This is a genomic window from Rhodococcus sp. BH4 (genome assembly GCF_002079265.1).
Taxonomy (GTDB): domain Bacteria; phylum Actinomycetota; class Actinomycetes; order Mycobacteriales; family Mycobacteriaceae; genus Rhodococcus_F; species Rhodococcus_F qingshengii.
The window spans coordinates 5659408-5715720 of the sequence record NZ_CP014941.1; the positions used below are offsets into that span (position 1 = coordinate 5659408).

Consider the following 56313-nt stretch of genomic DNA (forward strand, 5'->3'; position numbering starts at 1 on the left):
CCTCCTCGGCGTTGTCGTCGGAGGCATCCAGGCCGCCGCGCTCTTCGCTCAGCACAACAGGTTCCGTCTGACGTGGGGCCTGCACGCCGCCGCCGGCCTGACGATGATGACCTGGATCTTCGTCGAGATAGCCATGATCCTGGCCTGGTCGCCGCTGCAGGGCATCTTCTTCACCACCGGACTCGTCCAGACAACCCTCGCCGTCCTTGCACTCGGCGCCTGGCCCCGCCCCTTCCTTCAACGAACCGACAGCCATCACGGTCAGTGACGAATTATATTGGGATAGAAGGTCACTAGGACCGACCTCGATGCTCTCCATCACCCAATCCAGCTCGACCCACGACCAACAACTGAAATCTGTTCAGCCGATGAGGTCTTTCGAGAAGTTCAGCGAGTCGAAAGACCTGTTCGCTACAAGTTCCAATTGCCTCTGTGTTGCACCGTCTCGGGCGCGCTGAGACATGCCTTGGATGACTACGCCGATGAACTCGGCAAGGTCCTCGGGATCGGAGTCAGCGGGCAAGAGTCCGTTGGCGATATCGGCTGCGATCCTCTGCGACAGCAATACCACGTTGGCATTTCGCATGTCGCGCAATCGGTTTGCTATGTGACTGTTGGCGTCGGTCACGCTGACCGCCGCGCTGATGATCAGACAACCACCCGGACAAGACTCGTCGGTGTAATGGGACGCCGCGTCGTTCAAGAGGCGGCGAATCAATTCGGATGCCTCGCGCTCTTCGGCGAACGCCCGGTCCATGAAGTCGCCGCGAGTCGCGTTGTAGTGATCGACGGCGGCAAAGAACACTCCTTCCTTGCCGCCGAAAGCGCTGTAGAGACTCGGTGGATTGATCTGCATCGCAGCAGTCAACATGGCAACGGATGTCCCCTCGTAGCCGTGCTCCCAGAAGGCGTACATCGCCTTGTCCAAGGCCGCGTCTACGTCGAACTTCCGCCCTTGTCCCGGCACCCCGGCCATGCAACCTCCCAATTCCGCAGCATCTACCGATCCAAATGTGATCTATTCTACTCTTGTAGCGATCACTATGCGAATGTCCTACTGTTCTCCTCGAAAGTTCATTTCGTTCACTGAAGTACCGCCGTACTGCTGACACAGCTCGCGAACGCTCTTTCACACCGTCTAGGGGGATCGACATGCGTAGTGCCGCTTCATTCAAACTGGGTCTCAGCCACAGCGCGGCCACCGATTCGACATGGAAGGTCGAAGCGGTCAAACAGGTCGAGTATCACGTGATCGCCGCACGAAATCTGTTCGCCAAGGACAGCACTCGACTACTCGACGGGCGCAGCGCAACTTCGCTACACCGTGGAGACCGACGGTTGATCGTCATCGACGCGAACGTCGACCGAATTCACGGGGATCGAATTCGAGGCTGAGACACAGTCCCCATCACCGACGGTGCAATCTGCTTCTCCAGCAAGGCCGCATTGGCGGCGCCGAGTCGTATCCTCACCCTCTACTTCGCACTACACGGAGTGCGCGTCAATCTCGTCGCGCCGGGGGAAACCGCCACCGCGATGAACGGCATCGATGACGAATCCTCGTATGCGGACATCGATCGCCCCGCTATCCCGTTGGGCGTCCGGCCGGTGTGCACGAAGTCGCAGCAGCCGCGGTGTTCCTCGCCGGATCCGGTTCGAGCTATCTCACGGGGACCACCGTCGACGGCGGGTTGGGTCTGACTGCAGCCGAAGAGAATGCCCGCTACGCCGTCGATCACTCTCCAGTGCAAGGTCTCACGAAAGGAATCGCATGAAAGTCATCGCAATCGAAGCCACCGGCGACCCGAGCGTTCTCACTCTCACCGAGGTCGACGAGCCGACATCCGGCCCCGGAGACGTCACTGTTTCCGTTGCAGCCGCTGCCGTCAACCCTGTCGATCTGAAGACCCGTTCGGGGTTCTTGCCCATCGAGTTGCACTTCCCAGCCGTATTGGGATGGGACGTCTCCGGAACTGTTATCGCAGTCGGATCCGCGGTAACACGCTTCACGCCAGGAGACCGCGTCATCGGAATGATCGCGCAACCGGCACACCGCTACGGAACCTATGCCGAACGCGTCACCGCTGACCAGTCCCTATTCGCACCCGCTCCGTCGAACGTCACCCTCGAGCACGCTGCTGCGATCCCACTCGCGGCGCTCACCGCTGTGCAATGCCTCGACAAACTCGACCTTGCACCAGAATCCACGGTGTTGGTGACCGGTGCTGCCGGCGCGGTAGGCCGAATAGCGTCGGCGCTGCTGCTCTCGCGAGGGCACCGCGTCGACGCCCTCGCTCGCGAGAGCGACGCTGACGAACTCTTGGCCCTCGGCCTCAGTCGGGTCATCGCGAGTCCCGTTGACCTGGCGCACAAGGAATACGACGCCGTCGTCGACACGGCGGGTGTTTCCGAATCCGTCGACAGCGTGCGAGACGACGGCGCCTTCATCTCCATCGACGACAACGAGCAACCCGCACCGCAACGTGGAATCACACCGGCGAAAAGCTATGTCGACGAGGACGGCTCGGGCCTCGAATCATTCGCCGAACTGGTATCGACCGGTTCGGTCACCGTCCCTGTCGCCCGAACATTCCGGTTCGACGAAGCACCCCAAGCCCACGCTCTGCTGGCCGCGGGTGGAACCCGAGGAAAGGTACTGCTGATCCCATGACCGTGACCGCGAACGTCGAAAATGCCTTGTCCACAGTCGGTGTCACCGTTCCCGATGCGAACGTCGAAGGAACGTCCCGGATGGCGATGGTATCCGTCGGCGACTTGAACATCGAGCTGTTCGAGCACCACATCAGCCGACCGGACACCCCTCTCCCTTTTGCCGCCAACGGGGGAAACGTCCTGACGTTCCGCCGCGGTGGCGCCGCCCGACTGATTCCGAGTTCGTCGTGAAGTACGGAATCAATCTCCCCAATTTCGGGCCGCAGATCGACCCCGACGGGATTCTCGCGTGGGCTCGGACAGCGGAAACTGCCGGATTCGACAATGTCCTACTCTCAGATCACGTGGTGTTGACCGACGACGCGAATCGCCGCTCTCCTGCTCCGTTTTACGAGTGCCTGGCCACGCTGTCCTGGCTCGCAGCGGGAACCGAGTCGATTCGTCTGGGCAGCGGCGTGTTGATCGGCAGTCATCGACACCCGGCCCACCTCGCCCACGCGACCGCGACGATCGATCGACTCAGCGGCGGACGGTTAATCGTGGGCATCGGGGTCGGCTGGACTGCACAGGCTTTCGACGTTCTCGGCGTTCCGTTCACACGTCGAGGTCGACTGACGGATACCACTCTCGAAACCTTGATCGCAGCATGGACGTCGGAGACGTACGACGCCCCGGGCTCGGCCGGAACACATCGCGTGCACAACGGACCCCTTCCCTTGCAACAACCGCATCCTCCGTTGTGGATCGGCGGCAACGGACCCGCTGCGATCGACCGAACCAACAGATTGGGCACCGCATGGCACCCATTGCACCCCTCCCGGGACCTATGCATCGCTGGAGTCGCTTCACTCGCCCCCGGGCGTGAGTTCGTCCCCCGCATCTACTTTCTCCCCGCCGGAGAATCTGTCGAATCGCCGGACCGTCCACTCGGGTACGGAACCATCAACCAGATACGTGCCGACATCGAGTTTCTGACCGAGGTGGGTGCACAGACGATTGTTCTCGATACCGATCCTGGCGACCAGCGACTGCGCCGCTCAACCGACCACGATCTCGATCTGATTCGCATTGCCGGCGAAAATCTGGGAATGCGTCGAACAGCCGTTTTATGACTTAGCGGCCCATTGCCGCCGGTCGCCTCCGTGTAACCAAGCTGTGAAAGAGCATTCATGACAACACAACTCACCCATCGCGACATCGTGAGACGGGGTAAGGTGTCGAGCGTCCAAATATTTCACGAACTCGCATTGCTAGTGTTGAGGACGTGTTTGCACAGGGACCCAACGCGCTGACGGTAGAAGGCCAGTCGACGCTTCAACACATAGATTTCACTGTTTTGGATTCTTTTCGATTTCCCGACCGGCAGGGCTTCCCCGATTCTTATCGCGCATTCATCCGGCACGCAGGTTGGGCGCGGACCTTCGGACTCTGGCTCATCTATCCGCCCGTCCTTCCCGGATTTGCCGACGGCTGGCAAGGGCGCGCCCGCAACCTCACCGCTCATCTTCGGTCCGTCTACCGAGAAGGACGGGATGACGAGTTCGATTGGATGATCGAACCCGACGGCGATTGGTCACTCCCTGACTCGCTGCAGGTTTTCGGATGGAGCGAAAACGGTGACGCACTGCTGTGGGACACAGCATCCCGCGGCGCTGACGGAGAGTTTCCGGTTTGGGAATCGCGCTCGTTCAACTCTCTCCACCGTCTCGGCGGGAGCTTCCACGAAGTACTACCGTCCATTCGCACCCGGGCTATGGGCCTGTTCGGACCTCGCACCTCCGACATAGAACCACTCCAGCCCACCCAACTCTGACGCGCGACCCAAATTATCGATAGGCCGCGGACACAGCCACGAATACGACACCTACGACGACGACCAGGGACAGATAACCGAGAACGAGTCCGGCCACTGCCAATCCGCGCCCACTTTCGCCGGAACGGCGAATCTGGTTCAACGACACATGCCCCACTGGAATAGCAAGAACTCCACCGAAGATTCCAAGTACAAGTGCGACGATGGCCAAGGCATTCGTGCCGACCGCTGGTCGCGCTGGATAGCGCGCTGCAAGTTGATCTGCAAGTACCGGAATCCCGTCCGATGTGAAGCCCACTTGTGCAAAAACGGGTTGGCCATCGGCGGTGTAGTCGACCACCCCAGGGAGCGGTGCCGCCACCTGCCTGACAGGCCCGAACGTCGAACGAAGGCTCCTCCCTAACAGCAGCGCCGCGGCCATATACAGCAACAGCCCCGCCACAGATCCGGCTATCCAGGCTCCACGAAACGCCGGCCCGTCGACGTCGAGGATCCTCCCCGCCGCCCTCACACCGGATCCTGCTGCACCGACCGCGATACTCAAATTCACTGCGCCAGGAATAACGGCAAGCATGGCAATGGCACCGACACCAAGCGACAATGCCGGGCCACCGCGTCGCCGCCACGCCAACGAACTCATCAGCGCTGCAAACAAAGTCACAGCGGTGCCCAGAAGCCCAGTCACAAATCCGACAACGACTCCCGTCTCGAAGTCCCCACCTAGATGACGAGCAACCCACTGTGCCCAGGCCCGCGCGAATGGCGGCCCGAGCGTCAGCGAGACAACGACCGTTGCAACCGCAGCGCACGCCACGACACTGATGACCCGCAGAATCCACCCCAGATAACCGGAATGCGAATTATTCTGCGCAACAGTAGTTTCCGAGTCGATCACCAGGATTCCTTCGTTCAGAGTGTGAGAACAGAACGGCTCTAGCTGTCACTCCACACAGAACCGTGGCCGGACCGGCTCACTCATCTGATCAAGTTCTGGCGCCTGTGTCTGTAGTTCGTTCGCACGACCAAACCAGCGATAGCAACGATTACATATTTGTGTTAGCGTCGTTTCCATGGGTTCGAGAGCAAAGATTCTGGCCGCGGCAACCGAGCTGCTCAACACCTCCCCCAACGGCGACATATCCACCCGCGCCGTGTGCGAGATGGCCGGCGTCGGCGCCCCCGCGCTCTACCGTCAGTTCGGCGACAAGGACGGACTGCTCGCAGCCGTCGTCGAGGCAGGTTTCTTCGAATACCTCGAAGGCAAACGGGCTGCGACACCTTCCGATGACCCCGTTGCCGATCTACGGGCCGGCTGGGATGCGCACACCGCCTTCGCGCTCGCGCATCCCGCTCACTACCGCTTGATGCACTCACCTTCCGCCCAGAGCGCCGACACCGCTCTGCAGGCCCAGGCGCTACTTCGATCCGTTCTCGAACGATGCGCTGCGGCAGGTGTTCTGACCGTATCGGTCGACGTGGCTACGCAGATGGTGATGTCCGCCAATGCGGGCGTCGCTCTGATGCTCGTCGTCAGGCCGGAACAGTACCCCGATCCGACGCTGTCACAGCGAGTTCGCGACGGAATCTTCGCGTCCATCATCGACGAATCCGGCGTCCACCCGGAAACCTCACTCAACAGAGTTGCATCTACTCTCGACGCCCAACTGGCCGCCGCAGATTCAACTTCTCTCTCCGCCAACGAAGTCGGCCTACTACGAGAGTGGCTTCGCAAGCTGTCCGATGCAACCGAAACCAGTTCAGGAGTTACATCATGACTGACACCACCACCCGCGTCGCCATCGTCACTGGCGCTTCCGGCGGCATCGGGCGAGCGACTGCCGAGAAGCTCGCCGCCGACGGAATGGCTGTCGCCGTGCACTATTCAGGAAACATTCAACGCGCCCAGGAAACAGCTGACGCCATCGTCGCTGCGGGCGGTCGCGCCATCGCGGTGCATGCGGACGTCGCCGACGAAGGTGAAGTCGCGGCCCTGTTCGATACGGTCGAGGAGGAGTTCGGGGGCATCGACGTCGTCGTCCATGCAGCCGGAATCATGATTCTCTCCACCGTCGCAGAACTGAACTTCGACGATTTCGATCGGATGCATCGGACCAACGTCCGAGGGACCTTCGTGGTCGACCAGCAGGCAGCCAGACGTGTCCGGCGCGGTGGTGCGATCATCAATTTCTCCACCTCCGTGAAGAAGCTGGCGTTTCCGACTTATGCCGCATACGCCGCCACCAAAGGTGCTGTCGACGCGATCACTCTGGTTCTCGCGAAAGAGCTACGGGGACGCGATATCACGGTCAACGCCGTAGCCCCAGGCCCCACGGCCACCGATCTGTTCCTTGACGGGAAAGACGAAGCTACAGTGGAGAACCTGTCCAAGCTGGCTCCCCTGGAACGCCTCGGCACACCGGCGGACATCGCGGAGGCTGTCGCGTTTCTCGCCGGCCCAGCTCGTTGGGTCAATGGCCAGGTCATCTACGTCAACGGCGGCGTGATTTAGCAAAACCATCGTCTAAGGACCACACCTTGGCAATTCCGACAAAACAGTCAAACCAGTCGACTTTGGTTGTAATGTGCAAACAATGGATAACCAGGATCGAGGGTCCGCCCGGACGTCACGACGGCAGTTCATCAGCGTTGCAGGGCTGGCGGCAACCGCGGTCATAACCCTCGCGACCTCCTCGACCGCCGGCGCCGCCGGCCCCACGGCACCCAATCCAGGTTCGCAGGTCGGCGATCCTGCTGAAGCCCAAGCGGTGCAACGCGTCGCAGAGACACTGCTGAACAGCGGCGTTCCCGGCCTTGCCTTCGCTATCGTCAAACCGGATGAGAAGAACCGCAAGGCGAGTGTCACCACTACGTACCACTACGGCCAGGCCGACGTCGAAAACGGCGTGAGAGTCACTCCACGAACGCAATTCGAGATCGCCTCGGAGACCAAGACCTTCACCGCTGCACTACTGGCGAAACTGATCGCTCGGGGAGAAGTCGGATTGGACGACCTGGCGAGCAAGTATTCGGATGGCAACCCGCTGCCGAAAGGCATCGGCGGCGAGGAGATCACGCTTCGCCAACTGGTCACCCACCGTTCCGGTCTGAGCGACGACCCGCCCAATCTTTCGGCGGGGTGTGCCGATCCCACACGATCGTGCACGGACGAGAAGGCGAAGTACACCAGAAATATGCTCTGGAAAGGACTCCAAGACGCCGGCGCCTTGGAGTTCTCCCCCGGTAGCCACTGGCTGTACTCGGACTTCGGGTTCGGACTGCTCGGCACACTCATGGCCGACAAAATCATTCCGGGACAAGAGAAACCACCATTCGCGGCGGCAGTCGCCCGCGAAATCACCGACCCGCTCGGGATGATGGGTACCGTGATCGAGACCAAAGCAACCGACCTTGCCGTTCCGTACCACCTCGACGGCACACGAGCGCCTCTGTGGAACAACACGGGTGCGATCGCAGGCGGGGGTGGGCTGGTCAGCACCGCCGAGGACATGTCGATCTGGGCTGCAACAACTCTCGGCTACGGAAACAACCCGCTCAAACCAGTCCTGACCTCGATGCTCGAGCAGATCGACACGCAAGCTCCGGAGAATCCTGCATTCGGAATGGGAATGGCGTGGCAGCTCCAACCCCCGACGCCGAACTTCCCACAACGGTTCGCCAAGAAAAACGGAGACAGCTCGGGATCCAACTGCATCACCCTGCTGGTTCCCGACAGCGGCTGGTCGATCACGATTCTGGCGAACGGTGGAAATGCGGCGATGATCGACCCTGCAGCCGTGAACCTGATGCATGATCTGGTTCCGAGACGACCCATGTTCGGTAGCTCGACGGGAAGTTCGTCGGGCAGCGACGTCGGCTTCCAGACCGGGTCATTCGGATAGACCCACTTACCTACGGGCGCTACATCTTCGTCGAGCGTGCCATCACGAAGCAGTAGAGCCCGTAGGTGATGATGCCCAATCCGGCAAGGATCAGCAGCGCCACTCCGTACGGCTGCGCGCCCAGTGTCTTGAACGCTCCGTCGAGTCCGGAGGACTTGCCGGGTTCGGAACTGTTGACCGCAAGAAGAACCAGAATGCCGACTGCAGCGATGGCCAAGCCCTTGGCGACGTACCCGACGGTTCCGAGTCGGCGCACGAAGTTGCTGGGTGTGCCTTTCAGATCATCGAGGAAGTTCTGGCTCGCGCCCTTGTACACGTGGTACACACCAACGGCGATGATCGCGATCCCGCCGATCACCAATGCGATAGTTCCAAGCGTGTTCTCCATCAAACGCGCCGTGATCCCCGCACTCTGACCGCTGCTGGACTTCCCGCTACCGCGGGCGAATCCGAATGCAGTGAACGCAAAACCGAAATAGACGAGCGAAATGCCCAGAGCCTTTGCGCGGTTGAAGAACTCTTTCTTCTTGTCGTCAGAGGACGGCGACGACGAGCTTCCCAACGCAGCTTCGGCCAATCTCCACAAGGCCATGGCAAGGAAGGCCACGACGCCGACCCACAGAGCGAAGACACCCCCTGGCTTTCCTGCCAACTCGGCCATCGCACCCGATTGGTCCGCAGACCCGGATCCACCGAGAGCAAGGCGGATCGCGATATATCCGATCAGCAGATGAACCACACCGCTGACGACGAATCCGGCACGGGCAAAGCGCTCGAAGACATTGTTCTGTGCGACGTCAGCCGCCGTGGACGCGACGCTCTTCTGGTCGTGCGGTGACGATTCATTATTCATCATGATCGTCGAACCATATACGGGCAGACGCTTCCCTCGAACGCCTGCATCAAGTGTTTCGAGATCAAGGGTTTCGAGGGTTCTGATCCGGCGTCGACCGCGGTTCTTCGGGGTTGGGAACCTTGGGGTCGATCGTGTCTGCATGATCTCGTTGCTGGTTCAGTTCCTCGCGAGAACTCGTCGCCTCTTTCCGATGCTGCGCTGCATGATGTTGCAGCGCAGACGCTTCCGCCGCTTTGGCGTCGGCCTCTGCCTGCACCATGCGCGCTTTGGCTGCTGTCTCTTCTGCCCGCGCCTCGCGCTCGCCTACTTGCAGTGACTTGTCTGCGACGTCTTCGCGGATCTGTTCTGCCTCGATGTGACGACGCTCGTCACGCCTGTTTCGCGCCACCCACAGGAGTGCGGCCACGATCGCTATCACCACGACCACGGCAACAATTATCCAGATAATGCTGCTGGTACTCATACTGCGAGAGGTACCCACCTGCGACTTTCTCACACGCAGGCAAACAAATACGCTGAAATTACAGGTCGGTCGGATGTGTGTTGGCTCCGCATAGAACCACGCACAGTTCACCGTCGGACGGCGGCGACACCGTTCCGTTCAGAACCGGAGCCAATGCTGCTGCGGTTCCCAACTCCACCAGAATCCGGAACTCCCGCCACAGGAATGCCCGCGCTTGCCGGATCGAATCATCTTCGACCACAACACTGTCTACCGAACTCTCATGCAGTGTCTCCCAGGCGATGGCACCAATTCGTGTAGCCCCCAACGAGTCTCCGGCGATACTGTTTACTTCGATATCCACCGGACGCCCCGCATCGAGCGAGGTGCGCAAGGTGGCAGCCCCGGTCGGCTCGACGGCTACCACGTGATCTTCGGGACGAGCCGCCGCGACGATTCCAGAGACCAATCCGCCGCCGCCGACTGCAACGCAATACGTAATCGGTCCGGATGCGTCGTCTTCGAGCTCGAGAGCGATGGTGCCGGCCCCACTGACGATGTCGGGCAGGTCGTAGGCATGCAGTTCGAGCGCACCGCTGGTGCGTGCGATGTCCGCCGCAGCGGCAGCAGCGAGTGCATACCGGTCGCCTACCTTGTGAACGGTTGCACCCAACTCTCCGAGAGCCTTCACCTTGGCATCAGGCGCTGTCTCCGGTACCACCACTGTGCAGGTGAGTCCTCGTCGCCGCGCTGCCCACGCGGCCCCGATTGCAGCGTTGCCGCCAGACGCGATCACCACGCCGGCATCGGGCATGGTGCCGTCGGCGACCGCTCGTTCCACTGCATTGAGACTGCCGCGCACTTTGAAGGAACCACCGTGCTGGAGGTACTCGAGCTTGAACAGAACCGGTACCTCGCCGTGTGGCGTCGGCAGTGCAGTTCGAAAGATCGGGGTATGCCGCGCCAACCCTGCGATACGAGTCCGCGCAGCTTCGACGTCCGAGCGCTCGATTGCCAGCGGACCTGCGTTGTTGTCGGCGGTGAGAGTCATGCACCAACCCTACGGTTCGCAATGTCGACACGAAGCAGTCGGTCCACCGTTATCAAGATGTCTGTTTTTCACCAAGAACTGCCCGCATCTGACCGAGACATCGGCATTCCAGGTGGATAAATTTACTACTACAAGCACAACGACGACATCGAGGAAAGGCACACGCCATGTCGAAGATCGCAGTATTCGGTGGAAACGGTTTTGCAGGAAGCGCAATCGCGAAGGAAGCCACTTCACGCGGCCACGAGGTGACCGTCGTCGCCCGCAGTGTGCAGTCCGGAACCGAGGCGAATGTCGTGCAGGGTTCCGTTCACGACAACACGATCGTGGAGCAGGTCACGGCGGACAACGACGTCGTTGTCGTTGCCATCCCCGCCCGCGAGATCGACGGCAAGCGCCTGCTCGACGCCGTCACTCCCCTCGCAGATGCCGCCGCACGCAACGGTGCTCGCATTGCCGTAGTCGGTGGCGCCGGCAGCCTGTTGGTCTCCGAGGGTGGGCCACGCGTCGTCGACACCCCCGACTTCCCGGACGCATACAAGGGTGAGGCACTCGCTCACGCCGACGTCCTCGATGCGCTCCGCGCGACCGACAGCAATGTCGACTGGTTCTACGTGAGCCCGGCCGCAGCGTTCGGTGCCCATGCCGGCGTCGCCCCGAAGGGATCGTTCCAGTTGGGTCGCGACATTCTCCTGACGGACGCCGAGGGCAACTCCGCCATCGCGGGCGAAGACTACGCCCATGCTTTTGTCGACGAGATCGAAACTCCGGCCCACCGTCGCCAGCGTTTCACCGTCGCACACTGAACATGAGCAACCTCCGTAGGCGCGCAGCCTGGATCACTGTTCCCGCTGCCGCCGCACTCCTGCTCACCGCGTGCTCCAACGACGCGGAATCCGCAACGCCCAGCAGTTCTACGACGTCCACGAGCGTTGTTGCCGAACAGGGCGATCAACTCGAATCCAACAAGACCGTCGTCACGGACTTCTACGAACTGGCGTTCAACGGCCGTCAGGTACAGCAAGCCGCCGACCGGTACCTTGGCGACGTCTACATCCAACACAACCCCACCGCCGCCGATGGGGCAGCCGGATTTGTCAGCGGCATAGGCGGTTACGTCGAGGCCACACCCGGATTGCATGCCGAGATCACTCGCGTTTTCGCCGAAGGCGATCTGGTTGCCCTCCAGTCCCACACCACGTCTGCACCCGGCGACCGCGGCCAGGCGGTATTCGACATCTTCCGCGTCGACAACGGCAAGATCGTCGAACACTGGGATGCCATTCAAGACGTGCCGGAAACGTCCGCGAATCCGAACACGATGTTCGACGGACCCACCTCGTCGCCGTCCAAGTCGTCAGAAGTCTTGGAGCGCAACACGGCCAACGCGTTGACGTTCCTGCAGCTCGCCTTCAACGAAGGCAAAGCCGCCGAGGCTGCCGACCAGCTGGTCGGTCCGACCTACACCCAGCACAACCCCTCGTTCGCTGACGGCAAGGACGCATTTGTCACCGCACTGGCCGGGATCGAACCCGTTACCGGAGACAAGGCCACCAAGTTTCCACGGACGGTAGCCGAGGGCGACTTCGTCTTTGTTCAGACCTTCGCTTCGTCCGGTGAGGGAACGGCCGGCAGCGGCTCGATGGACATCTTCCGATTCGACGAGAACGGCAAAATCGTCGAGCATTGGGACGCCGTCCAGGACTACCCGTCGACGACTGCAAGCGGCAACACCGTGTGGGACGACGGTCGCTGAGACGACAACTCCGAACAGTTCAGAGAGGGATGCGGATCAGCCGACGTTGATTCGTTCTGTGTCGCCGTCGTAGTAGTCCAACAATCTCTGATCCATCACCCGGCGCCACAGCGGTGGAATCCACGCGATCACGATCATCACTGCGTAGCCGGCCGGAAGTTGCGGCGCTTCGGCCGCGCTACGCAGACTTTGGTACCGCAGCTTCGGGTTGGCGTGGTGATCGCTGTGCCGCTGCAGTTGGTAGAGAAACAGATTGCTCACGACGTGATCGCTGTTCCAACTGTCAGCGGGGCTGCAGCGAACGTACGAGCCGTCGGCACGCTTGCCACGCAGCAGGCCGTAATGCTCGAGGTAGTTCGCGGCTTCGAGGAAGGTGAATCCGGCAACTGCCTGCAGCAGGAGCCAGGGCGCGACCTCCCAACCGAAGATACCGATCAGCGTCGCGAAGAGGACAACACTCATCGCCCAAGCGTTGAGAATATTGTTCTCGAAGCTCCAGGTTCGTTTGCCTTTCCTCTGGAGTCGAGCGCTCTCGATGCGCCATGCCGAACGCAGCCCGCCGAACACACTTCGTGGCAAGAACCTCCAGAAGCTCTCACCGAACCGTGAGCTGGCCGGGTCCTGCGGAGTAGCTACACGCACATGGTGGCCGAAATTGTGTTCCACGTAGAAGTGCCCGTACAGAGATTGCGCAAGCGCCACTTTCGCGAGCCACTGTTCGATCTTCTCGCTCTTGTGGCCGAGCTCGTGGGCCGCGTTGATACCGACGCCGGCGACGACGCCCACCGTGAACGACATCGCGATCTTCTCCGCGATTCCCATCGGAGCGTTGATCCAGCACCAGCAGGCGAAGACCAGACCGGCGTATTGCAAGGGGAGGAACGCGTAAGTGCACCAGCGGTAGTAGCGGTCCTTCTGCAGTCGTGGGATCGCATCGTCCGGCGGACTTTCGCCGTCTTCACCGGCCAGCATGTCGATGATCGGGATGACGATGACCAGTAGCCACGCGCCGGTCGCCCAGAACAATCCGAGACGAAGGTTGTCGACGAGAAACCAGGAGATGAACGGGCTGAGTGGAATCAGCAATCCGAGCGGCCACAGGTACCTCTTGCGGTCGCGCCAGCGCGGATTTTCGCCGGACGGCGAGTCGGTGTTCTGGACAGCGTTCGATTCGGTACGCCGTGCGTCGGAAGTCGCTGTCATTCGCCGATCTCGCCTTTCGTCCCCTCGAACGATTCGCCCCACGCACCGTTCACGCTCAGCAAACCAGAACTAATGTCCGGACGGGTATGGTCCCGAAATCCAGAGCGCCCTGCTCGAAAGACGGCACGAGCGCTTGTACTCACCAAAAACTCCCCCGCACATCACTGCTCACCCCGACAGTAGATACGGACAAAATACCCCACGGATCTGCGGGGATGGCGACCACCTCCGCACGTCGCCGAGGATCGATGATCCCTGCCAAGGCAAGGTTGAACCGCGTCGCCCTCGTCGAAGTAACGGTAACCGGCAGTGACAGAAATCATAAGCAGAGGACAGGATTTCCGCTCGTAGTGGCGACCAAAAAGACTGCGCGCCCTCAACTGGTCAGTTGCGGGCACGCAGTGAAAAGGTGAGCAAGCGTCAGAGCGTTGCAAACACCTTCGTTTTCACTTCGTTCAGCCAACCGTTCGCGGTCACGAAGTCTGTGACGCTCGACTGCAATCCGAAGACGTGCCCGGCCTGCGCCGCCGGCAGCCTCGTGAAGAGGTTGTCGTCGAGGACCGCCTGAACCGCCGCACTGGTCGACCCGTCCGCGTTCAGCGGATACAGCACGACCGTTACGCCGTTCAGGATGTCGGCCAACTGCTCCATCGGATAGGACGCGTATCCGGCATCGGTGTAATTGGTCGGAACACCGGGCCCGTACGCCAATCCGAGTTCGTTGACCACCAAATTGCCGATCGCACCGGTGGGCTGCTGAACCGAGAAAGCGCCGGGCGCGTCTCCGAGTGAAATGTGAATCCACTTGTTGGTCGCGATCACGTCGGCGTACTCGCCACGGACACGTTCGAGATTCTCTTCGTAAGCAGTCCGCGTCGACTCGAGCACGTCGGTCTTGCCAATTGCCTCAGCAAGCTCGGTGGTGATCTTCTTCCAGTCGCCTCGGCTCTCTCCCTTGACGATGACGGTGGGTGCAATGCCGGACAGACGGTCGAACGCCGCTTGGTCCACCTCGTCGGCGTCGCCGACAATGATGTCGGGATCCGCCGCAGCGATCGCTTCGAAGTTCATTTCCCCGAAAGGCCCGATGGTCGGGAGCCCGTCGACGAAGGCCTGCTGCTCCGGCGTGAATTCACTGATCCACTTGCCGTAGTCCTGCACAGCAGCCGGTTTCACTCCGAGGGACATGAGCTGCCAAGGAGTGTCGTACGACGCGGCGACGACGCGCTCAGGTGAAACCGGCACCTCAATGTCCCCGTACGCCGACGCGACGGTCCGGACGTCCGTCTGCTCGGAGTCGGCCGACGACGAGGAACAGCCGGTCACCACCATCGCACCTACGACGGCAACCGCCGCCGCTGCGATGACTCTGGAACCGAAAGAAAATGATCGAATTGCGCGCACGCAGAACTCCTACAGGGTGATTGTTTAGCCAACCCTAATTTCATTCTGCGGCACGGCACAAGTCCGATCGAGGCGCTTAGAGTCGCTGTTCGGACTAGTCCTGTAGCCAATCGGTCATTGGCGCGCGCGGATGATCGATCAGGCTTGCAAACTCCCCCGGTGTCACGCCCATCGTTCGACGAAAAGCCGCACCGAACGCGCTTTCGGAACGAAAACCCGTCTTCCGCGCCACAAACGAGATGCTTCGACCGAGTGCCAGAAGTTGCATCGCGTGATGAGCCCGCAATCGCATACGCCATTCCGAGAAGGTCAATCCGGTCTCGGCCGGAAACCTTCGTGTGAGAGTCCTCGTACTGACCTTCGCGTCGGTGGCCCACTCCTCGACCGATCGGGTGTCGGCCGGGCTGGCGACCAACTGATCTGCGATCTGCCGAAGCCACGGCGTCGTCGGCAGCGGTACATCGAAAATCAGTCGCGGAACGGGTTCGACGAGGTCGATGGCAAACGCCTCGGCTCGTCGACGAGCCGCGTCGGTCAGGTCGTCTCGGGTGAGGTGATCGAGTACTTGTTCGAGCAGCGGAGGAGTGGACAAGGCCACCACACGATCCAACCCGGTCACATCGGATGCCACCAACCACGTGCACGACAATTCTGTGCCGCTGCGCGCCGTCACCTCGTGGGGAACAAAGGACGGGATCCACAGACTGACTCCGCTCGGCACCGTGTACACAGTCTCCGGAGTACGGACCTCGAGAACACCGTCGATCGCCCACAGCAATTCGTGATCGCTGTGGCGGTGCATCTCCCACGTGAAGTCGGAATCGACGGCCAGCCGATTGGTCGCCAACCGCAAGTACCCGTCGGCACTGACGCGCAGCGGTCGAACGACGCGTTGCCACTCGGACAGTTCGTCGAGCGGACTGCTGATCGGGTAGTCGATCTGCTCGCTCACCGCAGCGTCGACAGTTCGGGATGTCCGAACAGGCCAGGCAACCCACCGGTGTGCAGGAAGACCGTTTTTGATCCCGCCGTGATGGCTTCGTCCTTCATGAGTTGGATCAATCCCGCAAAGGCTCGGCCGGTGTACGTCGGGTCGAGGAAGATGCCCTCAGTACGAGCCAAACATCGGATCGCGCCGGCTGATGCTTCCGTGAGCGTCGAATATCCTTGTCCAACTTGGTTTCGCAGGATCTGAAGATCTGCGGCTCGCGCGGTCGGACCAGGCATATCGTCCAACAACCCAGCGACAGTCGACACCGGGTCGGCAACAGCCCCGACGTCGACGCCCACAACTCTGTCGACGCCCAGATGCGCGACAAGGCCTGCCATCGTTCCACCCGATCCGAGTGCAACCACGACGCGATCGACGCCGGCGAGTTGCTGTTCGATCTCGCGTGCGCAGTCCACGTATCCCTGCGCAGCCACCGCGCTGGTACCACCGAAGGGAATGACAAAAGGTACACCGCCCGAGTCCGCGACGGCCTGCACCGCGGCGTCGAGCGCGGATGCCGTGTCCGCACCGGCCCAGACGATCTCAGCGCCCGCGAGTGCATCCAGAACGAGATTTCCCTGCGCGGATTCCGGCTCGGCACCACCGAGCACCAGCACACAACGCAATCCCAAACGGGCTGCTGCCGACGCAGTCAAGCGAGCGTGATTGCTTTGCGGTGCACCGGTAGTGATCAGAGTCGTCGCGCCGACGGCCAAAGCCTGAGCGCAGGTGTACTGCAGCTTTCGGATCTTGTTGCCGCCGCCGCCCAGGCCAGTGACGTCGTCACGTTTGATCCACAGATCTTCCGGCCCCAATCCGAGTGCCTGCGCGCAACGCGCCAGAGGTTCGACGGGCGTCGGCCAACTGCCCAAGCTGATCGGCGGAACGGCGGAACTCAACATTTGACGAGTCTAGTTCGACCGTGCACCTACAGGCTGGGCTCGCATACAGTCGGGACATGGGAACTTTCACGACGACCACACGTGATGTACCGCTGACCGTCAGCCGACCGGATTCGCCGAGTGAACCGAGACATGCGGTAGTAGTTCTCCAAGAAGCGTGGGGCGTGAACCAACACATCGAGAGCATCCTCGAACGCCTCGCCGATGCCGGCTACCTTGCCGTCGCCCCGCATCTCTACCACCGCGGCGCACAGACCTCCTTCACCGACTTCCCGTCCGCGAAGGATGCGCTCATGGCACTCGACAGCACAAGCATCGGCCACGACGTACGTGCCGCCGTCGACTACAGCCGATCCGAGGGAGCAGACAAAGTCGGCTCCCTCGGATTCTGCATGGGCGGCACCGCATCCCTGTGGTGTGCCGCCGTACCCCTCGTCGATTCCGCTGTCACGTACTACGGTGGCGGCGTTGCAGAAGCCCGATGGGATGGGATTGCCGCAGGCACCGAACTTGCAGCGCAACTGCAGGTCCCGTGGCTCGGTCACTACGGCGACCTCGATCCGAGTATCCCGCCGGAGAGCGTCGAGCAATTGCGCGCAACCGCGTCCGATCTCGCCCGGGTGTACCGCTATGCCGACGCCGGCCACGCGTTCAACAACGACACTTCGGCCAGCCACTACGCCCCGGATTCTGCTGCCCTCGCCTGGACCCGCACTATGGAGTTTTTCAACGAAACCCTGTGATTGCCAATGTAAGTCAGGGAACCCGCTTGACCACCGTGCCGGTGATCTCGTCCTGAACCTGTTCAGCCGTTACCGCTCGACTCTGCGCCCGACGTGATCGGGTGAAGCAGTAGATGCCGATCACGGCAAGAACAAACGGCACCCCGAACACCAAGGTCATCTTGAAATCCTCGACCCACAATGTCGTGACGAGGATCGCGACCATGAGGACACCACCCAGTATCGTCCCCACCGGGAAGAACGGAATCGTGAACGAGAGGGTTCGTCCTTCGCTTGCCATCCGCTTGCGAAAGAACCAGTGCGTCACGAAGATCAGCAGCCACGTCGCCATCGCCCCGAACATCGACAGCGAGATCATCAAGGTGAATGCCTGCTCGGGAAAGAGCACGTAGACGATGGTTGCGACGGCGATACCCGACGTCGACAGCAGCAAGGCATTGACCGGTGAGCCGTTGGCCCTGACCTTGCCGAGAATGGCCGGCGCGTCACCAGCACGGGAGAGCGAGAACATCATTCGCGAAGACACGTACAGCTGACTGTTCATCGCGGACAGCGCGGCGATGATCACCACGAAGTTCAGCACACTGTCTGCGCCCGGAATCTTCACAACCTGCATCACCGTGACGAAAGGGCTTCCGCCACTCAAGATCTTGTCCATCGGAGCAATTGCCAGAATCAAAGCAAGGGTTGCGATGTAGAAGACGAACAGTCGGACGATCGTCACACGGAATGCCTTCTTCACCGCCACCGCGGGGTTTTCCGCCTCACCGGCCGCAATGGCGATCATCTCGATGCTCAAGTAGCTGAAGATCGATACGATCACGGCAAACCACATGCCGGACAAACCATTCGGGAAGAATCCGCCACCGGCCGTGTAATTGTGGAATCCATAGTCCGGGTTCCCGCTACCGAACACGACGTACGCTGCCATCACGATGAATGCCACGATCGCGAAGACCTTGATCGTCGAGAACCAGTACTCCATCGTTCCGAAGGCCTTGACGTTGAACATGTTCACGCCGATCAGCACTCCGGAGAACAACACGATCCACAGCCACGACGGTACCTCGGCGAACCAGAACTGCATGTATTCACCGATCGCGGTGACCTCGGTACCGACCGCGAGGACGATGCAAGACCAGTAGAGATAGCGAACGAGGAAGCCGATCAACGGTCCGACGTAGAACTCTGCGTACGCACCGAACGAACCTGATGTCGCATGTGCGACGGTCATTTCGGCGAGGGCACCCATCAGCAGCAGGGCGATCAACCCGCCGATCGCGTAACTGATGATGACGCTCGGGCCGGCAAAGCCGATGGCGAACTTACTGCCGAGGAAGAGTCCGGTGCCGATTGCACCACCGAGCGCGATCATGCTCATCTGCTTGGGGCCGAGTTCGCGTTTGAGACCTGATTCTCGCTGCTGAATGTTTTTGAAATCACTCATGAAAGCTCCTTGCGAAAGGCGGTACCTCCCGGTCCGCGGAAACTTGGAAGAATCAGGTGACTGCGTCGCGCTCACGGAATTCGGGGCGATCCCAGGACTTGTTCTCGAGGATGTCTCGCAACACGTCGACGGCGTTCCACACGTCGGCGTATCCGAGATAGAGCGGAGTGATACCGAACCTCAGCACTCCTGGTTCGCGGTAGTCGCCGATGACGCCCCGCGCGATGAGAGCCTTCATGATGGAATAACCCTCGGGATGAACAAAACTCACGTGCGAGCCACGACGCTCGTGCTCGCGCGGCGTGATCAACTCCAAACCGTAGGCAGCGCAACGCTCCTCGACGAGGCTGATGAAGAGATCGGCCAGCGCGAGCGACTTGCTGCGGATGTCGGCCATGTCAGCTTTGAGCATGATGTCGAGGCCACATTCGACGAGTGACAACGACGTGATGGGTTGAGTACCACTCAGAAACCGTCGTATTCCTGCGCCCGGTTCGTAGGCCGACTCCATCGCGAACGGTCGCGCGTGCCCCCACCACCCGGACAGCGGCTGGATTCCGGTGTTCTGATGGCGACGGTTGACCCAGATGAATGCAGGTGAACCCGGACCGCCATTGAGGTACTTGTACGTACACCCCACCGCGAAGTCGGCGTCGGCACCGCTCAGATCGACAGTGACGGCGCCGGCCGAGTGTGCGAGATCCCAGATCATGAGGGCGCCACGTTCCTGCACTGCTGCAGTGACTTCCGTCATCGCATACAGGTTTCCGGTGCGGTAGTTGACGTGCGACAACATCACTACGGCGGTGTCCGGTCCTACTGCTTCGGTGAGGTCGCCCGGTTGGTCGATCAGGCGTAGTTCGTATCCCTGATCGAGCAGCGAGATGATGCCCTCCGCAATGTAGAGGTCAGTGGGGAAATTGTCGCGCTCGGAGACGATCACCTTCCGGCTGGGATCCTGAGCAGCCGCGATGGACAGCGCAGAGGCCAATGCCTTGAACAGGTTGATCGACGTCGAATCCGTCACTACCACTTCGCCTTCACCTGCTCCCAGCAACGGGGCAAGTTTGTCACCGAGGCGGACCGGGAGGTCGAACCATCCAGCCTCGTTCCAACTGCGAACCAAGCCGTTGCCCCACTCGTCGCCGATCACTCTCGCGGCGCATTCCTGCGCGGCAATGGGACGCGCGCCGAGCGAGTTTCCGTCGAAGTAGAGAACGCCCTCCGGAATCGCGAACTCGCGGCGGAACTCCCTCAGGGGATCCACTGCGTCGGCCTTGACGCAGTCTTCCAACGAAAGTGTGGTTGTCGATGTCATGACGATTCTTCTCCTGCATGTGTCGGCGTTGAGGGTGATGAAGGCAGAGTCCGGAGCACGGCCCGTACCGGGCTGGCATCGAGGTCGAGGAACTTCAGCGGCAGTGCGATCAACTCGTAGTAGCCTTCGTCGACGTCGTCGAGGCAAAGTCCTTCGAGGATCGCGACGCTACGATCGCTTGCCGCGTGGTGCCCGTCCATGGTCTTGCTGTCCATCGGATCGAACGAGGCGCCGTCGATTCCGATCAGAACTCCACCGCGGTCGGCGAACCAGTGGGTCAGCTCCGGAGATACACCGGCGAAGTCGTTGTCCCACTCGCGCGGGTACTTCGGGTAGGTCCTCAGAATCAGCCGCTGCGGCAGATGGCCGCCGAGTCGCTCCACCGTCTCTTCGACGGGCCTGATGCAGGCGGCACCGTCGACCCCCGTCATGTCGACCACCAGTGCTTCGCCGAGATAGGGCTCGAGGGGAACGGAACCAATGGTCGCGCCGTCGATGCGAGTGTGCGCCGGCGCATCGGCGTGAGCACCGATATGCGGAGTGGTGGTGATTCGGTTGATGGTGACGGCGTCACTGCCGCCGAGGTCGGACGTGACAGCGCGGGTGAAGGCGGTATCGCCTGGCCACACGGGCGTCGATTCGGAGATCGGCGGGCTGATGTCGATCAACCGTGCCCTCCAGTCGCCCGTGTGTCCGTCGCCCGCGTGTCGGCCGATCCTCGGAAGCATCCAGACCCCTTCGTCGCAACAGTCGACTGTGTAGATCTCGACCGTTTGATAATTCGATGTGTTTGGCAAAAGCTAGGATCATCGACGGGCGCGGTCAATAGATGCTGAATATTTTCGCGACGGCAGGGAGAAATCGGATGATAAATGCGATCGAACGGGCAGCTGCCGCAGCTCGGCCGAATCATGTTCGGCTCGACGACGTCGATACGGCGATTCTCCGCGAACTCGTCCGGGATGCACGCATCCCCAACAACGCACTCGCCGAGAAGGTCGGGATAGCGCCGTCGACCGCTCTGGCGCGGATGCGCGCGCTACGCGAATCGGGCGTCATCAAGGGGTTTCACGCAGACATAGACCTCGAGCTACTCGGCCTCGAGATCTCGGCGATGGTGTCGATTCTGATTCACTCCCACGCCAGAAGTCGGATGACGGAAATTGCCGAGCACCTGAGCGGATTGGATTCCGTTCAGCGAGTGTTCCTGATGAGTGGGGACCGTGATCTCCTGGTGCACGTGTCGTGTGAATCCCCCACTCGGCTTCGCGATTTCGTCAGCGCGCACCTCAACGATCCGGCCATCGCCAATACCCAGACCAACCTGATCTTCAGCGAACTGAGTCAAGGCGGCTGAACTGCAGCTGTCGCCAAGGCGTCTTCGGGTGCTTCCGAGATCGACACCTCGATTCGAACTTCCCCCACTAGAGTCGAACGGCATGTTGCCACTCGGGTTGTCCATGCTCTGGGAGTCGGTGGAGTCGGAAGCCGCTCTGAAGCAGCGATTCGGATTCAACAGCTTCGGCGCAGCCACCCATTGGGTCTCGGCGGTACTCGAGCAGACTTGGGGATTGACGGCCCTCGAGTGCTCGCGAATGGCGATCAGTGACCAGAACGCGATTGTGTGGGTTGCGAGCGACCGAGGTGGGCTGGTGGTGAAGTGGTCGCGCGCCACAGAGCGCTTCGCGAACCTGGAGGCGTCGACGCGACTGCTGAGCGCACTCGCCGGGCAGGGTGCGCCCGTTCCGTCGCCAATCACTTCCCTGAACGGATTGGACTGGGAAACACTGCTGGACCGGGAAACACTGGAAGGGCCTTCGTGCGCAGTGTCGTTCACCGTACTGCCGGAGTTGGCGGGAGATTGGTTGGACGTGCAGGACCGCGTGGCGGTCCGTTCGGCAGGAGCATGTCTGGCAGAAATACACCGAACGCTCGGCGCCACCCATGTCGACGGATCGGTTTTCTCGTCGCGCAGCACCGGGTTGAAGGAGCGCATCGGTGGTTGGCTCGAGAATTTCGACCGCGGGTTCGCGCCTGAGGCAACGCGTAGGTTCGTGGGCCTCCTGGCGCGTGCGTCCGAGCTCGATGACCAAACTCAACTGGTACACAACGACTTCCGTGCAGCCAACATCTTGACTCGAAACTCTCGGACCACCGGAGTACTCGACTTCGACGACGTGGTGATCGACCACCGGGTGAGCGACCTGGCCAAGGCAAGCGTCTATCTGGGCACCCTGTTCACCGATTGGCGACCGACACCGATCGCGGTACGGCAGAGCCTGCGCGCCGGCTACGAATCCGTCCGTCCCCTCAGCCGATCCGAGACAGAATGGTTCGAGATCCTCGAACTGTGGCACGGCCTGATGGCAATCCCGGGTGAGAACGACACCGCCGGTTGGGCATCAGCGTTGTGACAAAAGTGGGGACGCCGGTACCGGCGTCCCCACTTCGCTTCTGACCACATCAGGATCCGGCGCGGATCCATTCTTCGAGATGCGGCGCCTCGGTACCGATCGTCGTGCCGTCGCCGTGACCGGTGTGAACCTTGGTCTCGGCGGGGAGCGCGAACAGCTTGTCGCGAATGGACCCGATGATGGTCGGGAAGTCTGAGTACGACCGCCCCGTTGCGCCGGGTCCACCGGAGAACAAGGTGTCGCCGCTGAACAGTTCCCCCGCCTCGGGCAGGTAGAGGCAGGTCGACCCCGGGGAATGGCCCGGTGTGTGGATGGCCAGAATGTCCGTACCCGCCACAGCAATACGCTGATCATCTTCCAAGCTCAGATGCTTCACCCCGGGGTGAGTCATCTCCCAGAGGACATCGTCGGCCGGGTTCAGGTAGATCGGAGCGTCGAGTTTCTCGGCCAGCTCCGGCGCAACGGTGACGTGGTCGTTGTGGCCGTGGGTGCAGACGATTCCGATCACCTTGCGTCCACCGACAGCGTCGATGATCGGCTGCGCGGTGTGAGCTGCGTCGACGATCACCACTTCGTTGTCGTCACCGATCAGCCAGATGTTGTTGTCGACGTCCCATGTTCCGCCGTCGAGGCTGAACGTGCCCGAGGTGACGACGCGATCGACTCGCAATGTCACAGGACCACCACCGAACGGAGAACCTCGCCGCGGTGCATCGTCTCGAATGCCTTCTCGACCTCGTCGAGCTTGATGCGCTCGCTGACGAACTTCTCGAGCGGCAGACGCCCCTGCTGGTACAGGTCGACCAGAACGGGGAAGTCACGCTCGGGCAGGCAATCGCCGTACCACGACGACTTGAGGGCTCCGCCGCGCGAGAAGAAGTCCACCAGCGGCATTTCCAGCTTCATGTCCGGCGTCGGAACTCCCACCAGCACTACGGTTCCCGCGAGGTCGCGGGCGTAGAACGCCTGCTTCCAGGTCTCGGGACGGCCGACTGCGTCGACAACCACGTCGGCGCCGAAACCTCCGGTCAGCTCCTGAACTGCTTCGACGACGTCGTCGACCTCGGTCGCATTGATCGTGTGCGTGGCACCAAGTTCCGTGGCCCACTCCAGCTTTCGTGGATCCCGGTCGATGGCGATGATGGTATTGGCACCGGCCAGGCGTGAACCCATGATCGCTGCGTCGCCGACGCCGCCACACCCGATCACAGCCACCGAATCACCGCGTCCGACGTTGCCGGTGTTCATCGCGGCACCCATGCCGGCCATGACGCCGCAACCGAGCAGTCCGACGACAGCCGGATCGGCCGAGGCGTCGACCTTGGTGCACTGGCCTTCGTGAACGAGCGTCTTGTCTGCGAATGCGCCGATGCCGAGTGCCGGCGTCAGTTCGGTGCCGTCTTCGAGCGTCATCTTCTGCTCGGCGTTGAACGTGTCGAAGCAGTACTGCGGGCGGCCACGCTTACACGCACGACACTGCCCGCATACTGCACGCCAGTTGAGCACGACGAAGTCGCCCACCTCGACGTGAGTGACACCGGGGCCGACGCTCTCGACGATGCCCGACGCCTCGTGCCCGAGCAGGAACGGGTACTCGTCGTTGATTCCGCCGTCGCGGTAGGTCAGGTCGGTGTGGCACACACCGCACGCTGCAATGGCGACCACTACCTCGTTGGCGCCGGGATCGGGGATCGTGATGGGGACGATTTCGACGGGGGCACCCTTGGATCGGGCGATGACGCCGCGTACCTGCTGTGGCATGGCTTTGCTCCTGGCTTCGTGCGATTGAGGACGTGTCGTCACATGGCGCCGTGTTTTCACATTGCGATATGTGCACTCGTTGAAAGGTTAGCCCGAAGTAGGTGCCCGCAACCCTGGTCGAACTGACTGACCGACCTGGCCGAAAGGACTAGGGTGCAGGCTTCACGCCGGCCTCGGCGCCCGCGGCGGCCGCCGCACCCCGACTCTCGACGCCCAATTTCCGCAGGACCCCGGCAACATGAAACTTGACTGTGCTCTCACTGACGCCGAGTCGCTCCGAGATTGCCTTGTTGCGCCGTCCGGCCACCAGATGCTCGAGTACCTCGAACTCCCGCGGAGCCAGTTCCGTCAGGACGTCGCGGTTCGGTAGGGCGACGGGCGCGTCGAGCGGGATGGTTGCGCTGATCCGGTTCCCCCACCCGGGCGTCGACTCGGATTCGACGGTTCCACCCAAAGTCTCTACCCTCGAACGTAATTGGCGTTCCACGTCGATCACGTCGGCTTCACCACCACCGTCGTCGCGGATGTCGATCGAGAGCGAAGCCGCGTCGAGGGTCCAGGCCACCCGGATTCGCGAGAGCGTCTGCTGATCCGACAAGGCCAAGACCGCGCCGCGGACGACCGCGCGGGCGCCGTGCGCCACTTCACCGGGTAACCCACGCCCGTCGACGGGTGGCTCCACCAACTCCAACGCGATTTCCCGATGCTTGAGCAGCGAACGCAATTCCCCACGCATCCGCGCAAAAGCGGTGGTGGTCGACGCTTCGGCCAACTCGCGGTGCACGTCGACGGCCGAACGCAGGCCGATCAGGGCCGAAGCCGCAGTCTCCCTGGCCGAGGTTCGAGCACGCGTGTCGTCGAGATCCGCCGAGCGCAGCGTCGCCAGCATCGTCTCGAGGGTGGCCGCATGCACCTCCGTCATCTCTGCCACGGTGCGTGCACGCTCGGACGACGCTGCCCGCGACTCGGCGAGATATGCCGGACTCGCGTTCCGCACCTGGAGCTGAATTCCGGTTGCAGTCACCGCGAACAGTGCCTGGATCAATTCGAGGGATGCCGCCTTCACCGGTCCGGGGTGCGGCGTCAGCATGAGTAGGGTGTCTGTTCGATCGAGCATCGCGAGCGCTTCACGGTCTCGGCCGGCGATAGCGCATTTTCCCCGAAATATCTGTCCGACAGTGAGATCCGTACGGATACGGTCGAGTTCGGCGATGGTCACACGATCGACGACGGCTGGATCCCCAGCGACCTTGCGCGGCCTACCGGTGCATTCACGGGTGAAGATCACCAGGGAAGTGTGCGGCGCCATGTCCGCGATCAACGTCGAAAATCGTCGGCCAATTTCGGGAAGTGGTCCCACCAACACGTCTCGAAGGGCGGTGATCAGTAGCGCATTGTCGGTGGTGCTCACCGTTCAACGATAACCATCCGGTTCACTGGTGCAGCGTGGTCTTCATGAGCATCACGTTGTAGTCGGACCACGTGGTGGCGAGAAAGTAGAGGTCCTGCCCCTGTGACCAGGGGTGCATGTACGCGCCGTAGAGGCCCGGAACCTCGTCGGTGCCGATCACTACGTCGGGTGCACTCCACGGACCGGTCAGGTCCGACGCCGTCCGCAGCACCAACGCTCCCCACTCGTTGGAGTACATCGCGACGAACTTGCCGAGATAGTTGTTGTACTGCACCGACAGTTCGCTGACATCCCCGTCGAGAACTACCGCCGCGGCAGCGGGATTGTTGGGGACCCATGCCTTTCCGTCCCAGTATTCGTACGCCGCGACGTCCGCGATGGAGGCTTCCTTGACCCGCGAAAGGCGCCCCTCGCCGAAACGTCCCGCGGGGGTACCGAAGTTGTAGACGTAACCACCGTCTTTGACGAAGGAACCCATCTGGAAGTTGTCGTTACCCGTCAACGGCAGATTGGGCCGGGACGAGGCCGGTTCGACCTGCCAGGTCTCACCGTTATCGTGTGAGGACGCGATCTGCGAGAAGTTGGTGACCCACTCGCCCGACCCTCCCCACGAGCGGATCGACATGTAATTGACGTATTGAACGCCACCCACCGAGATACCCGTCGTCGGAATGCTGCTGGTTTCGACGCCGGTGACTTTCAGACTTCCGATGATCTCGCGCGAGTGATTCGGTCGGTCGGTCGGTGAGGAGTCGATGTTCATGCCGTCGGACAGATTTCCGTCGGAGCTACGGAACAGGACGTTGCTGCGCCAGTCGCCGACCACCCCGGAGCACAGAGGATCAGATCCGATACCGACGGTGTCACCGAAAGCTGTCAGGACCTGACCTGCGCCGTTGTCCCACATGATGCCGAGATCCGTGCCGAGAACGTTGAACCGCTCGACGGTTTGGTTGGGGCTGAGCGCGCCCGTGATGTACTCGACCGCCGAGGTGCGGCCTTGCAATTCCGGCAGTTTGCCATCCGTGCCGTTGAGCCAGGGAATCGGATTGGTCGGCCCACCTGATTGATCCAAGCTCCCGGTGACATTGCAATCCCACGGGGATGCATTGGCCTGGGTCGCCCCCAAGACCGCGGTCGACGCGAGTACACACGTCACTGCTGCTGTCGATATCTTCCGCATCCGGCGCATCGCTCCCCTTTCGCGGGGGGAGATCCGGACTCTACGAGGTGTGTTGCTCGACCGGATCGGTTCATCCACCCACGAGAACACAAGGTAACAGGTAAATCGGTCAATCAGGACAAAACTGGCTTATTCGGTGGAGATGGATTTCAACCATTTCTCCATCACGGCTGCGGCAATCTCGAGCCCCTGCGACTCGGCTGCACCCAACTGATCCATGAAGATGCGCGGACCGTCCACTCCCAACGAAGCATGCAGCGAATCGCGGTACTCGGCCAGTTCCATCCACTCGCGCGCCACCGCGGAGGACGCTTCGAGGTGAAACTGAACGGCGTAACTCTGCTTGTATCGGAAGAGTTGATTCGGATACTTGGCTGAACCAGCGAGCCTCACCGCGCCGTTCGGTATGTCGAAGGTATCCGAATGCCATTGCATTGCAGGAAATGTGGAGGGCAGATCTCCCCACACGGGATCTTGCCGGCCCTCGACAGTCAAGGTGATCTCCTCAACTCCGACTTCGGGTACCGCTCCCGTGTAGACGCGAGCACCCAGCGCTGCGGCGAGCAACTGCGAACCCAGACACACTCCCCACACCGGGACGTCGCTCTCGACCAGATCGCGAATGTATTCGATCTCGGATGCCAACCACTCGACCTCGCCCTGATCGCCGACGCCCATCGGCCCGCCCATCACGATCACGGCGTCGAACCGTCGATGTGCCGGAAGCGGGTCGGTGCCCAGAAGAACAGTCTGCACGTCTCCGTAGCTCTCCAGGACAGGCGAATACGCCGCTGGGGGTTCACACTGCGCGTGTCGTAGTTCCAGAAAATGCATGTAGGCAATTCCTCTCGAATCCGGTGCCGAAAGCCTATGGTTCTATTCGACATAAGGCACATCGACGGCGTCGGATGTGCTCTGCGCTCGAATCTCCGCTTTCATCGCCCCTTTACCGACAAGGAACGTCTGTGCGCGCACCACACCTCTTTTCGACATCGATTCGCCCGCCCTCAACTGCCGTTCGCATCGGACTCAGCGCATTCGCCTTGGCGTCACTTGCCGCGTGCTCAGGAACAAGCACCGACAGCGAGGCCGAATCAACATCCACCGCGACCACCACTGCAACCTCGACAACTCAACCCACGACGACTCAGGCTCCATTGACCACCTCGGTGATCGGTACGACGAATTCTCCACTGGCCACGACCCCAGTCGCCGCGGAAGTGACGCCCGCTGCAGCTCCCGCGATCATGCCCAACGTCGTGTGCATGAATCTCCAAGACGCACAGGACACCATTCAGTCGGCCGGAGTCTTCTTCTCCAGAAGTGCTGACGCAACCGGCGCGGGTCGACGCCAACTGGTCGATTCCAACTGGATTGTCGTCGATCAGACACCCTCTGCCGGAAGTCCTTTCGGGGAAATCGAAGCCGTGCTCTCGGCCGTGAAGATCGGCGAACCGAACCCCTGCTGATCGGCTGAGTTCTCGAACTTCGCAATTCCGGGAACACTGCGCCTTACTTGACAACTACCTCCGACCTCCTTCACTGTAGTCAACATTACGAGTATCCAATATATTGGATGCGAAAGGTTGGATTGCAGCATGAAGGTGCCACGAATACGGCAGAGCGCCAGCTCTCCGGCGTCCATGAGCGACCCCGTCATCGGAATACTCGGAGGCATGGGGCCCGCCGCTACTGCCGACTTCTACTCCAAACTCGTTGCGCTGACACCAGGTTCGACAGATCAGGAGCACCCCAAAGTTGTCATCTGGGCCGATCCCACCGTTCCCGACCGGACATTGGCACTCACCGAGAACGGCCCTGACCCCACTCCGTGGCTGATCCGCGGTGCGCGCGTTCTCCGAGAGTCGGGCGCGACGACGCTCGCCATCCCATGCAATACCGCCCACGCCTTCCTGCCCGCCATCTCGTCCCAACTGGGACTTCCCGTCGTCCACATGATCGACGAAGTCGCTCGGCACATCCGGACGCTCTCACCCGCCGTCACATCCGTCGGACTATTGGCCACCACGGGGACGGTCCGCACCGGGTTGTATCAACAATGGCTGTCGGAACACTCGATTGACGTCCTGGTGCCCGGACCTGCGATCCAGGACGAACTGGTGATGCCGGCGATCCGAGCAATCAAGAGCGGCAACGTCGGAGACGAGACCACCGACAAGCTCGTCAGGGCCGCTGATCTTCTCGTCGAATCGGGCGCGCAGGTCGTCGTGGCCGGATGCACCGAGATTCCGCTCGGACTGCCCGCCGACGCCACAACCTGTCAGATCATCGATCCGGCAACAATTCTCGCCCGCGCTCTGCTCCGGCGGGTTGCAGATGCCCGGAGACACCCTTCGATGGTCGTTTCGGGCTGACCTGCAGCAGGGAGGCTGCAGAGTACGATATCCAGTATGTTGCGTGGCGGTAAACCGGTTGAGCGAGCACGAATGAGCGACATCGCTCTCGAACGCATTCGCGAAGCGATCGTCACCGGTGAACTGGCGCCGGGCTCGAAGATCAAGGACAGCGAACTCGCCGAGTACCTGGGACTGAGCAGAACTCCGGTCCGCGAAGCGCTCGCAAGGCTGGTCGACACCGGACTCGTGGAAGCGAAACCCGGTGCGTACACGCGCATCACCACCCTCGACCGCGGCGACGTCGAGGCAACACTCGCAGTCATCGAAGCTCTCGACCAACTGGCCGTCGTCACCGCTGTACCGAATCTCACCGACGAGATGATCGGGGCGATGCGTTCGGCCAACAAGGACTTCGCTGCCGCCGTCAAGCGAAACGACATAGGCCGAGCCCTGACCGCTGACGATCGCCTACACAGCGTCATCATCGATGCTGCGGCGAATCCGCTGTTGAAGAAGCTGATTCATCAGGTTCACCCACAAATTCACCGCATCTACTACCGCAAGTTCTCGAGCCTCCTCGGGAGCCAGGACTCCGTCGATCATCACAACAGACTGATCAAGCTGTGCGCAGACCACGATGCCGAGGCGGCAGCGACGCTGTCAGCCGAACATCGACGCCATCTCGGCGGGCTGATCGGCGAACTTTTCGACGCCGACGAGTTCGCGCTCTCGGACTGACCGAGTCCGGGTACAAGCTTCGGCGCTTGCCTATATTGGTCATTGCCGATATAAATGACTGGTGCATGCATTCGACGTTCTCGGAGACCCAGTGCGGCGACGAATCATGGAACTCCTGTCCGGCGGCGAGCGCTCGGCGGGTCAGATCGCCGAAGTCGTGGCAGCGGAGTTCGGAATCTCGCAACCGACCGCGTCCGGACACCTGCGAGTACTCCGAGAAAACGGATTCGCCACCGTCCGCAGCGAAGGCACCAGGCGTCTCTATGCCGTCGAGCCCGCGCCATTGCAAGAAGTGGACCAATGGCTCGACGGATTCCGGCAGTTCTGGAGCGGCCCTCTCGACGCATTGGCCACAGAACTCGCACGCGGGAAACGACGCGACTCGAAGCGGAGCAGATCTTCACAATCGAATTCTTCCGACGAAGGAGACTCACAATGACCGAGATCGCGAACCAGGACACCAGCCTCACCGCGGTGGAGCGGAGCATGGGTAACCGCGACATCGCAGAAGGTTCGGCTCGAACTGCCGTACTCAAGCGCCGCTACAACGCGTCGGTCGACGACGTCTGGGATGCCATCACGACCCCTGACCGCATCAACCGTTTCTTCCTTCCGGTGAGCGGAGACTTCCAGGTGGGCGGCTCGTACGCCTTCGAAGGCCAGGCAAGTGGCGAGATCCTGGCCTGCGACGCCCCACACCTGCTGCGACTGCAGTGGACACCGCCCGGCGATCGCGGATACAGCGATCAGGTCGAGATCCGGCTGACTGCAGACGGCCCCGACGCCACCTGGCTCGAGTTGGAGCACGCCTCCGTCGCCGATGTCTTCCGCAACGACCCGGACACCGGCTGCTACGGCGTCGGAACCGGCTGGGAAGGCCCACTTCACTACCTGGGCGAATACTTGCGCGGCACTCTCCCTGATGCGCCGAGCACCGAGTGGTACACCTTCGACGAAGCAGAGGAGCTTCGTCTGGCCAACTTCCGAGGGTGGGAGTGGGCAAAGATCGAGGCAGAGCACGGCGACCGATAACGCCCAATTCTTCGAAAACGGTCACAGGATGGCCGTTTGCTTTGTATCGTGACCGAGCTGGACGTATGTCCAGCAGTTTTGGTGGCTTCCTTTCGTGCCACACCTGCTTCGGTCCACGAGAAGAGAGCTCCACATGGCGCCACAACCCGTAGTCGACAACGCGGCCACGACGCGACGAACGCACATCATCCGGACAGTTCTCGCTGTCCTCGTCATCGCACCGCTGTCGATTGCGGCGTTCTACATGTGGGCACTGTGGGATCCGGGCGACACGGTCAACCGCTTGCCCGTCGCCATCGTCAACGCCGATGCGGGCACAGAACTCGACGGAACACGTCTGCAAGCCGGCGATGAAGTTGTTGCCGCGCTCGTCGAGAGCGGAGACGTTGCATGGAAGGTCGTCTCGGAACAGGAAGCCGCCGACGGCGTCAACGACGGCACCTATTACTTCTCGGTCGTCATTCCGAAAACTTTCAGCGCGGATGTGGCCAGTGCCGCATCAGGTTCGGGCCGCAAGGCCGAACTCGACGTCTTGTACAACGACTACAACAGTCTGGTCGCCGGCCCGGTCGGTGAAAGCATCATCGCTCAGGTGCGCTCGGCGGTCTCCGAGTCGATCGGCGAGCAGTCCATCGACCAGGTGCTGGTCGGGTTGGGTGAACTCGGAACAGGATTCGGTGAAGCAGCAGCAGGAGCGCAACAGCTGTCCGACGGATCCTCCGAAGCGCTTGCCGGAACCAACGAGCTCTACGCTGGAAGCAAGGAACTCGCCACCGGCATGGGCGAAGCAAATCAGGGCGGCAAGGAGCTGGCCGCCGGAGCCGGCGAGCTGGCTGCCGGAGCTGGCGAAGCTGCTGCAGGCTCGGGCGAGCTGAGCAGCGGACTCAACCAGTTGGTCGGGGGCACCGACGAACTCGGCGCAGGCGCCCGACAGATCAGCGAAGTGGTCGACATGGTCACCACCCCGGTACTCGACCTCGCGGGGTCCTCGGACGCCGTCGTCGGTCAGATCGACGCCCTCACGTCGATGCTTCGAAACTCGGCCGATCCGGTCTCCGCCGGACTCGTCGAAGCCCTGGGTGGACTGCGGGCTTCCCTGACTGCACAACCGTCGGACGACGACGTGATCGGTCAGCTCGGTCAGCTTCGCGACGGCGCGCGGGAAATCTCGCGGCAGCTCACTGATCCGAGCAGCGACTACCGTGGTGGGCTCCTTGCCGCCGCGGCCGGTGCAGGTGAACTCAACACCGGCCTGGGCCAACTGTCCGACGGCGCAGGCCAACTCGCTACCGGTGCACAGGAACTCTCCACCGGGCTGGGGCAGTTGGACACTGGAAGTATTGCGCTCCGTGACGGTCTCGGGCAGCTATCGGCCGGCGTCGGCGAGCTCGACGCGGGCAGCGCGGAACTCGCCACCGGTTTGTCCGACGGTGCCGCCCAGGTACCGCAGTTCACGGACGACGAGCGCGCCACCACGGCCAATCTCCTCTCTTCCCCGGTTGCCGTCGACGCGCGGAACAACTATCCCGCAGCCGGTTTCGGGCCGGGAGCCGTACCTGCCGTGATCTCGGTGGCACTGTTCCTGTGCGGAATTCTCACGTGGTTCGTCGTCCGCCCACGACGCGGACGTTCACTGAACTCGCACACCAGCGTGGTACGTGAGGGGCTGCGCCGCTACCGCATTCCCGCCCTGGTCACCTTGGTCGCGGCGCTCGTGTTGTCGGTGGTGTCACTGACCGTGGCAAACGTCGAACCACCTAGTGTTCTGGCGATGATCGCAGTGATGATCCTGGTGGGTGCCGCCGCGGTCAGCTCGGGCAGGCTCTTCACCGTTGTGTTCGGTGCCGTCAACGGAACCTTCATCGCTCTGGGCGCCTTGATGATTCAGATCTTCGCCTTCGGCGCGGTATACCCCATCGAACAGATGCCGACGGTTCTGCAGTGGCTGCACGCTCTGATGCCACTCACGTGGGCGCGCAACGCCATGCGCATGGTCCTTGTCGGATACTACGGCCCGAAATTCTGGGTGGCGGTAATCGCTCTGGCTGCCTTGGTGATCGGAGCCGTCCTGTTCACCATCTGGTGGCGCCGCCGACAAGAACCGCCGACCGACGCCGATGACGACGCGCCGATCACCGAGGAGATCGTGTACCTCCAGCAAACGCAAGCGTGAGCCGGATCAGCGAACGAGCGTCGTACGCATCAACATGACGTTGTAGTCGGCCCACGTGGTGGCAAGGAAGTACAGATCCGAACCACTGGACCACGGGTGGATGTATGCGGCGTAGATACCGGGAACCTCGACCAGATTGACCAGTGTCTCCGGTGCCGTCCACGGACCGACCGGACTGGGAGCGGTTCGCATCACGATCGAACTGAACGCGTCGGCGTACATCGCCACGAACTTGCCGAGGAACTCGTTGTACTGAACGGAGACCTCACCGATGCGGCCGTCCATGACGGGTACGGCCGCAGCGGGATCGGCAAGGATCCAGCCGTTTCCATTCCAGTACTCGTAGGCGGAAAGATCGAGGATCGCCCCCTCGGGCACGCGAGAAAGTCGAACCTCGCCGGATCGTCCCGCGGGGGTTCCGTAGTTGTAGACGAACCCGCCGTCCTTCACCATCGAGCTCATCTGGAAGTTCTCGCTACCGGCGACGGGGGCGACACCCGCGGGAAGAACCCCACCGATGTTGGGGCGCAGAGTTTCCGGACGAGTGGTCCACGTCTCGCCGTTGTCCGAGGAGGTAGCAATCTGTGAGTAGTTTGTACTCCACTGCCCGGCCTCGCCCCAGTTGCGCACCGACATGTAGCTCAGATACTGCACACCGTTCACTGCGATGCCGCTCGTGGGGATGCTGGAGGCCTCGACGCCCGGAATCTTCAGACCGGAGATGATCTCACGCGCCTGACCGGCACCGTCCTTCGGCGCGCTGTCGATGCGCATCCCGTCGGCGAGTACCCGATCCGAGCTGCGGAAGAGTACATTGCTTCGCCACTCGCCCACCAAACCGTCGCAGCCGGGGTTACGACTGAGCCCGGTGGTATCGCCGAAAGCCGTCAGAATCTGCCCCGCACCGTTGTCCCACATGATGCCGAGGTCGGTACCCAGGACATTGAAGCGATCAACTGTCTTGTTGGGACTGTATGTGCCGGTGACCTTTTCGATCGCGGTAGTACGACCGGATAAACCTGGCAACCCTCCGGTGTTGCCGTTGAGCCACGGCGCCGCATTGGCCGGACCACCGCTACTACCGACGCCACTGACTCCGACGCAGCCCGGCGCAGCCATCGCCGGCGAAGCCACCGCCGTGACGGCAGCAGCTGCCAGAGCAGCAACTACCCCGAACACCCCCAACGATCTCCCCGCGCGAAACATGACTCCCCCATGGCCGGGATTGTTGGTGTTGTCGTCGTCGTTCCCCCCGAACCTCGGACAATCTAGCAACTGCAGTCACAGATAACCCAATCAGACAAAGACGCGAAAAGGCCTGAAAGTCATAGTAGTTCAGACTTTCAGGCCTTTTCGGACAGAGAAGATCAGTCAGTAGGTCAGCGCGCTCCGCTCGCACCGCCGTCGAGTGGAATCACCGCGCCGGTCAGATAAGCCCCGGCACGTGAAGCCAGGAAAATGGCAAGACCTGCAGCATCCTGGGGAGTTCCGACCCTGCCCAACGGGACCGAGTCCGCCACAGCCTTTGCACTTTGCTCGTCCTCGAGGAGGAATGCCATCATCTTCGACGGGAACGGGCCCGGCGCAATGGCATTGACCGTGATCTGTTCCCCCGCAAGCGTTGCCGCGAGCTTGCGCGTCAACATGTGCACCGCAGCCTTACTGGCTCCGTACGAGAAGTTCTCCGACCCCGACACCACGAGTCCGTCGATCGATCCGATATTGATCACGCGCGCGGGATCTTCCGCCGTGGCTGCAGACCGCAACTGCGGCAACAGCTTCTGCGTCAGGAGGAAGATTGCCTTGACATTGATGTCGAAAATCTTGTCGAAGCCTGCGGCCGGAAAATCGTCGACGGGAGCTCCCCACGTGGCACCGGCGTTGTTGACCAGTACGTCGAGCGTCGGCGAAATCTCGGCGACCTTCGCAGCGAGGCTCTCGACCCCCTCGTCCGTGGACAGATCGGCCGGATGCGAAATGCAGGTGCCGAACTCCGAAAGCTCTCGCGCGGCTTCGTCACAGGCTTCGGCCTTTCGGGCCGAAATGACGACCGTCGCTCCGCCTTCGACAAACCCGCGAGCGATCATGTATCCGATACCGCGTGATCCACCGGTGACCACAACGGTCTTGCCACTGACGTCGAACAGTCCCTCGATCAAGCTCATGCGACCTCGAAAAGCCCGGCAGCACCCATACCGCCGCCGATGCACATGGTCACCACCACGAGCTTGGCTCCGCGCCGTTTTCCTTCAAGAAGAGCATGGCCGACCAGACGAGCCCCCGTCATTCCGTACGGATGGCCGACGGAGATACCGCCACCGTCGACGTTGTACTTCTCGGGATCGATCCCGAGCTTGTCGCGGCAGTACAGGGCCTGAGAGGCGAAGGCCTCGTTGAGTTCCCAGAGATCGATGTCGTCGACCTTCAGGCCGTGAAGATCCAGCAGACGCGGAATCGCGAACACCGGTCCGATGCCCATCTCGTCGGGAGCGCAACCCGCGACAGCCATGCCACGGTAGATACCGAGAGGCGCCAACCCGCGGCGTTCCGCCTCGCCTGCCTCCATCAGCACCGACGCCGAAGCGCCGTCGGAGAGCTGAGACGAGTTGCCCGCAGTGATGGACGAATGAGCACTGACAGTCCCGTCGGCCAGAACCGGTCGCAGACTCGACAGCCCTTCCAACGTGGTGGAAGCGCGGTTGCCTTCGTCGCGGGTCAGCGTCACGGACTCGCTGCGGATCTCACCCGTCTCCTTGTCCTGCACCTGCTTGATCGAGGGCAGCGGGACGATCTCGCGATCGAACCGACCTGCGTCCTGGGCCGCTGCGGTCCGCTGCTGGGAGACGAGCGCGAACTCGTCCTGCTGCTCGCGGGTGACTCCGTAGCGCTCGGCGACGATCTCGGCCGTGTGCAGCATCGGCATGTAGATCGACGGCTTGTTTTCCTTCAGCCACGGATCAGCCGCGCGGAAGTTGTTCATGTGATCGTTCTGGACCAACGAGATCGATTCGACTCCGCCGCCGACCGCGATCTGCATTCCGTCGTCCACGATCTGCTTGGCTGCGGTTGCGATGGCCATGAGACCGGACGAGCACTGACGGTCGATCGTCATTCCGGAAACCGAATCCGGAAGCCCGGCCCGCAGCACCGCTTGCCGTGCGACGTTGCCGCCGGAAGAGCCCTGCTGCAGCGCGGCGCCGAGGATGACGTCCTCGACCTCGCCGCCCTCGAGGCCCGCGCGCTGAACTGCATTCGAAATGGCATGTGCAGCAAGCTCTTGAGCCTGAGTGTTGTTGAACGCGCCGCGGTACGCCTTACCGATCGGGGTACGGGCGGTGGAAACGATGACAGCTTGCCTCATCGGGGAATCCTTTCGTCGAACACGAAGTGCTGTGCGCCTTTATTAACCGCCGGGGGTTAATAAAGGCGCACAGCAAGAATCAGGGCTGGAACACGACGCGACCGACCGTGGTGCCGTCGCCGAGGCGACCGATACCGTCGGCAACGTCCGTCAACGACAGCCGCTCACTGATCAGTGGTTTGACCAAGCCGGCATCGGCGAGCCTGGTGAGCTCGACGTGGCAGTCGTCGATGGCCTGCTGGTTGTAGGCCTTGTACAGCCCCCAGTGCAGTCCGATGATCGAATAGTTCTTGATGAGAGCGTGATTGAGTGCCGGCTGCGGGATCGTGCCACCGGCGAAGCCGATGATGACGATCCGTCCCTCGAAGGCGATGCACTTGGTGGACTTCGCGTATGCGTCGCCGCCGACCGGATCGAAGACCACGTCGGCGCCCTTGCCGCCGGTGAACTCCTTGACCGCTGCCACGAAGTCCTCACTGTGACGGTCTACGACGAGGTCGGCGCCGAGCTTGCGCGCGTACTCGGCCTTGTCCGGGCCGCCGACGACACCGATCACCTTGGCGCCTGCCGCCTTGCCGAGTTGCACTGCCGCACTACCGACACCACCCGCAGCAGCGTGGACCAACAACGTCTCACCCTCGAGCAGTTGGGTGCGGCGATGCAGAGCGAACCACGCTGTCTGATAGCCGATGCTCAGAGCGGATGCTTCCGCGTCGTCGAGAGCCGACGGCGCCGGGAACGTGTTGTTCTGATCCAGTACCGAGTACTCGGCGAATCCGCCGGACGGCAGACTCGGATTACCGATCACCCGGTCCCCCACTGCGAATTTGGTCACCGATTCACCGACCGAGACCACTTCACCACACAGTTCGACACCGGGTGTGAAGGGCAGCGGCGGCTTGATCTGGTACTCACCGCGGCACATGAGGACGTCGGGGAAGTTGGCCGGAGCCGCCAGCACCTTGACCAACATCTCCGTCGCATTCGGGGTGGGATCCGCGGTCTCCTCCAACGCGAGCACATCGCGGGGTTGACCGAGTTCGTTGACGCGCCAAGCCTTCACAGCAATTCTCCAGACAGATAGTGGGTGAGTTTCAGGACGAGATCGGGAGGTCGACCAACTCGGCGAGGCGTGCCCGATGCTGATACGCGGTTCCCAGCGACAGCTGATCGCTCTTCGCCCGTTTGAGGTACAGGTGCGCCGGATACTCCCACGTCATTCCGATACCACCATGAAGTTGGACGCACTCCTCGGCAGCATGAACCGCGACGCCGCTGCAGAATGCCTGGGCCACCGTCGCTGCGATCGCCGCATCTTCGTCGCCGCGTGCATAGGTGTCCGCCGCATAGCGTGCTGCCGCGCCCGAAGAGCTGACTTCGAGCCAGAGATCGGCGAGGCGGTGCTTGATCGCCTGGTACGAACCGATCGCCCGGCCGAACTGCTTGCGCTCCTTCACATACGCGAGAGTCGTTTCGAGGCACCACTGAGCTACAGCGAACTGTTCGGACGCCAGAAGTGCGCTCCCGCAGAGCAACGCTTCCTCAACCGCTTGCGCCGCATTGCCGCTGTCGACACGGACCGACGACGAACCCGAGAACTCGACGTCCGCCAATCGGCGCGTCATGTCCAGGGACAGAACCGGCGTGACGGTGGCGTCGGCGATCCGAACGGTATGCAGCTCCAGGCCGCTCTCACCGGCAACCGGAACAACAAGAACATCGGACTCGGCGACGCCGGCAACCGTCGTGACGCTGCCGACGAGTCCACTCGCCGTTGCCTTGACAGTAGGTGTGAAAGTTCCTGGTGCAGTGGACAACGGGACGACCAGAGCAGCCGTCGAATCCCCCGCTGCCAATTGACCGAGCACCTCGGTCTCGCCGGCCTTCAGCAACGCCGTCGTCGCCAGCACCGCGCTGGTGAAGAACGGAACGGGAGCGACCGCACGTCCGATCTCCTCCATCACGACCGCCGCCTCACGCGTCGACGCACCTGCCCCGCCCAGTTCCTCGGGTACCAGCAGTCCCGCCAAACCGAGTTCCGACGCCAGCGACTTCCACAGCCCGGTGAAGTCGGCGGACACGTCGTCGTACGCCGTGACCACGGTGTCGGCGCCGGCCCGCTCGCTCAGCAGTCGTCTGACGCTGGCTCGCAGATCTTGTTCGGTCTCGGAGTACAGCAGATCGGCGCTCATCGGGGTAGGTCCTTCCAGGCGATGTCCTTGTCGACGCGATGCTCGGGCGGCAACCCGAGTACACGTTCTGCGATGACGTTGCGCAGGATCTCCGACGTTCCGCCCTCGATCGAATTGCCCTTGGCTCGCAGGTACCGGTATCCGGGTTCACGCCCGGTGAAGTCGACGGAATCCGGTCGACGCAGTGTCCAGTCGTCGTAGCGCAGACCGGCTTCGCCGTGCAGTTCGAGGTCGAATCCAGAAATCTGCTGGGCCAAACCGGCAAACGCGAGCTTCATTCCCGAGCCTTCGGGGCCGGGCTGGCCGGCGGCGAGCTGCTGGCGCAGTCGCTCCCCGGTCAGACGCGCAACTTCGGATTCGGTCCAGAGTCGCATCAACTCGTCGTGCATCGCCGGGTTACGCAGCTCGGGCTCGTCACGCCAGGCCTGAGCGACTTTTCCGATCATGCCGCCCTCACGCGGTGCGCCCGAACCGATGGCAACCCGCTCGTTGTTCAGGGTGGTGGTCGCAACCTTCCATCCCTGACCTTCGGCTCCGAGGCGATTGGCGTCCGGAATCCTGACGTCCGTGAGGAATACCTCGTTGAATTCGGCCTCGCCGGTGATTTGGCGCAGCGGACGGACGTCGACGCCCGGATCGGTCATGTCGCAGATGAAGTAGCTCAGACCCGCATGCTTGGAGCGCGACGGATCAGTCCTGGCCACCAGAATCGCCAGCTGCGCGTTCTGCGCACCCGACGTCCATACCTTCTGCCCGTTGACTATCCAGTCGTCGCCGTCGCGGACAGCGCGGGTGGCGACGGCCGCGAGGTCCGAACCTGCGCCCGGTTCACTGAACAGCTGGCAGTAGACCGTCTCCGCAGTCCACAACGGGCGCAGGAACTTCTGCTTCTGCTCCTCGGTACCGAAGGCGGCGATGGTCGGTGCCGCCATGCCGAGTCCGATCCCGTTCTTGCCGGTGGCCGGGCCGGGTGCGCCGGCGGCCTCCAGCTGAGCGTTCACCTGACGCTGAAAGCTCTGCGGTACACCGAGTCCCCCATGACCTTCGGGGAAATGAACCCACGCCAGTCCGGCGTCGAATCGTGCGCCGAGGAAATCCGATACCGACACGCTGTTCGGATCGTTCTCCGCGAGAAGCGTGTTCACCTTGTCGGTGAGATCACGCGATACTGCCTCTTCGTCGAAAGCCATGCCCATTCCTTCGGTTCGAGCGGTGAGCGGACGGTCAGTCCTTCGGTCCACCGGCGACGTAGACGACCTGACCGGAAACGAAGCCCGCGCCTTCGCTGACGAAGAACGACGCGGTGTGCGCGATGTCCTCGGGCTGACCGACACGGTTGACCGGAATCTGCGAAGCGGCAGCGGTCTTGAAGTCCTCGAAGCCGACGCCCATGCGCTCGGCCGTTGCGGCGGTCATCTCGGTTTCGATGAATCCGGGGGCAATAGCGTTCGCGGTCACGCCGAACTTGCCCAGCTCGAAGGCCAATGTCTTGGTGAATCCCTGCATGCCGGCCTTCGCCGCGGAGTAGTTGACCTGTCCGCGGTTGCCGAGAGCCGACGTGCTCGAGAGGTTCACGATGCGGCCGAACTTCGCTTCCACCATGTACTTCTGCACCGCACGCGACATGAGGAACGCTCCGCGCAGGTGGACGTTCATCACCGAATCCCACTCGGCAACGCTCATCTTGAACAGAAGGTTGTCGCGAGTGATGCCGGCATTGTTGATCAGTACGGTGGGTGCACCCAGTTCTGCGGCCACACGATCAACTGCTGCAGCGACCGAAGCCTCGTCGGAGACGTCAGCGCCGACGGCCAGCGCCTGTCCGCCTGCGGCCTTGATCGCGTCGACGGTTCCGGCACACGCCGCTTCGTCGAGGTCGAGCACGGCGACGGCAAAACCGTCTTCCGACAGTCGCTTCGCTACTGCCGCACCGATTCCGCGTGCTGCACCCGTGACAATTGCGGTTCTACGTTCCTGGCTCACTGGCCCTCCATACTTTCGTGATTCGACGGACACCGGACGATCTCGTCAGATCCCGGCCTGATCTGCAATTTCCCTGGCTTTGGCGACCAAGGCGTCAATACGTTCCACGGTGGGAGTTCCGCTCTCGGCGGCATTCTGCGGTTCGTCGCGGGCGCGACGCATCACGCCCTCGGCGATCACGGCAATCTTCCACAGTCCCAACGTGTGCCAGAACTTCAGCGCAGCAGGATCCCGTCCGGTGGCCTCGAGATAGATCCGGGAGATCTCCTCTCGCGAGGGGAATCCCGGGAGTGCCGATGCCGGGAAATCGCCGCCGGTATTCTCACCAGCCGCCGGCCAGTACGCCAACAAGCTTCCGACGTCCGCCAACGGATCACCGAGTGTGCACAGTTCCCAGTCGAGGGCCGCGACAACTTCGCCGTTGCTCGCCGAGGTGATCACATTGCGTAGGTGAAAGTCGCCGTGCACCAACGTGGTTTCAGTGTGATCCGGCTGGGCTGCAATCAGGCGTCGGGTGAGATCGTCGAGATCAGGGCATTCCCGCGTCTTCGACTGTTCCCATTGACCTCCCCAACGCTTCAACTGCCGTGCAGCGTAGGGCTTGTGGCTTGCCAGGTCGTCGAGACCGGCCTGCTCGAGGTCGACGGCGTGTATCTTCGCCAGCGTCTGAGCGAGCGAGATTCCGATTGCCCGGCGACGATCTTCCGACAACGCCTCCGCAAGAGGCATTCGGTCCACCACTTCGCCGTCCACGAATTCCATGAGGAGCAGCGGAACTTCGGTGACGGCAGGATCCTCGGTCAACCCGAATACTCGCGGCGAAGGCACGTCGGTGGATTCGAGAGCGCTCAGGATTCGAGCCTCACGCGCCACGTCGTGAGCCGAGGCCAGCAGATGCCCCAGCGGTGGGCGTCGTAGCACCCAGCGATTGCCGTCGTGATCGCGAACCAGGTACGTGAGATTCGATTGCCCCAAGCCGATTCGATCGAAGGACAACGGCCCGGAAAAGTCGATCCCCAGGCCTGCGATCCACCCGGTGACCGCTTCGGTATCGAGTCCCACTACTCCGACGCTAGCCACCGACGGACGCTCCCTGCCGGAACGGGAGTGCGTCACCCAACAACTGGCCACCGTCGATGGTCATGATCTCACCGGTGATCCACTGGGCTGCATCCGAAACCAGGAAGGCAATGGCAGCGGCCACGTCCTCGGGTTCACCGATGCGTCCGAGAGCAGTCGACGCGGACACCGCTTCTTCGTGTTCTTTCCACAGAGCTTCGGCGAGTTTGGTTCTCACCACTCCCGGCGCAACGGCGTTGACACGAATCTTCGGTGACAACTCGAGCGCCAACTGCTTGGTGATGTGGATCAGAGCAGCCTTCGACGCGTTGTACGTACCGATTCCCGCCTCGAACGCCATGCCGCCGATCGAAGCGGTGTTGACCACGGAACCACCGTGCTCGCCCATCCAGGCCCGCGCTGCGAGGCCGGTCCACAGGACTGGAGCCCACACGTTGACGTCGAAAGTCTTGGCGAAGCGCGAGTGATCCTGGTTGATGATCGGCCCGAACGACGGGTTGGTGCCCGCGTTGTTCACCAAGATGTCGAGACTGCCGAAACGCTCGATCGTCTGCTCGACGCACTTGCGTGCAGCATCCTCGTCCGTCGCGTGAGCGCCGACGCCGATCGCGTTGCCGTTCACCTGCGCGGCAGCCGCATCTGCGGATTCCTGTGAGCGCGAAGTCAGTACGACGTTTCCGCCCGCCGCCGCAATCGCCTGCGCGGTCGCGAGGCCGATGCCCCGCGATGCGCCTGTGACGATGGCCGTCTTACCGGTGAGATCCAGTCCTGCCATGTCAGTTCGCCTTGACTTCGCGGTACTTGCGCAGTTCCTGCTTGGCGATGGCGCGCTTGTGCACCTCGTCCGGGCCGTCGGCCAGGCGAAGGGTGCGCATGTGGGCGTAAGCCATCGCGAGCGGGAAGTCGTCGGTGACGCCGCCACCGCCGTGAACCTGGATGGCGCGGTCGATGATCTTGAGCGCGATGTTCGGTGCCGCAACCTTGATGGCTGCGATCTCGGTGCGCGCTTCCTTGTTGCCCACCGTGTCCATCATGTGTGCGGCCTTGAGCGTGAGGAGTCGAACCATCTCGATATCGATACGAGCCTCGGCGATCCAGTCCTGGATATTCGCGTTGTCACTGACGGGCTTCCCGAAGGTGATGCGGGTGGATGCGCGCTTGCACATCAGTTCCAGTGCGCGCTCGGCCATTCCGATTGCACGCATGCAGTGGTGGATGCGGCCGGGGCCGAGGCGGGCCTGGCTGATCGCGAATCCTTCACCCTCACCGGCGAGAATGTCCTTGGCCGGGACGCGCACGTCCTCGAAAGTGATCTCGCCGTGTCCTTCGCGGTCCTGGTAGCCGAAAACCGGCAGGTTGCGCAGGATCGTGACGCCGGGAGCATCGATCGGCACGACCATCATCGACTGCTGACGGTGGGTGGCGGCATTGAAGTCGGTCTTACCCATGACGATCAGAACCTTGCAGTTCTGGTGCAAGGCGTTGGAAGCGAACCACTTACGGCCGTTCAGCACGTACTCGTCGCCGTCACGGTCCATACGGAGCTGGATGTTGGTGGCGTCGGAGCTGGCAACCTCGGGCTCGGTCATCGCGAAAGCGGAACGAATTTCGCCTTCGAGAAGCGGCTTGAGGTACTTCTCCTTGTGCTCGTCGGTGCCGAAGAGCGTGAGCACCTCCATGTTTCCCGTGTCCGGAGCGGCGCAGTTGGTGGCCTCGGAGGCCAGGTGGCTGCGGCCCATGATCTCCGCGAGCGGTGCGTATTCCAGGTTGGTCAGGCCGGGGCCCCATTCGGGATGGGGATGGAAGAGGTTCCACAGCCCGCGGGCCTTGGCTTCCTTCTTCAAGTCGTCGATGATCGGCGGCTGAAAGTGCGGGTTACCGGACTCACGCATCTGCTCTTCGTAGACCGCTTCGGCCGGGTAAACGTGCTTGTCCATGAAATCGAGCAGTTCGGCCTGGTACTTCTTGGTGCGATCCGAGAACTCAAACACTGACATGTGAACTCCTGACAGAGAGGGAAGGAAAATTGGGGGCTCGATGTTCGAGATGGCTGTTGACACCCTCGACGACATCCGGGCCGTGAAATGCGTTCAGCATCAGCGATTCCGCATGCCTGGCGGAATCAGTGAAGGTCGAGTGCGCGTCGGCACTCATCTGAGATTTGATGACGGAGAGGGACGTCGGCGAGCAGTTCGCCGCGATGTCCTCGGCGTAAGCAATCGCCGCATCCAGAACGTCACCGCCGGTGACCAGGTGGTCGATCAGACCGATGCGGTACGCCTCGTCGGCGTCCACCATCCGGCTGGAAAGCAGAAGATCGACTGCTCGACTGTGCCCGACCAAGCGGGGCAACATCCAGGAGATGCCGTACTCCGCAATCAGGCCTCGACGCGCGAACGCGGTAGTGAATCGTGTTGCGCTCGAACCGAAACGAACGTCGCAGTACAGAGCCTCGACCATTCCGAGCCCGGCAGCGACGCCGTTGACGGCGGCGATCAGCGGCTTGCGGATGGTGGTCGGGAAATGACGGTCTCGCGGCCGGACAAGATCACTTTCGGAGACTTCGCCGACGTTCTTCAAATTGCCGAGGTCAGCCCCCGAGCAGAATCCTCGGCCGGAGCCGGTGACAACAATTGCTCGGACACTGGGATCTTCGTCTGCCACGGCCAGAAAGTCGTAGTACTGATCTTCGAGCTCGTTGGTCCACGCGTTGAGAACGCGGGGCCGATTGAATGTCAGAACCAGCACCGCTCCTCTCTGCTCGGAGAGGACGAGTTCCTCGGTCATCGTGTTCCCGCGAGGAGCGACGCCTGGTACCGGCGCATCCCGCGCAGCCAACGGTCGTAGTCGGCGCCCTTCTGCCGGTACATGTCCAGCACGTTCTTGTGCGGAAGGATGAGAAACTCTTCGGCATCCACTGCCGCAAGAACGATTTCGGCGCATTCGGCAGGCTCGAGAACATTGCCTGCCGCAAGCACGGCTCCGGTTGCGGCCTTGCCGACCGGATCGCCGGAGTTCTCACCTTCGTAGAGAAGCTTGGTGTTGACGCCCATCGGGCACAGGCAACTGACGCGAACACCCTGATCTCCGTAGGTGATCGAGAGCCACTCGGCAAACGCGACCGCGGCATGTTTGGTCACCGAGTACGCGGCGGACCCGACCTGACTGAGCAAGCCGGCCGCAGAGGCCGTGCTGATGAAGTAGCCCTCCCCGCGCTCCGTCCAGCCGGGGACGAGGAGCCTGGCAGCGCGAATGTGGGCGCGAACGTTGACGTCGATCGTCGTGTCCCAGACGTCTTCACTGATGTCGAGGCCCATGCCACCGGTAACGCCGGCATTGGCGAAGTAGAGGTCGACCGGGCCGAATTCCTTTTCCGCCTGCGCGATCAGGCCCGCAATGACCGTCTCGTCGGAGACGTCGCCACCGGCAGACACGGCCGCTCCGGGACGCTCCGCGTTGATCGCCTCTGCTACTGCCGAAGCTGCTGCCCCGTCCAGGTCAGCCACTACGACGCGAGCACCCTCGGCAGCCAGTCGCTCGGCCAGTGCACCGCCGATTCCCCCGCCGCCACCGGTGACAATTGCTACCTTCTGGGCAACCTTCATGAGCGATTCCTCTCGCTTGCGTCATACCTACGCGCTGACAGTGATCCACGTCTCCCCTCATGTATAGTTGAATCCGGCGTCAGTTTCAACCGTCGAATCGCGACGGTCACCCGAACGGCCCGTTCCGTCCTCCTGAACTGCGAGTAAAGGGATAACGATGACTGAAAACCAATTGCCCGTCCGCCCGTCCACCTTCGCCGAGCTCGAGAAGCTCATCGGCCAGGAACTTGGCCCGACGGAGTGGTACGACATCACCCAGGAGCGCATCAACGCGTTCGCCGAAGCCACAAACGATCATCAGTGGATTCATGTCGACCCGGAACGAGCCGCATCGAGCCCGCTCGGCAGCACGATCGCGCACGGACTCTTCAGCCTCTCACTGGGACCCCAGTTCTCCTACCAACTCATCCACTTCGACGGCTTCGCCCACAGCCTCAATTACGGCTACGACAAGGTTCGCTTCCCCGCTCCCGTTCCCGTGGGATCCCGGGTCCGCATGCGCGCAACCGTCGTGTCCGCGGAGCAGTTGCCCGGCGGAATCCAAGTGAAGATGAGCCAGGTGGTCGAGCGCGAGGGTTCCGACAAGCCCGTCGTGGTCGCCGAATCCGTCGCTCGCGTCGTCGAAAAGAGCTGAACCGAAAAGAGCTGAACCGAGACTGGGACGCCCGGCCGCTCGAACATCGATGCAGCCGGGGCGGCCCACCTCGTCAGAGACGGTCGGGGAACTTCAGAGCGTTCGCCCACAGATCGGTCACAGTGGCGACAATCTGATCGAACTCCGGTGAACGCCCGTCCACCTCACCCTCACGAAGGGTGAACAGACTGTAGGCGAGTCGACTCACCATGCCGGACAGAGCAATCGACGCCGTCATCGGATCCAGCGCCGTGTCCGCGATGCCGCGGGACTGCAGATCTGCGATCCCGCGGGCATTACGGCGTATGAACGCATTGGCACGCTCGCTGCGGAACTTCCGGAACTCCGGGTCGATGTGAGCAACCTGCTCCATGAGCCCCATCAACTTCGCATTGCGTTGATACGCGGCCAGATACGCTCGATTACTTGCCTCGAGCACGGCGTACGGATCGTCCGCGCTCGCAACGCGTCCCATGCCCGGGTGCATCATGTCGTCTCGCGCGACCTCGAGGACGGCGGCGAACACCTCTTCCTTGTTCGCGAAGTACGTGTAGAACGATCCCGTCGCGCAACCGGCTTCTTTTGCGATGTCGATCAAACGTGCATCGAGATAGCCACTGCGCTCGAAAACCTTACGGGCAGCAGCAACCAATGCCGCACGCGTGCGTGTCCCCCGCTCGGTGGTCGGTCGATCCCGGAGCAGCGCGGGCGGAGCCACCGGTAAGGCGGCAATTCGCGATTCGTCGTCGAGCACGGTGCGCTCCTCATCCTTCCGATCAACATCATTTTCGGGACAATCCCAGCAGACTCGATGTTGACGCCGGATTCAAGTGTACGCTCTGGTGAGACCCAGGACACACAATCGGTCGATTCCTCCCGAAAGGCAGAACCATGGTTAGCGTTCTCGACCCGGTGACCCGTCACGCGGAAGCCACTCCGGAAAATATTGCAATTCGCGGCACGGATAGTCATTGGACATACCGACAGCTTCACGACGCGTCTCTGGCGTTCGCCGGCCGCATTCGCGACGAAGGGTTGAGCATCGGCGACCGGGTTCTGCTCGCGGCGCCGTCGGTGCCTGAATTCATCGTGGCATACATGGGGATTCAGGCTGCAGGTTGTGTCGTGGTGCCCATCAACACGATGTCGGCGCAACCCGAAGTCGAGTACGTACTGGACGACGCCGAGATTTCGCTGGCGATCGCCTGGCACCAGCTCGGTCCCGCAGTTCAGGATGCAGGGAGTGCGCGCGGCGTCCCGGTGTGGACGCTCACCGAAGAATCGGCGAAGGCCGACCATCCACCGGCAACGGTGGTCGACCGCGACACAGCGGACACCACGGCGATTCTCTACACCTCCGGTACCACCGGACGTCCGAAGGGCGCTCAGCTGACGGTCGGGAATCTGTTGTCTGCCGGTGAGATCGGCGCCGAGAGCAGCCGCGGAAATCCCTCGGACCGCACCGGTACCGGACTGCCGCTCTTTCACATCTTCGGCCAGGGTTCGGTGATGATGGCAACCTTCACCGGCGGCGGATCACTGTCCCTGCTCGCCCGGTTCGACCCGGCCGCCATGCTCGACCTGGTGCGTCGGGACAAGCTCACCATCATGGCGGGCGTCCCCACCATGTGGAATGCCATGCTGCACGCCGCAGCCGACGTGGACAGCTCCGACTTCGAACAACTGCGGATCGCAATCTCCGGTGGCGCATCACTTCCCGGTGAAGTCGCTCGCGCCTTCGAAGCACGGTTCAACTGCACAATCCTCGAGGGCTACGGCCTGACCGAGACGAGCGCATTCGGAACTTTCAACAGCATCGACCGCGTCGCAAAGATCGGATACACCGGCCGCGCCGTACCGCGCACCGAGGTCGAGGTCCGTGATCACGACGGAAATGTCTGCCAGGCAGGCACAGTGGGCGAGGTATTCATCAAAGGACCGACGGTCATGAAGGGCTACTGGAAGCGCCCGGCCGACACGGCCGCCGTCCTGTCCGACGACGGATGGTTCCGCACCGGAGACCTCGGCGAGACCGACGCCGACGGTGACCTTCGCATCGTCGACCGCGTCAAGGACCTCATCATCCGCGGTGGATACAACGTCTATCCAGGCGAGGTCGAAGAGGTGCTCTACCAGCACCCCGACATCATCGAGGCCGCGGTGATCGGTATACCCGACGACTACTACGGCGAGGAGGTTGCGGCGGTGGTGGCCGTGCGCCCAGGCTCCGACCTCGAAGCAGATGACGTCACCTCGTGGGCTCGGGAACGTCTGTCCGCCTACAAGATTCCGCGGGTCGTCCAGTTCATCGACGCGCTCCCGAAGGGTTCGACGGGAAAGATCCTCAAGCGATCGATCGACCGCACCGAACTCCTCGCCCAGAAGCAGAACTGAAAACACAGGTGAACCCCGGCGAGATTTCGCCGGGGTTCACCTGTCCATGCGCTCAGAGTGCCCTGTCCATACGCTCAGAGTGCGTCGAAGTACTCGATCTGCGGGGCGCCTGCGAGGAAGGGCGCCATCGCCTTTCCTGCGGCCTGGAAATGCTCGGACGATCCATGGGCCTTGATCGCAGCACCGTCTTGATACAGCTCCATGAACTTGTAGGAATTCGTATCCGTCTTCGAGCGGATCAGTTGATACAGAACCGTTCCGGGCTCTTCCGTGCGCACCTTCTCGGCAAGTTCGGCGACTACGGCTTCGAACTGTTCGCCGCTTCCGTCTTTGACGGTGATATCCGCGATGACAGCAATCATTCATTCCTCCAAAAGTGTTCCAGCAGTATTCGAGTGTTACCGAGAACCTACAGTTTCACTGCATGGGCAGTAGTCCGAACGTCGATTCCAACTGACTGCGAGTGCTTTCCGCATCGGTGTGGAGAATGCCGGCGATCCCCAATCGTGCCGCGCCGTCGAGGTTCTGTTGCAGGTCATCGATCATCACGGCGCCTTCGGGCGCAACACCCAGCCGCTCGCACGCGATGGTGTAGATCTGACGAGAGGGCTTACGAATCCCGACTTCCGAGGAGATCACCACTTCGTCGGCGAGGTCCTCGAGCACAAAACCCGCGTAGCAATCACGCCCGAAAGCATTGGACACGAGCGCAACAGGGTGACCCGCCGCTCTGACGTCCGCAATCAGTCGCACCATCTCTTCGTCTCGGACAAGCCCGGCCTGCATACGGTCGACCAATCCTTCGCTGTCCACGACGGCGCCGTGCGCTCGTAGCCGTTCCCTGAATCCTGCTTCGAAGGCCTCCTGGTCGATCTTTCCGGATTCGTGATCGGAGAGCAGTCTCTTCGAGACGTCGTCGCGGGAGAGCAGGGTCAACGGAAGTCGTGGGTCGCCGCCAAGCGAGGCCCCGAAGTCTTCGAAGGCCTGAAGAACACTGGAGGTGAGAACTCCACCGAAATCGACGAGCACTGCCGTACGCGTAGGTGTCATTGCTCCATCAGACACCAAACATGAACCCGGCGTCAACATCAATTTCGGCGTAGCGAGAATTGCAAAGTGTTGATCCACAACCGGTTGACGGTATCGAGCAGACCGTCGAAGGTCACTCCGGCGGCGCCGTCCTCGCCGCCGCGGGATACGAAGTACCCGAACGCAAGTCGACTGATCATCCCGGAGAGTGCCCGAGACGTCAGTAGCGGATCCAGATTCGCGTCCGCCAGTCCGGCCTTCTGCAGCTTCTCGATACTGCGCGCGTTGCGTCGAACAAACGCGTCAGCACGCTCGAGGCGGAGAACCCGGAACTCCGGATCGATGCTTGCTACCTGCTCGAGCAGTCCCATCAGCTTCGCGTTCCGTCGGTACGCCTCGAGGTACGCGCGGTTACTCGCCGCGATGACCTCAGCAGGATCCGCGCCTTTCGGAGTGTGCGGCATACCCGGATGCATCATGTCTTCGCGTGCCAACTCCATCACTGCCGCGAAGATCTCTTCTTTGCTCGCGAAGTAGGTGTAGAAGGTACCGGCCGAGCACTGCGCCTCCACAGTGATGTCGATCAGCCGCGAGTCCAGATAGCCGGACCGTTCGAAAACGGTGCGGGCCGCATCGATCAACGCTCGCCGCGTACGCAAACCACGCTGAGTGGAGGGGAGTTCCCGTGACACTGTCGACGAAGCATCTTCGGAGCCTGTGCGTGCTGCAGCCATGCTCCAGTTATACGTCAGACGCCCGCTACCGGTGACCGATAGCGGGCGTCTGCTCGAAACCGAAAGAGTTACTTGGCGTACAGGTGCGCGCCCGGAATTGCGTTCGGATCGTCCCGAACTTCCTTCGGGTTGGTCTCTTTCAGCACCCAGGCACTGAAGAAGGTCACCAAGCCCATGAGTGCCACGAACACGGCAACCCATGTCGTGGTTCCGGTCTTCGCGATAAGTGCTGTCATGATGAACGGAGTGCCACCGCTGACCGTGATCGCAGCCAACTGGTAGGCCAACGATGCTGCCGAGTAGCGCACGTTGGGTGCGAACAGCTCACCCATGTATGCCGCGATCGGCCCGTAGGTCATCGACTGGAACACGCTGCCAACCGTCACCGCGATGAAGAACAGCGGCAGGGACTTGGTGTTGATCAACCAGAAGTACGGGAATGCCCAGACCACGATCGCCGCGGCGCCGATCAGGATCATCGGACGACGACCGATCTTGTCGGACATCTTCCCGGACCACAGCACCACGCCGACTGTCAGCAACGCGCTCAGGAGCGAGATGATGAGCAGTGAGTTCCGCTTCAACCCCAGTTCGGTTGTGCCGTAGCTGAGCACGCCGGCGATGCTGATGTAGAACAGTGCATTGGTGGCGGCCAGAAGTCCGCAACCGAGCAGAATCTTGCGCCAGTGATCCTTGAGCGCCTGCGCCAGTGGAGCCTGAACGACGACGTCCTTTTGGTTCTTCTTGGCGTCTTCCTGCAACTCGAGGAATTCCGGCGTGTCCTCGACCTTCGTCTGGATGTACAGAACCACAGGGAAGAGCAGCGCGCTGGCGAAGAACGGAACTCGCCAACCCCAGCTCAGGAATGCATCATTGGAAATGGTCGCGGTCGCGACGAGGAAGACCAGGTTGCCCAGCACTACACCGAACGAGACACCCATCTGACCGAAAGTGCCTGAGAATCCGCGCTTCTTGGGACTCGCGGATTCGGTGAGGAGAAGGACGATTCCGCCCCACTGGCCACCGCAGGCGAGACCTTGGATGAATCGCAGTGTCACCAGAAGAATCGGAGCGACGACGCCGATTGCCGAAGCACTCGGGATCGCGCCGATCAGGAACGTCGCGACAGCCATCAGCAACAGGCAGGTGACGACAGCGGGCTTACGCCCATACTTGTCGCCGAAGTGTCCGGCGACCAAACCGCCGATGGGGCGGGCAACGAAGCCGGCCCAGAACGTACTGAACGAGAGCAATGTGCCCATCAGTGCGGATGAATCGGGGAAGAACACATGCGGAAAGACCAGTGCCGCAGCCGTTCCGTACAAGAAGAAGTCGTACCACTCGATGGAACTGCCGAGCAGTCCCGCGCCGAGAAGTTTGCGGTGCGCCTTCTTCTTCTTCCGTTCCTGATCGGACAGGCCCCCTGCCTGCGTGCTCGAATCCACTGCCGATCTCGTCATGGGTTACTCCTCGATGGGTCGGACGCTCGTCGCGCCGGGAGTTGAGAAGCGGAACCGGGCCAGAAGTAGAAACTGACACCAACTTCAACTCTGTGGCGTTGCGATCAGTCTGCGATACAAAAAGAGTGATGTCAATCACTGAAATGCATTGCCGCATAGGGGACTAAATCCCCTACCGATGCTCGTCAGCCACCACGACGAATGGCCGGCTCACCTTGTCGGCGGCCGGCAATTCGTTTGTCAGGCAGATCTAGTTCGGTACCCGCAGTTCACGACGAAGAATCTTGCCGCTCACTGTTTTCGGGAGGTCATTCATGACCTCGACGATGCGTGGATACTTGTATGCTGCAAGCCTTTCCTTGCAGAACTCGACCAGATCCTCGGTGGTCGCCTCGGCACCGTCCTTGAAGGACACGAAGGCCTTCACGGTTTCGCCGCGATACGGATCCATGACACCGACGACAGCAGCCTCTCGTACGGCGGGGTGTTCGTAAAGAACATCTTCCACTTCGCGTGGCCACACTTTGAAGCCCGACGCATTTATCTGATCCTTCATCCGGTCGACGATGTAAAACCAACCGTCGCCGTCCATGACTCCGATGTCGCCGGTGTGAAAACGCCCGTCCGGCATGGCATGTGCGGTCTCGTCCGGCTTGTTCCAGTATCCGAGTGCAACCTGGGGACCGGAGACCACGATCTCGCCGTACTCCCCGACCTGTACCGGCTTGTCGTTCTCGTCCACCACCTCGGCGTACGTATTCGATACCGGTACGCCGACAGCAACGGCCCCCGACGCCGGATCTACCGGCGCTTCACGCGAATTCGGCACCACGATTGCCGGGCTGTTCGTCTCGGTCAGCCCGTAGCCGTTGTGAATGTAGTGACCGAACTTCGCCCGGAACGCTTCCAACGCCGCGTGCGGGATCGGCGCGCCACCCGAATACACCGACTCGAGAGAGCTCAAAGATTCCTTCGAGACTGCGGCGCTGTCCGTCCACGCGATGAATACCGTGATCGCTCCGATGATCGCGGTAGCCCGATGCTCCGAAATTGACTCCGCTGCAACGATGGGATGGAATCGGCAGGTCAGAATCGTGGGCGCGCCGGCTAGGAGTGGAGCCGCGACGTGCCCGATCAACCCGGTGATATGGAACAGTGGCGCCACCGCGAACATCGCGCCGCCGGGGCGCAACCCCAGCCAGTCCCGATAGATCTGCGCTGCGAACACGACATTTGAGTGCGTGTTCATCGACCCCTTCGGCGGGCCGGTTGTCCCTGACGTATAGGGAAGGTAGGCAAGGTCTTCCGGGGACAGATCGACCTTCTCGGGCTTCTGCCCTCGATGAGCCTCGATCAATTCCAGTAGATCCGGAAATCCATCGTGCCGAATCCTGGACGCCGAACCGAAGATCCGTTCATCGTCGCGCGACTGAAAATCCAGTTCCGACGTGGTGATCACCCGTCGCACTGCGGTGCCCTCGGACGCAGTCGCCACGGTCTCGGCCGAGGACTCGAGACAGATGACTGCCGCCGCTCCGCTGTCGGCCAGTACGGTGGACAGCTCACGGTCGCGGTACATCGGATTGACCGGAACGACGACGGCACCGAGCTTCCAGACCGCGACTGTCGCGATCACGAACTGCGGAACATTCTGCAGGACAAAGGAAACTCTGTCTGCGAACCCGATTCCATCCTTGGCGAGGGCTACGGCAAGCGCATCCGACATCTCGTCGAGCTCGGCAAAGCTGACGGTCCTGTCGAAGTACCTGATGATCGGGGCAGTGCGATCGCGCTCCAGCGAAGCACGGAACATCGCGAGGGCGTCGACGTGCTCGATGTCTACGTTCGGCGGAGTGTCGGCGTCGTAATTGGCGAGCCAGGGCTTGCTCTCGTACACGTTGGTCATATCTCAGCTCTCGAAGTACCGACGTGGGTTGTCCACCAGCATCGCCTTGACCTGGTCTTCGGTGACACCACGTTCGAGCAGCGCCGGAATGACATCATCACTGATGTGGGTGTAGTTCCAGTTCGGAAGTGCCGCTTCTCTTGCAGCACTGGGGAAGTAGTCGATGAAACACGACGCGTCATGTGCCAGAACCATCTTCTCCGCGTAACCGCGACGGGCCATCTCCACCACCGTGTTGACACGATCCTCGAACGACAGGAACGGTTCGAGACCGAAACGGTCCATCCCCAGTAGCGAACCGGCATCGGCCAGCGCACACAGATAGTCGAGATCGGTGGTGTCGCCGGAGTGACCGATGACCACCTTGGTCAGATCCGCACCCTCTTCGGCCAGAACCTTCTGCGCGACCAGCCCGGATTCAGTGTGCGGATTGGTGTGCACGGTGATCGGCACTCCCGTTTCCACCTGCGACTGTCCGACCGCGCGCATGACCCGCTCGACGCCGGGGGTAAGGCCCGGCTCCTCGATGGCGCACTTCAGGAAGGAGGCTCGGACACCGGTTCCGGCGATTCCTTCCCTGATGTCCTTGACGAACAGTTCGACCATCGGCTCGGGGCCGTCGAACAGCAATCCCGTTCCGGTGTAATGGAATTGGAAGGGAATGTCGTTGTAGGTGTAGATGCCGGTAGCAACGATGATGTTGAGATCGACCTGCTCGTTGATCCGGACGATGCGCGGAATGTACCGGCCGAGGCCGATCACCGTGGGATCGACGATCGTGCTGATTCCGCGGGACTTCACCTCGGTCAGCTTTGCCACCGCGTCCGCTACCCGTACTTCCTCGTCCCAGGGTTCGGGGTAGTCGGGGTAGTTCTGGCGCAACTCCTCACCCAGAACGAAGACATGCTCGTGCATCAACACCTTTCCCAGATCGGCTGTATCCACCGGCCCACGAACGGTTTGTACTGAACTCATCGATCGAACCCCTGACTGTGATCGCCATCACTAACATGAGACAATGAGCTAGTGTGTCTCACGTGGCCAGGTTCGTCAATAGGCTCGATCCCCCGAGGCTCACCATTTTTCAACGGCCGAAATTGTGCAGTACCGGACAACCGGAGAGAATGTCCCGATGCCTACCGACCTCGAACGCCGACGCGCGATCGACACCGCCGCGAGCATGTACCTCGCGGAGGAACCACTCGACATGTCACTGCTCGCCGAACGTCTCGGCGTAGGCCGCGCGACGCTGTACCGCTGGGTCGGCAACCGCGACGAACTGCTCGGAACAGTGCTGGCCGAGGCCACCGAACGGACATACCGAAAGGCGATGTCACAGGCGTCGGGGCAAGGTCCGGAGTACATTCTCGACGTCTTCGGCCGCGTTATGCGATCGGTGGAATCGTCGACAGAACTGCGCGCGCTGACCAAACGCGAACCGATGGTGTTCATCAAACTCGCGATGATGCCCGGCTCCATCGAATCGATCTCCGCCTCCATCACCGCCGAAATCTTGCAGTCCCAGGTCGACGCCGGCCAACTGACGATCACGCTCTCGCCGCAAGTGCTGGGCGAAGCCCTCGTTCGCATCTGCGACGTACACCTCTACGCCCCCCTGCTCGGCCGAGAAAAGGCCGAGATCGAGACGGCTCTCGACCTGATCGCACTGCTCCTCGGCGTCACCCGCAACTGACACGCTTCGACCGCGTGAACACTACGGCGACACACCGGCCACCCGAGTCCTCAGACGTCTGATGAGTTGTTACTCTTTCGGTACCCACCCGAGAGGCAAGCAGTGTCCGACGACCACACAGGATTCACACTTCGCAGTGGTCCGCTGGTACCGCAACTCGAACAGTTGCTGCGCGGGCGAATCATGCATGGAACGTGGGCGCCGTCCGAGCGCATACCGAGCGAGGCGGCCCTCGCCGTCGAACTCGGCGTCGGGCGTTCCTCGATTCGCGAGGCAATCCGCCTCCTCGCTCGCGACGGACTACTCGAAGTCCGACACGGCGTCGGAACCTTCGTGGCTGCCGCGTCCGAACTCGAGCACGTCGACGAATTCACCAAACTTCTTCGACGCTCGAGGATCCTCGAGGTCTTCGAAGTCCGTCGCGCACTCGAGATCGAGGCCGCCAGACTGGCCGCGGAGCGGGTACAACCTGAGGACCTCGACGGCCTGCGGCGTCGACTGACCATGCGACACAGTCATTTCGAGGGTGATGTCGAGAAGTTCGTCGACGTCGACCTCGACTTCCACACCGAAGTCGTTCGACTGTCAGGAAACGCAGTTCTGCTCTCGCTTTTCACGTCGGTGCGTCCACTCCTTCGTGAATCCCTCGTCGAGATGATGGCCCACGAGGCCGGC

61 protein-coding genes and 1 pseudogene (2 of these 62 cut by a window edge) are annotated in these 56313 nt (G+C 61.9%); 26 read left to right on the top strand and 36 right to left on the bottom strand.

Annotation, left to right across the window (positions count from 1 at the left end; translation table 11 throughout):
- Window positions 1-268, top strand: the 3' portion of a protein-coding gene (locus A0W34_RS26255) for a hypothetical protein (protein WP_232329933.1). It extends 176 nt beyond the left edge of the window; the window shows 268 of its 444 coding nt (coding positions 177-444); the start codon falls outside the window, past its left edge; the stop codon is at window positions 266-268.
- Between the two features lie 93 nt (window positions 269-361).
- Here A0W34_RS26255 and A0W34_RS26260 read toward each other — a convergent pair whose 3' ends face one another.
- A complete protein-coding gene (locus A0W34_RS26260) occupies window positions 362-976 on the bottom strand; it encodes a TetR/AcrR family transcriptional regulator (RefSeq protein ID WP_063315585.1) in 615 nt (204 codons plus the stop codon).
- A 176-nt stretch (window positions 977-1152) separates the two neighbouring features.
- Here A0W34_RS26260 and A0W34_RS26265 point away from each other — a divergent pair, with 176 nt between their 5' ends.
- The 7 genes and pseudogenes from A0W34_RS26265 to A0W34_RS26290 all read left to right on the top strand — a co-directional run bounded on the left by A0W34_RS26265 (window position 1153) and on the right by A0W34_RS26290 (window position 4486).
- Window positions 1153-1395: a hypothetical protein gene (locus A0W34_RS26265; protein ID WP_063315584.1), complete on the top strand. Its 243-nt coding sequence runs from the start codon at window positions 1153-1155 to the stop codon at window positions 1393-1395.
- A gap of 51 nt (window positions 1396-1446) precedes the next feature.
- Window positions 1447-1539 (top strand): annotated as a pseudogene (locus A0W34_RS33485) (SDR family oxidoreductase); the annotation flags it as partial.
- Window positions 1540-1610: 71 nt separating this feature from the next.
- Window positions 1611-1775 (top strand): hypothetical protein, encoded by a 165-nt coding sequence (locus A0W34_RS33490; RefSeq protein WP_232330069.1) that lies wholly within the window; start codon window positions 1611-1613, stop codon window positions 1773-1775.
- Window positions 1772-2671, top strand: coding sequence for an NADP-dependent oxidoreductase (locus tag A0W34_RS26275; protein WP_063315583.1), 900 nt, complete (start codon window positions 1772-1774; stop codon window positions 2669-2671). The genes A0W34_RS33490 and A0W34_RS26275 overlap by 4 nt, the downstream gene beginning before the upstream one ends.
- Window positions 2668-2904 carry a hypothetical protein gene (locus tag A0W34_RS26280; protein ID WP_063315582.1) on the top strand — a complete coding sequence of 79 codons (237 nt, stop codon included), beginning with the start codon at window positions 2668-2670 and terminating at the stop codon, window positions 2902-2904. The genes A0W34_RS26275 and A0W34_RS26280 overlap by 4 nt, the downstream gene beginning before the upstream one ends.
- Entirely contained in the window at window positions 2901-3785 is an 885-nt protein-coding gene (locus A0W34_RS26285) for a TIGR03619 family F420-dependent LLM class oxidoreductase (RefSeq protein ID WP_063315581.1), read from the top strand. Before A0W34_RS26280 ends, A0W34_RS26285 begins: the two co-directional genes overlap by 4 nt.
- Window positions 3786-3937: 152 nt before the next feature.
- Entirely contained in the window at window positions 3938-4486 is a 549-nt protein-coding gene (locus tag A0W34_RS26290) for an SMI1/KNR4 family protein (RefSeq protein WP_232329934.1), read from the top strand.
- A gap of 13 nt (window positions 4487-4499) precedes the next feature.
- Here the strand turns inward: A0W34_RS26290 and A0W34_RS26295 are convergent, their stop codons facing one another.
- Window positions 4500-5381 (bottom strand): DUF4190 domain-containing protein, encoded by an 882-nt coding sequence (locus tag A0W34_RS26295; RefSeq protein ID WP_081558525.1) that lies wholly within the window; start codon window positions 5379-5381, stop codon window positions 4500-4502.
- A 175-nt stretch (window positions 5382-5556) separates the two neighbouring features.
- On the opposite strand from A0W34_RS26295, the gene A0W34_RS26300 reads away from it, so the two are divergent.
- The 3 genes from A0W34_RS26300 to A0W34_RS26310 all read left to right on the top strand — a co-directional run bounded on the left by A0W34_RS26300 (window position 5557) and on the right by A0W34_RS26310 (window position 8385).
- Entirely contained in the window at window positions 5557-6261 is a 705-nt protein-coding gene (locus tag A0W34_RS26300; protein ID WP_054782167.1) for a TetR/AcrR family transcriptional regulator, read from the top strand.
- Complete coding sequence (locus A0W34_RS26305; RefSeq protein WP_081558526.1) at window positions 6258-6995, top strand: SDR family oxidoreductase; 738 nt, start codon at window positions 6258-6260, stop codon at window positions 6993-6995. Before A0W34_RS26300 ends, A0W34_RS26305 begins: the two co-directional genes overlap by 4 nt.
- Window positions 6996-7077: 82 nt before the next feature.
- On the top strand, window positions 7078-8385 hold the full coding sequence (locus A0W34_RS26310; protein WP_081558527.1) for a serine hydrolase domain-containing protein: 1308 nt from the start codon (window positions 7078-7080) through the stop codon (window positions 8383-8385).
- Window positions 8386-8404: 19 nt separating this feature from the next.
- On the opposite strand, the gene A0W34_RS26315 is transcribed toward A0W34_RS26310, so the two are convergent.
- The 3 genes from A0W34_RS26315 to A0W34_RS26325 form a co-directional block, all read right to left on the bottom strand.
- Complete coding sequence (locus A0W34_RS26315) at window positions 8405-9241, bottom strand: DUF1206 domain-containing protein (RefSeq protein WP_081558528.1); 837 nt, start codon at window positions 9239-9241, stop codon at window positions 8405-8407.
- Window positions 9242-9302: 61 nt separating this feature from the next.
- Window positions 9303-9704 (bottom strand): hypothetical protein, encoded by a 402-nt coding sequence (locus tag A0W34_RS26320; RefSeq protein ID WP_020971062.1) that lies wholly within the window; start codon window positions 9702-9704, stop codon window positions 9303-9305.
- A 58-nt stretch (window positions 9705-9762) separates the two neighbouring features.
- Complete coding sequence (locus A0W34_RS26325) at window positions 9763-10734, bottom strand: serine/threonine dehydratase (protein WP_054782166.1); 972 nt, start codon at window positions 10732-10734, stop codon at window positions 9763-9765.
- A gap of 167 nt (window positions 10735-10901) precedes the next feature.
- On the opposite strand from A0W34_RS26325, the gene A0W34_RS26330 reads away from it, so the two are divergent.
- Together A0W34_RS26330 and A0W34_RS26335 are read left to right on the top strand one after the other, a co-directional pair.
- Window positions 10902-11540, top strand: coding sequence for an NAD(P)-dependent oxidoreductase (locus tag A0W34_RS26330; protein WP_081558529.1), 639 nt, complete (start codon window positions 10902-10904; stop codon window positions 11538-11540).
- Window positions 11541-11542: 2 nt separating this feature from the next.
- Window positions 11543-12490 carry a nuclear transport factor 2 family protein gene (locus A0W34_RS26335; RefSeq protein WP_003943020.1) on the top strand — a complete coding sequence of 316 codons (948 nt, stop codon included), beginning with the start codon at window positions 11543-11545 and terminating at the stop codon, window positions 12488-12490.
- Window positions 12491-12526: 36 nt separating this feature from the next.
- Here the strand turns inward: A0W34_RS26335 and A0W34_RS26340 are convergent, their stop codons facing one another.
- The 4 genes from A0W34_RS26340 to A0W34_RS26355 form a co-directional block, all read right to left on the bottom strand.
- Complete coding sequence (locus tag A0W34_RS26340; RefSeq protein ID WP_030536015.1) at window positions 12527-13693, bottom strand: alkane 1-monooxygenase; 1167 nt, start codon at window positions 13691-13693, stop codon at window positions 12527-12529.
- 420 nt (window positions 13694-14113) lie between these two features.
- Window positions 14114-15097: an ABC transporter substrate-binding protein gene (locus A0W34_RS26345; protein ID WP_030536016.1), complete on the bottom strand. Its 984-nt coding sequence runs from the start codon at window positions 15095-15097 to the stop codon at window positions 14114-14116.
- Window positions 15098-15191: 94 nt separating this feature from the next.
- Window positions 15192-16049, bottom strand: a complete 858-nt coding sequence (locus A0W34_RS26350; RefSeq protein WP_054782041.1) for a helix-turn-helix transcriptional regulator — start codon at window positions 16047-16049, stop codon at window positions 15192-15194.
- A complete protein-coding gene (locus A0W34_RS26355) occupies window positions 16046-16990 on the bottom strand; it encodes a D-cysteine desulfhydrase family protein (RefSeq protein WP_081558530.1) in 945 nt (314 codons plus the stop codon). Before A0W34_RS26355 ends, A0W34_RS26350 begins: the two co-directional genes overlap by 4 nt.
- 56 nt (window positions 16991-17046) lie before the next feature.
- Here A0W34_RS26355 and A0W34_RS26360 point away from each other — a divergent pair, with 56 nt between their 5' ends.
- Window positions 17047-17733: a dienelactone hydrolase family protein gene (locus A0W34_RS26360; RefSeq protein WP_081558531.1), complete on the top strand. Its 687-nt coding sequence runs from the start codon at window positions 17047-17049 to the stop codon at window positions 17731-17733.
- Between the two features lie 13 nt (window positions 17734-17746).
- Here A0W34_RS26360 and A0W34_RS26365 read toward each other — a convergent pair whose 3' ends face one another.
- The 3 genes from A0W34_RS26365 to kynB are packed head-to-tail and all read right to left on the bottom strand — an operon-like array spanning window position 17747 to window position 21226.
- On the bottom strand, window positions 17747-19180 hold the full coding sequence (locus A0W34_RS26365; protein WP_081558532.1) for an amino acid permease: 1434 nt from the start codon (window positions 19178-19180) through the stop codon (window positions 17747-17749).
- 52 nt (window positions 19181-19232) lie between these two features.
- A complete protein-coding gene (gene kynU / locus A0W34_RS26370; protein WP_042921601.1) occupies window positions 19233-20498 on the bottom strand; it encodes a kynureninase in 1266 nt (421 codons plus the stop codon).
- Window positions 20495-21226: an arylformamidase gene (kynB, locus tag A0W34_RS26375; RefSeq protein WP_051649548.1), complete on the bottom strand. Its 732-nt coding sequence runs from the start codon at window positions 21224-21226 to the stop codon at window positions 20495-20497. The genes kynU and kynB overlap by 4 nt, the downstream gene beginning before the upstream one ends.
- Window positions 21227-21363: 137 nt before the next feature.
- Between kynB and A0W34_RS26380 the strand changes: the two genes are divergently transcribed.
- Together A0W34_RS26380 and A0W34_RS26385 are read left to right on the top strand one after the other, a co-directional pair.
- Window positions 21364-21855 (top strand): Lrp/AsnC family transcriptional regulator, encoded by a 492-nt coding sequence (locus tag A0W34_RS26380; protein ID WP_007730865.1) that lies wholly within the window; start codon window positions 21364-21366, stop codon window positions 21853-21855.
- A gap of 82 nt (window positions 21856-21937) precedes the next feature.
- Window positions 21938-22912, top strand: a complete 975-nt coding sequence (locus A0W34_RS26385) for a phosphotransferase enzyme family protein (protein WP_081558533.1) — start codon at window positions 21938-21940, stop codon at window positions 22910-22912.
- Window positions 22913-22961: 49 nt separating this feature from the next.
- On the opposite strand, the gene A0W34_RS26390 is transcribed toward A0W34_RS26385, so the two are convergent.
- The 5 genes from A0W34_RS26390 to A0W34_RS26410 form a co-directional block, all read right to left on the bottom strand.
- Window positions 22962-23588, bottom strand: a complete 627-nt coding sequence (locus tag A0W34_RS26390) for an MBL fold metallo-hydrolase (protein WP_007730862.1) — start codon at window positions 23586-23588, stop codon at window positions 22962-22964.
- Entirely contained in the window at window positions 23585-24673 is a 1089-nt protein-coding gene (locus tag A0W34_RS26395) for an S-(hydroxymethyl)mycothiol dehydrogenase (protein ID WP_007730860.1), read from the bottom strand. The genes A0W34_RS26390 and A0W34_RS26395 overlap by 4 nt, the downstream gene beginning before the upstream one ends.
- Window positions 24674-24821: 148 nt before the next feature.
- Entirely contained in the window at window positions 24822-26084 is a 1263-nt protein-coding gene (locus A0W34_RS26400) for a helix-turn-helix transcriptional regulator (protein WP_081558534.1), read from the bottom strand.
- Window positions 26085-26106: 22 nt separating this feature from the next.
- Complete coding sequence (locus tag A0W34_RS26405) at window positions 26107-27276, bottom strand: DUF4185 domain-containing protein (RefSeq protein ID WP_058226906.1); 1170 nt, start codon at window positions 27274-27276, stop codon at window positions 26107-26109.
- Between the two features lie 120 nt (window positions 27277-27396).
- Window positions 27397-28023, bottom strand: a complete 627-nt coding sequence (locus A0W34_RS26410; RefSeq protein WP_081558873.1) for a type 1 glutamine amidotransferase — start codon at window positions 28021-28023, stop codon at window positions 27397-27399.
- A gap of 209 nt (window positions 28024-28232) precedes the next feature.
- Here A0W34_RS26410 and A0W34_RS26415 point away from each other — a divergent pair, with 209 nt between their 5' ends.
- The 6 genes from A0W34_RS26415 to A0W34_RS26440 all read left to right on the top strand — a co-directional run bounded on the left by A0W34_RS26415 (window position 28233) and on the right by A0W34_RS26440 (window position 33567).
- Window positions 28233-28736: a PASTA domain-containing protein gene (locus A0W34_RS26415; RefSeq protein WP_081558535.1), complete on the top strand. Its 504-nt coding sequence runs from the start codon at window positions 28233-28235 to the stop codon at window positions 28734-28736.
- 129 nt (window positions 28737-28865) lie between these two features.
- A complete protein-coding gene (locus A0W34_RS26420; protein WP_223304559.1) occupies window positions 28866-29642 on the top strand; it encodes an aspartate/glutamate racemase family protein in 777 nt (258 codons plus the stop codon).
- A 36-nt stretch (window positions 29643-29678) separates the two neighbouring features.
- Window positions 29679-30362: a GntR family transcriptional regulator gene (locus tag A0W34_RS26425; protein WP_003942830.1), complete on the top strand. Its 684-nt coding sequence runs from the start codon at window positions 29679-29681 to the stop codon at window positions 30360-30362.
- A 61-nt stretch (window positions 30363-30423) separates the two neighbouring features.
- Window positions 30424-30801, top strand: coding sequence for an ArsR/SmtB family transcription factor (locus tag A0W34_RS26430; protein WP_054187497.1), 378 nt, complete (start codon window positions 30424-30426; stop codon window positions 30799-30801).
- Entirely contained in the window at window positions 30798-31394 is a 597-nt protein-coding gene (locus A0W34_RS26435; protein WP_042446276.1) for an SRPBCC domain-containing protein, read from the top strand. The genes A0W34_RS26430 and A0W34_RS26435 overlap by 4 nt, the downstream gene beginning before the upstream one ends.
- Before the next feature lie 133 nt (window positions 31395-31527).
- The gene (locus A0W34_RS26440) at window positions 31528-33567 is read left to right on the top strand and encodes a YhgE/Pip domain-containing protein (RefSeq protein ID WP_065455008.1); all 2040 of its coding nucleotides are present in this window, start codon (window positions 31528-31530) and stop codon (window positions 33565-33567) included.
- A 6-nt stretch (window positions 33568-33573) separates the two neighbouring features.
- Here the strand turns inward: A0W34_RS26440 and A0W34_RS26445 are convergent, their stop codons facing one another.
- From A0W34_RS26445 to A0W34_RS26500, 12 genes are all read right to left on the bottom strand, one after another.
- The gene (locus A0W34_RS26445; protein ID WP_081558536.1) at window positions 33574-34773 is read right to left on the bottom strand and encodes a DUF4185 domain-containing protein; all 1200 of its coding nucleotides are present in this window, start codon (window positions 34771-34773) and stop codon (window positions 33574-33576) included.
- A 173-nt stretch (window positions 34774-34946) separates the two neighbouring features.
- The gene (locus A0W34_RS26450; protein WP_007730838.1) at window positions 34947-35732 is read right to left on the bottom strand and encodes a RhlG family 3-oxoacyl-ACP reductase; all 786 of its coding nucleotides are present in this window, start codon (window positions 35730-35732) and stop codon (window positions 34947-34949) included.
- Window positions 35729-36928 carry an acetyl-CoA C-acyltransferase gene (locus A0W34_RS26455; protein WP_081558537.1) on the bottom strand — a complete coding sequence of 400 codons (1200 nt, stop codon included), beginning with the start codon at window positions 36926-36928 and terminating at the stop codon, window positions 35729-35731. The genes A0W34_RS26450 and A0W34_RS26455 overlap by 4 nt, the downstream gene beginning before the upstream one ends.
- Before the next feature lie 79 nt (window positions 36929-37007).
- Entirely contained in the window at window positions 37008-37991 is a 984-nt protein-coding gene (locus A0W34_RS26460) for an NADPH:quinone oxidoreductase family protein (RefSeq protein WP_003943088.1), read from the bottom strand.
- Window positions 37992-38022: 31 nt separating this feature from the next.
- The gene (locus tag A0W34_RS26465; protein ID WP_081558538.1) at window positions 38023-39120 is read right to left on the bottom strand and encodes an acyl-CoA dehydrogenase family protein; all 1098 of its coding nucleotides are present in this window, start codon (window positions 39118-39120) and stop codon (window positions 38023-38025) included.
- The gene (locus tag A0W34_RS26470; protein ID WP_030536036.1) at window positions 39117-40310 is read right to left on the bottom strand and encodes an acyl-CoA dehydrogenase family protein; all 1194 of its coding nucleotides are present in this window, start codon (window positions 40308-40310) and stop codon (window positions 39117-39119) included. Before A0W34_RS26470 ends, A0W34_RS26465 begins: the two co-directional genes overlap by 4 nt.
- A gap of 34 nt (window positions 40311-40344) precedes the next feature.
- A complete protein-coding gene (fabG, locus tag A0W34_RS26475) occupies window positions 40345-41103 on the bottom strand; it encodes a 3-oxoacyl-ACP reductase FabG (RefSeq protein WP_020909429.1) in 759 nt (252 codons plus the stop codon).
- A 45-nt stretch (window positions 41104-41148) separates the two neighbouring features.
- A complete protein-coding gene (locus A0W34_RS26480) occupies window positions 41149-42183 on the bottom strand; it encodes a phosphotransferase family protein (RefSeq protein ID WP_030536037.1) in 1035 nt (344 codons plus the stop codon).
- Window positions 42176-42958, bottom strand: coding sequence for an SDR family oxidoreductase (locus tag A0W34_RS26485; RefSeq protein ID WP_007730827.1), 783 nt, complete (start codon window positions 42956-42958; stop codon window positions 42176-42178). The genes A0W34_RS26480 and A0W34_RS26485 overlap by 8 nt, the downstream gene beginning before the upstream one ends.
- Before the next feature lies 1 nt (window position 42959).
- The gene (locus tag A0W34_RS26490; protein WP_019745701.1) at window positions 42960-44180 is read right to left on the bottom strand and encodes an acyl-CoA dehydrogenase family protein; all 1221 of its coding nucleotides are present in this window, start codon (window positions 44178-44180) and stop codon (window positions 42960-42962) included.
- Window positions 44167-44970 (bottom strand): enoyl-CoA hydratase-related protein, encoded by an 804-nt coding sequence (locus A0W34_RS26495; RefSeq protein ID WP_050656976.1) that lies wholly within the window; start codon window positions 44968-44970, stop codon window positions 44167-44169. The genes A0W34_RS26490 and A0W34_RS26495 overlap by 14 nt, the downstream gene beginning before the upstream one ends.
- Window positions 44967-45788, bottom strand: a complete 822-nt coding sequence (locus A0W34_RS26500; RefSeq protein ID WP_003942864.1) for an SDR family oxidoreductase — start codon at window positions 45786-45788, stop codon at window positions 44967-44969. The genes A0W34_RS26495 and A0W34_RS26500 overlap by 4 nt, the downstream gene beginning before the upstream one ends.
- Before the next feature lie 157 nt (window positions 45789-45945).
- Between A0W34_RS26500 and A0W34_RS26505 the strand changes: the two genes are divergently transcribed.
- On the top strand, window positions 45946-46422 hold the full coding sequence (locus A0W34_RS26505) for a MaoC family dehydratase (RefSeq protein WP_003942878.1): 477 nt from the start codon (window positions 45946-45948) through the stop codon (window positions 46420-46422).
- 73 nt (window positions 46423-46495) lie between these two features.
- Here the strand turns inward: A0W34_RS26505 and A0W34_RS26510 are convergent, their stop codons facing one another.
- On the bottom strand, window positions 46496-47176 hold the full coding sequence (locus tag A0W34_RS26510; RefSeq protein ID WP_054187502.1) for a TetR/AcrR family transcriptional regulator: 681 nt from the start codon (window positions 47174-47176) through the stop codon (window positions 46496-46498).
- A 137-nt stretch (window positions 47177-47313) separates the two neighbouring features.
- On the opposite strand from A0W34_RS26510, the gene A0W34_RS26515 reads away from it, so the two are divergent.
- Complete coding sequence (locus tag A0W34_RS26515; protein ID WP_063315559.1) at window positions 47314-48816, top strand: class I adenylate-forming enzyme family protein; 1503 nt, start codon at window positions 47314-47316, stop codon at window positions 48814-48816.
- 74 nt (window positions 48817-48890) lie between these two features.
- On the opposite strand, the gene A0W34_RS26520 is transcribed toward A0W34_RS26515, so the two are convergent.
- The 6 genes from A0W34_RS26520 to A0W34_RS26545 all read right to left on the bottom strand — a co-directional run bounded on the left by A0W34_RS26520 (window position 48891) and on the right by A0W34_RS26545 (window position 54920).
- The gene (locus tag A0W34_RS26520) at window positions 48891-49178 is read right to left on the bottom strand and encodes a putative quinol monooxygenase (RefSeq protein WP_042446304.1); all 288 of its coding nucleotides are present in this window, start codon (window positions 49176-49178) and stop codon (window positions 48891-48893) included.
- A 55-nt stretch (window positions 49179-49233) separates the two neighbouring features.
- Window positions 49234-49866, bottom strand: a complete 633-nt coding sequence (locus A0W34_RS26525) for an HAD family hydrolase (protein ID WP_063315558.1) — start codon at window positions 49864-49866, stop codon at window positions 49234-49236.
- A gap of 38 nt (window positions 49867-49904) precedes the next feature.
- Window positions 49905-50579, bottom strand: coding sequence for a TetR/AcrR family transcriptional regulator (locus A0W34_RS26530; protein ID WP_007730817.1), 675 nt, complete (start codon window positions 50577-50579; stop codon window positions 49905-49907).
- 68 nt (window positions 50580-50647) lie between these two features.
- On the bottom strand, window positions 50648-52039 hold the full coding sequence (locus A0W34_RS26535) for an MFS transporter (protein WP_030536042.1): 1392 nt from the start codon (window positions 52037-52039) through the stop codon (window positions 50648-50650).
- Window positions 52040-52289: 250 nt separating this feature from the next.
- On the bottom strand, window positions 52290-53945 hold the full coding sequence (locus A0W34_RS26540; RefSeq protein ID WP_081558539.1) for an AMP-binding protein: 1656 nt from the start codon (window positions 53943-53945) through the stop codon (window positions 52290-52292).
- A 3-nt stretch (window positions 53946-53948) separates the two neighbouring features.
- Window positions 53949-54920: a phosphotriesterase family protein gene (locus tag A0W34_RS26545; RefSeq protein ID WP_081558540.1), complete on the bottom strand. Its 972-nt coding sequence runs from the start codon at window positions 54918-54920 to the stop codon at window positions 53949-53951.
- 157 nt (window positions 54921-55077) lie between these two features.
- Between A0W34_RS26545 and A0W34_RS26550 the strand changes: the two genes are divergently transcribed.
- The gene (locus A0W34_RS26550; RefSeq protein ID WP_003943195.1) at window positions 55078-55638 is read left to right on the top strand and encodes a QsdR family transcriptional regulator; all 561 of its coding nucleotides are present in this window, start codon (window positions 55078-55080) and stop codon (window positions 55636-55638) included.
- Between the two features lie 102 nt (window positions 55639-55740).
- Window positions 55741-56313, top strand: the 5' portion of a protein-coding gene (locus A0W34_RS26555; RefSeq protein WP_003943086.1) for a FadR/GntR family transcriptional regulator. It continues 132 nt past the right edge of the window; 573 of the gene's 705 nt are visible here — the first part of the coding sequence; its start codon is at window positions 55741-55743; the stop codon falls past the right edge of the window.

Bases quoted from the DNA above. Each gene is read 5' to 3' on its own strand.
- A0W34_RS26315 (WP_081558528.1), bottom strand. From the start codon at position 9,241: ATGATGAATAATGAATCGTCACCGCACGACCAGAAGAGCGTCGCGTCC.
- A0W34_RS26335 (WP_003943020.1), top strand. From the start codon at position 11,543: ATGAGCAACCTCCGTAGGCGCGCAGCCTGGATCACTGTTCCCGCTGCC.
- A0W34_RS26355 (WP_081558530.1), bottom strand. From the start codon at position 16,990: ATGTTGAGTTCCGCCGTTCCGCCGATCAGCTTGGGCAGTTGGCCGACG.
- kynU (WP_042921601.1), bottom strand. From the start codon at position 20,498: ATGACATCGACAACCACACTTTCGTTGGAAGACTGCGTCAAGGCCGAC.
- A0W34_RS26260 (WP_063315585.1), bottom strand. From the start codon at position 976: ATGGCCGGGGTGCCGGGACAAGGGCGGAAGTTCGACGTAGACGCGGCC.
- A0W34_RS26445 (WP_081558536.1), bottom strand. From the start codon at position 34,773: ATGTTTCGCGCGGGGAGATCGTTGGGGGTGTTCGGGGTAGTTGCTGCT.
- A0W34_RS26535 (WP_030536042.1), bottom strand. From the start codon at position 52,039: ATGACGAGATCGGCAGTGGATTCGAGCACGCAGGCAGGGGGCCTGTCC.
- A0W34_RS26325 (WP_054782166.1), bottom strand. From the start codon at position 10,734: ATGACTCTCACCGCCGACAACAACGCAGGTCCGCTGGCAATCGAGCGC.
- A0W34_RS26395 (WP_007730860.1), bottom strand. From the start codon at position 24,673: ATGCCACAGCAGGTACGCGGCGTCATCGCCCGATCCAAGGGTGCCCCC.
- A0W34_RS26420 (WP_223304559.1), top strand. From the start codon at position 28,866: ATGAAGGTGCCACGAATACGGCAGAGCGCCAGCTCTCCGGCGTCCATG.
- A0W34_RS26490 (WP_019745701.1), bottom strand. From the start codon at position 44,180: ATGTCAGTGTTTGAGTTCTCGGATCGCACCAAGAAGTACCAGGCCGAA.
- A0W34_RS26265 (WP_063315584.1), top strand. From the start codon at position 1,153: ATGCGTAGTGCCGCTTCATTCAAACTGGGTCTCAGCCACAGCGCGGCC.
- A0W34_RS26425 (WP_003942830.1), top strand. From the start codon at position 29,679: ATGTTGCGTGGCGGTAAACCGGTTGAGCGAGCACGAATGAGCGACATC.
- A0W34_RS26305 (WP_081558526.1), top strand. From the start codon at position 6,258: ATGACTGACACCACCACCCGCGTCGCCATCGTCACTGGCGCTTCCGGC.
- A0W34_RS26525 (WP_063315558.1), bottom strand. From the start codon at position 49,866: ATGACACCTACGCGTACGGCAGTGCTCGTCGATTTCGGTGGAGTTCTC.
- A0W34_RS26515 (WP_063315559.1), top strand. From the start codon at position 47,314: ATGGTTAGCGTTCTCGACCCGGTGACCCGTCACGCGGAAGCCACTCCG.
- A0W34_RS26300 (WP_054782167.1), top strand. From the start codon at position 5,557: ATGGGTTCGAGAGCAAAGATTCTGGCCGCGGCAACCGAGCTGCTCAAC.
- A0W34_RS26550 (WP_003943195.1), top strand. From the start codon at position 55,078: ATGCCTACCGACCTCGAACGCCGACGCGCGATCGACACCGCCGCGAGC.
- A0W34_RS26530 (WP_007730817.1), bottom strand. From the start codon at position 50,579: ATGGCTGCAGCACGCACAGGCTCCGAAGATGCTTCGTCGACAGTGTCA.
- A0W34_RS26275 (WP_063315583.1), top strand. From the start codon at position 1,772: ATGAAAGTCATCGCAATCGAAGCCACCGGCGACCCGAGCGTTCTCACT.
- A0W34_RS26365 (WP_081558532.1), bottom strand. From the start codon at position 19,180: ATGAGTGATTTCAAAAACATTCAGCAGCGAGAATCAGGTCTCAAACGC.
- A0W34_RS26465 (WP_081558538.1), bottom strand. From the start codon at position 39,120: ATGAGCGCCGATCTGCTGTACTCCGAGACCGAACAAGATCTGCGAGCC.
- A0W34_RS26440 (WP_065455008.1), top strand. From the start codon at position 31,528: ATGGCGCCACAACCCGTAGTCGACAACGCGGCCACGACGCGACGAACG.
- A0W34_RS26545 (WP_081558540.1), bottom strand. From the start codon at position 54,920: ATGAGTTCAGTACAAACCGTTCGTGGGCCGGTGGATACAGCCGATCTG.
- A0W34_RS26540 (WP_081558539.1), bottom strand. From the start codon at position 53,945: ATGACCAACGTGTACGAGAGCAAGCCCTGGCTCGCCAATTACGACGCC.
- A0W34_RS26470 (WP_030536036.1), bottom strand. From the start codon at position 40,310: ATGGCTTTCGACGAAGAGGCAGTATCGCGTGATCTCACCGACAAGGTG.
- A0W34_RS26380 (WP_007730865.1), top strand. From the start codon at position 21,364: ATGATAAATGCGATCGAACGGGCAGCTGCCGCAGCTCGGCCGAATCAT.
- A0W34_RS26280 (WP_063315582.1), top strand. From the start codon at position 2,668: ATGACCGTGACCGCGAACGTCGAAAATGCCTTGTCCACAGTCGGTGTC.
- A0W34_RS26455 (WP_081558537.1), bottom strand. From the start codon at position 36,928: ATGAGGCAAGCTGTCATCGTTTCCACCGCCCGTACCCCGATCGGTAAG.
- A0W34_RS26385 (WP_081558533.1), top strand. From the start codon at position 21,938: ATGTTGCCACTCGGGTTGTCCATGCTCTGGGAGTCGGTGGAGTCGGAA.
- A0W34_RS26450 (WP_007730838.1), bottom strand. From the start codon at position 35,732: ATGAGCTTGATCGAGGGACTGTTCGACGTCAGTGGCAAGACCGTTGTG.
- A0W34_RS26495 (WP_050656976.1), bottom strand. From the start codon at position 44,970: ATGACCGAGGAACTCGTCCTCTCCGAGCAGAGAGGAGCGGTGCTGGTT.
- kynB (WP_051649548.1), bottom strand. From the start codon at position 21,226: ATGCTTCCGAGGATCGGCCGACACGCGGGCGACGGACACACGGGCGAC.
- A0W34_RS26505 (WP_003942878.1), top strand. From the start codon at position 45,946: ATGACTGAAAACCAATTGCCCGTCCGCCCGTCCACCTTCGCCGAGCTC.
- A0W34_RS26340 (WP_030536015.1), bottom strand. From the start codon at position 13,693: ATGACAGCGACTTCCGACGCACGGCGTACCGAATCGAACGCTGTCCAG.
- A0W34_RS26330 (WP_081558529.1), top strand. From the start codon at position 10,902: ATGTCGAAGATCGCAGTATTCGGTGGAAACGGTTTTGCAGGAAGCGCA.
- A0W34_RS26310 (WP_081558527.1), top strand. From the start codon at position 7,078: ATGGATAACCAGGATCGAGGGTCCGCCCGGACGTCACGACGGCAGTTC.
- A0W34_RS26435 (WP_042446276.1), top strand. From the start codon at position 30,798: ATGACCGAGATCGCGAACCAGGACACCAGCCTCACCGCGGTGGAGCGG.
- A0W34_RS26485 (WP_007730827.1), bottom strand. From the start codon at position 42,958: ATGGCAGGACTGGATCTCACCGGTAAGACGGCCATCGTCACAGGCGCA.
- A0W34_RS26500 (WP_003942864.1), bottom strand. From the start codon at position 45,788: ATGAAGGTTGCCCAGAAGGTAGCAATTGTCACCGGTGGCGGCGGGGGA.
- A0W34_RS26520 (WP_042446304.1), bottom strand. From the start codon at position 49,178: ATGATTGCTGTCATCGCGGATATCACCGTCAAAGACGGAAGCGGCGAA.
- A0W34_RS26360 (WP_081558531.1), top strand. From the start codon at position 17,047: ATGGGAACTTTCACGACGACCACACGTGATGTACCGCTGACCGTCAGC.
- A0W34_RS26320 (WP_020971062.1), bottom strand. From the start codon at position 9,704: ATGAGTACCAGCAGCATTATCTGGATAATTGTTGCCGTGGTCGTGGTG.
- A0W34_RS26405 (WP_058226906.1), bottom strand. From the start codon at position 27,276: ATGCGCCGGATGCGGAAGATATCGACAGCAGCAGTGACGTGTGTACTC.